Annotated in this window: 56 protein-coding genes and 1 pseudogene (1 of these 57 running past the window's edge); 16 read left to right on the top strand and 41 right to left on the bottom strand. The window is 34.5% G+C overall.

The genetic code is table 11. From position 1 onward, the window contains the following. From ACMHJ2_RS13995 to ACMHJ2_RS13975, 5 genes are all read right to left on the bottom strand, one after another. On the bottom strand, positions 1-395 hold the 5' portion of the coding sequence (locus tag ACMHJ2_RS13995) for a hypothetical protein (protein ID WP_413513484.1). It extends 2,728 nt beyond the left edge of the window; only the first 395 of its 3,123 coding nucleotides appear in the window; the start codon lies at positions 393-395; its stop codon lies beyond the left edge, outside the window. A gap of 326 nt (positions 396-721) precedes the next feature. Then, a complete protein-coding gene (locus ACMHJ2_RS13990; protein ID WP_413513483.1) occupies positions 722-1,474 on the bottom strand; it encodes an MBL fold metallo-hydrolase in 753 nt (250 codons plus the stop codon). A 75-nt stretch (positions 1,475-1,549) separates the two neighbouring features. After that, complete coding sequence (locus tag ACMHJ2_RS13985; protein ID WP_413513482.1) at positions 1,550-2,368, bottom strand: AraC family transcriptional regulator; 819 nt, start codon at positions 2,366-2,368, stop codon at positions 1,550-1,552. A gap of 70 nt (positions 2,369-2,438) precedes the next feature. Beyond that, a complete protein-coding gene (locus ACMHJ2_RS13980) occupies positions 2,439-2,702 on the bottom strand; it encodes a hypothetical protein (RefSeq protein ID WP_413513481.1) in 264 nt (87 codons plus the stop codon). A gap of 315 nt (positions 2,703-3,017) precedes the next feature. Continuing rightward, positions 3,018-3,296 carry a (2Fe-2S) ferredoxin domain-containing protein gene (locus ACMHJ2_RS13975; protein ID WP_413513480.1) on the bottom strand — a complete coding sequence of 93 codons (279 nt, stop codon included), beginning with the start codon at positions 3,294-3,296 and terminating at the stop codon, positions 3,018-3,020. 65 nt (positions 3,297-3,361) lie between these two features. Between ACMHJ2_RS13975 and ACMHJ2_RS13970 the strand changes: the two genes are divergently transcribed. Continuing rightward, positions 3,362-4,456 carry a DUF3810 domain-containing protein gene (locus tag ACMHJ2_RS13970; RefSeq protein ID WP_413513479.1) on the top strand — a complete coding sequence of 365 codons (1,095 nt, stop codon included), beginning with the start codon at positions 3,362-3,364 and terminating at the stop codon, positions 4,454-4,456. A gap of 2 nt (positions 4,457-4,458) precedes the next feature. Here ACMHJ2_RS13970 and ACMHJ2_RS13965 read toward each other — a convergent pair whose 3' ends face one another. From ACMHJ2_RS13965 to guaA, 5 genes are all read right to left on the bottom strand, one after another. Further along, positions 4,459-5,763: an NAD(P)/FAD-dependent oxidoreductase gene (locus tag ACMHJ2_RS13965; protein WP_413513478.1), complete on the bottom strand. Its 1,305-nt coding sequence runs from the start codon at positions 5,761-5,763 to the stop codon at positions 4,459-4,461. 311 nt (positions 5,764-6,074) lie between these two features. Next, positions 6,075-6,296, bottom strand: a complete 222-nt coding sequence (locus ACMHJ2_RS13960; protein ID WP_413513477.1) for a DUF3820 family protein — start codon at positions 6,294-6,296, stop codon at positions 6,075-6,077. Further along, positions 6,296-6,703 (bottom strand): OsmC family protein, encoded by a 408-nt coding sequence (locus ACMHJ2_RS13955; protein ID WP_413513476.1) that lies wholly within the window; start codon positions 6,701-6,703, stop codon positions 6,296-6,298. The genes ACMHJ2_RS13960 and ACMHJ2_RS13955 overlap by 1 nt, the downstream gene beginning before the upstream one ends. Continuing rightward, positions 6,703-8,730, bottom strand: coding sequence for a LysM peptidoglycan-binding domain-containing protein (locus tag ACMHJ2_RS13950; protein WP_413513475.1), 2,028 nt, complete (start codon positions 8,728-8,730; stop codon positions 6,703-6,705). Before ACMHJ2_RS13950 ends, ACMHJ2_RS13955 begins: the two co-directional genes overlap by 1 nt. 74 nt (positions 8,731-8,804) lie before the next feature. Next, on the bottom strand, positions 8,805-10,331 hold the full coding sequence (gene guaA, locus ACMHJ2_RS13945; RefSeq protein WP_413513474.1) for a glutamine-hydrolyzing GMP synthase: 1,527 nt from the start codon (positions 10,329-10,331) through the stop codon (positions 8,805-8,807). Positions 10,332-10,581: 250 nt separating this feature from the next. Between guaA and gltS the strand changes: the two genes are divergently transcribed. Further along, complete coding sequence (gene gltS, locus ACMHJ2_RS13940) at positions 10,582-11,787, top strand: sodium/glutamate symporter (RefSeq protein WP_413513473.1); 1,206 nt, start codon at positions 10,582-10,584, stop codon at positions 11,785-11,787. A 499-nt stretch (positions 11,788-12,286) separates the two neighbouring features. Here gltS and fsa read toward each other — a convergent pair whose 3' ends face one another. Next, positions 12,287-12,943, bottom strand: coding sequence for a fructose-6-phosphate aldolase (fsa, locus tag ACMHJ2_RS13935; RefSeq protein WP_413513472.1), 657 nt, complete (start codon positions 12,941-12,943; stop codon positions 12,287-12,289). A gap of 84 nt (positions 12,944-13,027) precedes the next feature. After that, complete coding sequence (locus ACMHJ2_RS13930) at positions 13,028-13,837, bottom strand: SDR family oxidoreductase (protein ID WP_413513471.1); 810 nt, start codon at positions 13,835-13,837, stop codon at positions 13,028-13,030. A 165-nt stretch (positions 13,838-14,002) separates the two neighbouring features. Between ACMHJ2_RS13930 and ACMHJ2_RS13925 the strand changes: the two genes are divergently transcribed. Both ACMHJ2_RS13925 and ACMHJ2_RS13920 read left to right on the top strand, forming a co-directional pair. Next, the gene (locus ACMHJ2_RS13925; protein ID WP_413513470.1) at positions 14,003-15,025 is read left to right on the top strand and encodes a M28 family metallopeptidase; all 1,023 of its coding nucleotides are present in this window, start codon (positions 14,003-14,005) and stop codon (positions 15,023-15,025) included. Beyond that, complete coding sequence (locus ACMHJ2_RS13920; protein ID WP_413513469.1) at positions 14,997-15,314, top strand: hypothetical protein; 318 nt, start codon at positions 14,997-14,999, stop codon at positions 15,312-15,314. Before ACMHJ2_RS13925 ends, ACMHJ2_RS13920 begins: the two co-directional genes overlap by 29 nt. A gap of 70 nt (positions 15,315-15,384) precedes the next feature. Here ACMHJ2_RS13920 and ACMHJ2_RS13915 read toward each other — a convergent pair whose 3' ends face one another. The 4 genes from ACMHJ2_RS13915 to ACMHJ2_RS13900 form a co-directional block, all read right to left on the bottom strand. Then, on the bottom strand, positions 15,385-16,734 hold the full coding sequence (locus ACMHJ2_RS13915; RefSeq protein WP_413513468.1) for a HEAT repeat domain-containing protein: 1,350 nt from the start codon (positions 16,732-16,734) through the stop codon (positions 15,385-15,387). A 28-nt stretch (positions 16,735-16,762) separates the two neighbouring features. Next, the gene (locus ACMHJ2_RS13910) at positions 16,763-17,314 is read right to left on the bottom strand and encodes a HutD family protein (RefSeq protein ID WP_413513467.1); all 552 of its coding nucleotides are present in this window, start codon (positions 17,312-17,314) and stop codon (positions 16,763-16,765) included. Between the two features lie 166 nt (positions 17,315-17,480). Beyond that, positions 17,481-19,073: an outer membrane beta-barrel family protein gene (locus tag ACMHJ2_RS13905; protein WP_413513466.1), complete on the bottom strand. Its 1,593-nt coding sequence runs from the start codon at positions 19,071-19,073 to the stop codon at positions 17,481-17,483. 185 nt (positions 19,074-19,258) lie between these two features. Continuing rightward, a complete protein-coding gene (locus ACMHJ2_RS13900; protein ID WP_413513465.1) occupies positions 19,259-20,077 on the bottom strand; it encodes a hypothetical protein in 819 nt (272 codons plus the stop codon). A gap of 206 nt (positions 20,078-20,283) precedes the next feature. On the opposite strand from ACMHJ2_RS13900, the gene ACMHJ2_RS13895 reads away from it, so the two are divergent. After that, positions 20,284-21,822, top strand: a complete 1,539-nt coding sequence (locus ACMHJ2_RS13895; protein WP_413513464.1) for a hypothetical protein — start codon at positions 20,284-20,286, stop codon at positions 21,820-21,822. A gap of 234 nt (positions 21,823-22,056) precedes the next feature. Here the strand turns inward: ACMHJ2_RS13895 and ACMHJ2_RS13890 are convergent, their stop codons facing one another. The 5 genes from ACMHJ2_RS13890 to ACMHJ2_RS13870 form a co-directional block, all read right to left on the bottom strand. Further along, the gene (locus tag ACMHJ2_RS13890) at positions 22,057-23,493 is read right to left on the bottom strand and encodes a TolC family protein (RefSeq protein ID WP_413513513.1); all 1,437 of its coding nucleotides are present in this window, start codon (positions 23,491-23,493) and stop codon (positions 22,057-22,059) included. Further along, a complete protein-coding gene (locus tag ACMHJ2_RS13885) occupies positions 23,486-26,650 on the bottom strand; it encodes an efflux RND transporter permease subunit (protein WP_413513463.1) in 3,165 nt (1,054 codons plus the stop codon). Before ACMHJ2_RS13885 ends, ACMHJ2_RS13890 begins: the two co-directional genes overlap by 8 nt. A 29-nt stretch (positions 26,651-26,679) precedes the next feature. Next, positions 26,680-27,765: an efflux RND transporter periplasmic adaptor subunit gene (locus tag ACMHJ2_RS13880; protein ID WP_413513462.1), complete on the bottom strand. Its 1,086-nt coding sequence runs from the start codon at positions 27,763-27,765 to the stop codon at positions 26,680-26,682. A 120-nt stretch (positions 27,766-27,885) separates the two neighbouring features. Then, positions 27,886-28,287 carry a hypothetical protein gene (locus ACMHJ2_RS13875; RefSeq protein WP_413513461.1) on the bottom strand — a complete coding sequence of 134 codons (402 nt, stop codon included), beginning with the start codon at positions 28,285-28,287 and terminating at the stop codon, positions 27,886-27,888. A gap of 136 nt (positions 28,288-28,423) precedes the next feature. Beyond that, the gene (locus tag ACMHJ2_RS13870) at positions 28,424-29,392 is read right to left on the bottom strand and encodes an aminodeoxychorismate synthase component I (RefSeq protein ID WP_413513460.1); all 969 of its coding nucleotides are present in this window, start codon (positions 29,390-29,392) and stop codon (positions 28,424-28,426) included. A gap of 40 nt (positions 29,393-29,432) precedes the next feature. Here ACMHJ2_RS13870 and ACMHJ2_RS13865 point away from each other — a divergent pair, with 40 nt between their 5' ends. Together ACMHJ2_RS13865 and mdtD are read left to right on the top strand one after the other, a co-directional pair. Continuing rightward, entirely contained in the window at positions 29,433-30,011 is a 579-nt protein-coding gene (locus ACMHJ2_RS13865; protein ID WP_413513459.1) for an anthranilate synthase component II, read from the top strand. 174 nt (positions 30,012-30,185) lie between these two features. Beyond that, the gene (gene mdtD, locus ACMHJ2_RS13860; RefSeq protein ID WP_413513458.1) at positions 30,186-31,613 is read left to right on the top strand and encodes a multidrug transporter subunit MdtD; all 1,428 of its coding nucleotides are present in this window, start codon (positions 30,186-30,188) and stop codon (positions 31,611-31,613) included. A 72-nt stretch (positions 31,614-31,685) separates the two neighbouring features. Here mdtD and ACMHJ2_RS13855 read toward each other — a convergent pair whose 3' ends face one another. From ACMHJ2_RS13855 to msrA, 7 genes are all read right to left on the bottom strand, one after another. Next, complete coding sequence (locus tag ACMHJ2_RS13855) at positions 31,686-33,953, bottom strand: cation:proton antiporter (protein ID WP_413513457.1); 2,268 nt, start codon at positions 33,951-33,953, stop codon at positions 31,686-31,688. A 118-nt stretch (positions 33,954-34,071) separates the two neighbouring features. After that, complete coding sequence (locus ACMHJ2_RS13850) at positions 34,072-34,782, bottom strand: LytR/AlgR family response regulator transcription factor (RefSeq protein WP_413513456.1); 711 nt, start codon at positions 34,780-34,782, stop codon at positions 34,072-34,074. Beyond that, positions 34,748-35,488, bottom strand: a complete 741-nt coding sequence (locus tag ACMHJ2_RS13845) for a sensor histidine kinase (RefSeq protein WP_413513455.1) — start codon at positions 35,486-35,488, stop codon at positions 34,748-34,750. Before ACMHJ2_RS13845 ends, ACMHJ2_RS13850 begins: the two co-directional genes overlap by 35 nt. Positions 35,489-35,523: 35 nt before the next feature. Continuing rightward, positions 35,524-36,927 (bottom strand): nucleotide sugar dehydrogenase, encoded by a 1,404-nt coding sequence (locus ACMHJ2_RS13840; protein WP_413513454.1) that lies wholly within the window; start codon positions 36,925-36,927, stop codon positions 35,524-35,526. Between the two features lie 211 nt (positions 36,928-37,138). Beyond that, on the bottom strand, positions 37,139-37,552 hold the full coding sequence (locus ACMHJ2_RS13835; RefSeq protein ID WP_413513453.1) for a hypothetical protein: 414 nt from the start codon (positions 37,550-37,552) through the stop codon (positions 37,139-37,141). A 114-nt stretch (positions 37,553-37,666) separates the two neighbouring features. Beyond that, positions 37,667-37,960 (bottom strand): hypothetical protein, encoded by a 294-nt coding sequence (locus ACMHJ2_RS13830; protein ID WP_413513452.1) that lies wholly within the window; start codon positions 37,958-37,960, stop codon positions 37,667-37,669. 3 nt (positions 37,961-37,963) lie between these two features. Beyond that, entirely contained in the window at positions 37,964-38,497 is a 534-nt protein-coding gene (gene msrA / locus ACMHJ2_RS13825) for a peptide-methionine (S)-S-oxide reductase MsrA (protein WP_413513451.1), read from the bottom strand. A gap of 148 nt (positions 38,498-38,645) precedes the next feature. Here msrA and ACMHJ2_RS13820 point away from each other — a divergent pair, with 148 nt between their 5' ends. Together ACMHJ2_RS13820 and ACMHJ2_RS13815 are read left to right on the top strand one after the other, a co-directional pair. Next, on the top strand, positions 38,646-39,308 hold the full coding sequence (locus ACMHJ2_RS13820) for an ABC transporter ATP-binding protein (protein WP_413513450.1): 663 nt from the start codon (positions 38,646-38,648) through the stop codon (positions 39,306-39,308). 57 nt (positions 39,309-39,365) lie between these two features. After that, on the top strand, positions 39,366-40,124 hold the full coding sequence (locus tag ACMHJ2_RS13815; protein WP_413513449.1) for a TIGR02757 family protein: 759 nt from the start codon (positions 39,366-39,368) through the stop codon (positions 40,122-40,124). A 124-nt stretch (positions 40,125-40,248) separates the two neighbouring features. Here the strand turns inward: ACMHJ2_RS13815 and ACMHJ2_RS13810 are convergent, their stop codons facing one another. The 3 genes from ACMHJ2_RS13810 to ACMHJ2_RS13800 are packed head-to-tail and all read right to left on the bottom strand — an operon-like array spanning position 40,249 to position 42,242. Further along, positions 40,249-40,713: a hypothetical protein gene (locus tag ACMHJ2_RS13810; RefSeq protein ID WP_413513448.1), complete on the bottom strand. Its 465-nt coding sequence runs from the start codon at positions 40,711-40,713 to the stop codon at positions 40,249-40,251. Next, positions 40,691-41,797: a hypothetical protein gene (locus tag ACMHJ2_RS13805; protein WP_413513447.1), complete on the bottom strand. Its 1,107-nt coding sequence runs from the start codon at positions 41,795-41,797 to the stop codon at positions 40,691-40,693. Before ACMHJ2_RS13805 ends, ACMHJ2_RS13810 begins: the two co-directional genes overlap by 23 nt. A gap of 22 nt (positions 41,798-41,819) precedes the next feature. After that, a complete protein-coding gene (locus tag ACMHJ2_RS13800) occupies positions 41,820-42,242 on the bottom strand; it encodes a hypothetical protein (RefSeq protein WP_413513446.1) in 423 nt (140 codons plus the stop codon). Positions 42,243-42,511: 269 nt separating this feature from the next. On the opposite strand from ACMHJ2_RS13800, the pseudogene ACMHJ2_RS13795 reads away from it, so the two are divergent. Then, positions 42,512-42,771, top strand: a pseudogene (locus ACMHJ2_RS13795) (DUF2400 family protein); the annotation flags it as partial. A gap of 251 nt (positions 42,772-43,022) precedes the next feature. Here ACMHJ2_RS13795 and ACMHJ2_RS13790 read toward each other — a convergent pair. Next, positions 43,023-44,813 (bottom strand): gliding motility-associated C-terminal domain-containing protein, encoded by a 1,791-nt coding sequence (locus ACMHJ2_RS13790; protein WP_413513445.1) that lies wholly within the window; start codon positions 44,811-44,813, stop codon positions 43,023-43,025. An 85-nt stretch (positions 44,814-44,898) separates the two neighbouring features. On the opposite strand from ACMHJ2_RS13790, the gene ACMHJ2_RS13785 reads away from it, so the two are divergent. Beyond that, positions 44,899-45,201 carry a DUF2400 family protein gene (locus tag ACMHJ2_RS13785; RefSeq protein WP_413513512.1) on the top strand — a complete coding sequence of 101 codons (303 nt, stop codon included), beginning with the start codon at positions 44,899-44,901 and terminating at the stop codon, positions 45,199-45,201. An 80-nt stretch (positions 45,202-45,281) separates the two neighbouring features. Here ACMHJ2_RS13785 and ACMHJ2_RS13780 read toward each other — a convergent pair whose 3' ends face one another. Next, entirely contained in the window at positions 45,282-45,560 is a 279-nt protein-coding gene (locus tag ACMHJ2_RS13780; protein ID WP_413513511.1) for a gliding motility-associated C-terminal domain-containing protein, read from the bottom strand. A 141-nt stretch (positions 45,561-45,701) separates the two neighbouring features. Here ACMHJ2_RS13780 and ACMHJ2_RS13775 point away from each other — a divergent pair, with 141 nt between their 5' ends. After that, positions 45,702-45,860: a hypothetical protein gene (locus ACMHJ2_RS13775; RefSeq protein ID WP_413513444.1), complete on the top strand. Its 159-nt coding sequence runs from the start codon at positions 45,702-45,704 to the stop codon at positions 45,858-45,860. A gap of 77 nt (positions 45,861-45,937) precedes the next feature. On the opposite strand, the gene ACMHJ2_RS13770 is transcribed toward ACMHJ2_RS13775, so the two are convergent. From ACMHJ2_RS13770 to ACMHJ2_RS13760, 3 genes are read right to left on the bottom strand one after another with little or no spacing between them, the layout of a single operon-like run. Then, a complete protein-coding gene (locus tag ACMHJ2_RS13770) occupies positions 45,938-46,855 on the bottom strand; it encodes a Ppx/GppA phosphatase family protein (RefSeq protein ID WP_413513443.1) in 918 nt (305 codons plus the stop codon). Beyond that, entirely contained in the window at positions 46,856-48,967 is a 2,112-nt protein-coding gene (gene ppk1 / locus ACMHJ2_RS13765) for a polyphosphate kinase 1 (RefSeq protein WP_413513442.1), read from the bottom strand. 3 nt (positions 48,968-48,970) lie between these two features. After that, a complete protein-coding gene (locus ACMHJ2_RS13760; protein ID WP_413513441.1) occupies positions 48,971-49,459 on the bottom strand; it encodes a SixA phosphatase family protein in 489 nt (162 codons plus the stop codon). A 164-nt stretch (positions 49,460-49,623) separates the two neighbouring features. Here ACMHJ2_RS13760 and ACMHJ2_RS13755 point away from each other — a divergent pair, with 164 nt between their 5' ends. After that, positions 49,624-50,181: a DUF4199 domain-containing protein gene (locus ACMHJ2_RS13755; RefSeq protein ID WP_413513440.1), complete on the top strand. Its 558-nt coding sequence runs from the start codon at positions 49,624-49,626 to the stop codon at positions 50,179-50,181. Between the two features lie 16 nt (positions 50,182-50,197). After that, positions 50,198-51,016, top strand: a complete 819-nt coding sequence (gene kdsA, locus ACMHJ2_RS13750) for a 3-deoxy-8-phosphooctulonate synthase (protein WP_413513439.1) — start codon at positions 50,198-50,200, stop codon at positions 51,014-51,016. A 31-nt stretch (positions 51,017-51,047) separates the two neighbouring features. On the opposite strand, the gene ACMHJ2_RS13745 is transcribed toward kdsA, so the two are convergent. The 5 genes from ACMHJ2_RS13745 to ACMHJ2_RS13725 form a co-directional block, all read right to left on the bottom strand. Further along, positions 51,048-51,620, bottom strand: coding sequence for a hypothetical protein (locus tag ACMHJ2_RS13745; RefSeq protein WP_413513438.1), 573 nt, complete (start codon positions 51,618-51,620; stop codon positions 51,048-51,050). Between the two features lie 160 nt (positions 51,621-51,780). Continuing rightward, complete coding sequence (locus ACMHJ2_RS13740) at positions 51,781-52,722, bottom strand: siderophore ABC transporter substrate-binding protein (RefSeq protein WP_413513437.1); 942 nt, start codon at positions 52,720-52,722, stop codon at positions 51,781-51,783. A gap of 18 nt (positions 52,723-52,740) precedes the next feature. Further along, on the bottom strand, positions 52,741-53,499 hold the full coding sequence (locus ACMHJ2_RS13735) for an ABC transporter ATP-binding protein (protein WP_413513436.1): 759 nt from the start codon (positions 53,497-53,499) through the stop codon (positions 52,741-52,743). Further along, complete coding sequence (locus ACMHJ2_RS13730; RefSeq protein WP_413513435.1) at positions 53,496-54,443, bottom strand: iron chelate uptake ABC transporter family permease subunit; 948 nt, start codon at positions 54,441-54,443, stop codon at positions 53,496-53,498. The genes ACMHJ2_RS13735 and ACMHJ2_RS13730 overlap by 4 nt, the downstream gene beginning before the upstream one ends. Next, entirely contained in the window at positions 54,436-55,386 is a 951-nt protein-coding gene (locus ACMHJ2_RS13725; protein WP_413513434.1) for an ABC transporter permease, read from the bottom strand. The genes ACMHJ2_RS13730 and ACMHJ2_RS13725 overlap by 8 nt, the downstream gene beginning before the upstream one ends. A 411-nt stretch (positions 55,387-55,797) precedes the next feature. Between ACMHJ2_RS13725 and ACMHJ2_RS13720 the strand changes: the two genes are divergently transcribed. After that, entirely contained in the window at positions 55,798-56,466 is a 669-nt protein-coding gene (locus ACMHJ2_RS13720) for a spermidine synthase (protein ID WP_413513433.1), read from the top strand. Between the two features lie 103 nt (positions 56,467-56,569). After that, a partial coding sequence (locus ACMHJ2_RS13715) for a GNAT family N-acetyltransferase (protein WP_413513432.1) occupies positions 56,570-57,671 on the top strand: 1,102 nt, incomplete at its 3' end.

The raw sequence follows: 57,671 nt of genomic DNA, 5'->3' as shown, positions 1-57,671 counted from the left end.
AGCTCTTGGTTCAGCATATCTTTATAATAGGTATGCTTCAAATAGCCCATTCTTGAATCATCTGCCTTATCTCTTACTTGACGAGATACAATACCACCAAAATTCAAACTCCATCCTAATCCTACGCTAGAAGCTATTTCTGAAACTTTTATTCCTCTTGAATAGTAATGGAGATTTACGGGAATGTCTAATTCCTTTAAGTTAATAGTGTAAAGCGGAATTTCTAACTTCAACATTCCATTGGATAAATCAGCTGAAGTGTCGCTAAATTTAAATATTGCTGTTGCATCAATATTGGGAGCAATTACTTTTTCATTAAAAGAATTTGAATCTTGTTGGCTATATGCAATTCTAATTCCTACCAGGAAATAGAGGATTAAAAAAAAATTACGCATTAGTTAGGTGTATTTGATTTATCAAAAATAAGTTAATTATAGTTAATTAAACTATAATTAACTTATTTATCAAAAAATCAAAACAATAACACCCAATTATATTAAGTATAATTGTATAAAAATTTACATTATTAAATATTTTTAACAAATAACATTTCTATAGTATTAAAATAGGTATCTTTTATTCAAAAAAGACTTTTTCAGGTGTCCTCCATTTTTTCCATTAAAGTTTCTCTTCTATCCATTTTTTAGAAGTATTGCAAAAAAAAGAGCTCAATTTAAAATTGAACTCTTCGCTATTCATGTTAAAATACTTTTCTTAATCTTTATATTTTCTCAAACTCCTCCACATCGTGATACCCAAAAACGCAAATTTCAGGGTGAGCACTTACAAGCTGTTTAATTCGCTCCAAGTTGCAAAAGCGTTGATCATTATCGGCAGCTCGTGCTGTGGTTAATTCGTGGATAGGGTGCGTTGGATCGGTTAATTCTATGCGGAGATAATACGCATCACCAATGTAAAAGCACACCTGTTCCCCTACTGTAAATGCAATCCCACAATGCCCTAACGTATGGCCAAATAAGGGAATTAGAGCAATTGATAAATCAAGGTGCAAAGGCAAGTATCGCGCTTCAAAACCCAACCAAGAAGTTGTTGTAGGCGCATAGGTTTGTACAGCGGGTTGGTGTTGCAAAACAAAAGACAAATAACGGGGATCTTCTTTGGAGAAATGATACAATTCTTCTGCTCCTACGTGAACCGTTGCCTGCGGAAAATCAAGTAATCCACTGCTGTGATCACAGTCTAAGTGGGTAAGTACAATATCCGAAACTTGGGAAGGATCAAAACCTAATTCTATTATTTGTGCTTTGGCTGATCGAGTTTCAGCAAAGTTAAAACCGACTTGTTGGATGAAAGCTTCATTAAAGTTGAGGGTTGGATTTTCTGAATCATAACTGCTAATTCCTGCATCTAATAAGATTAACCGCTTATCGATTTGAATTAGCACACAGTGTCCAATAGCTCTATCACCTGTAGGTGCTAGTATTTCAACACAGTTGAGATGGTATACGTTCATTTTTGTTTTCTTTTGAATGGATAAGACAAACTAAATCAATCCTTCTTTCAAAAAATAGAACAAAAACGACAACGACTAGTTGGATAAGATACGCAGGCGATTTACGTATATCATTTCTTGTTCGTTATAGCGCAAGGGTTTCTCTAAAAATGCTTTGGGGGTGTAGCCTGAATACAACTTAAAACGGCGTCCAAAATGGGCTTGATCTGCGTAATCTAACACATAGGCGACCTCTACCAATTTCGAAGAATTCATTTTTTGCAACTGATTTACAGCGAATTGAAATTTAACCATTTGTTTGTACGCTTCAAAACTCAATCCGACATACGCTTTAAAATCGCGTTGGAACTTACGGGTAGACACTTGGTTTGCTTGGGCTATAGTTGTACTTGACCTATCTACAAAAGCATCAACCCTTTGGATTATTGGAATAATATAAGAAGAAGAAAAATCTAAAGTTTTGAATGTACTAAAATAGGTATTGAAATACTGAAGGAATTGATGGGCTTGGTTTAGTTGGAGTAATTCATCTAAGACGATTCCGGCAAAGAGTTCGCTCGCATCTAAACAAACATCGGTCAACAGAGATACATCGATACCCAAGAGTTGCTTCAAGGCATAAGGTTGAAATTGAATACCGAAGAACAAAGTTTCCTTTGCACATTGATTCAGGCAAAATCCCTTTGTTTTTTGCCCATACATGAAACAAATTGGCAGTGGTTTCTGTTCTCGAAATAAACCAGATTGTCCTTGTTGGTGTTGGAAAATAAGTCCGGGATAACCATCCGAAAAAATGCGATAGGAAGCGTGTTTGATATTCTGTGCATCCGAATACCAATATCCTTTGACAAGGGAACGCAAAGTGATGGGGGGTTCAAAAAGTTGTATGTTCATTTTGTTAGGGTTGATGATGGATAGTTTACAGTTTACGGTGAACAAACCACATAAACCTCAAAAAAAAAACTTACTTCTCTTGCATATTGATCTTAAGAAAAACTTCCTTTTTTCCATTTGAATCAAATCGATATACAGTAAGTTCATTCGTATTCGCTTCTTTGGCAATAATATCTCCTTTTGTTATTTCTACAGTTGAAGAGAACGTATAACTCGTAAACGCCTTGCCTTGTCCATCATAAAAAGCATACGTTGAATCTGGGCTAACTTCAACTTTATCCACAACAAAATAGATTTCTTCACTCGATACAACACTGCTCTTCTGATCCTTCATAAAATAACTTATTTGAAGAATTGCAACTAAGCAGACAACTGAAAAAATAATAAGACTTTTTTTCAAACGACACGTATTTAATTTTTATAAAACTACAATATAAATTCTTGATTTAGAAAATTAAGGTAAACTGTTTTTTACGCAATACCTAAGATTAACTTTCTAAGAAGTTTTTCGGGGATGATTATAAAATACTTTTAGTAAAAGGAATACCAATTGTAGCAACACCATAAGAAATGGCATATACTAAAAATTATACCTGTTTGGATTCAGAAGCAGAAAATCCAATTAAATTACTTTCGGTAAAGATTAAATTTAAGAAGATAAAACAGCTGAAGTGATGTATTTGTCAAAGATCTTTTTGGCTTTTTTCTTGGTCACCTCTTTTTTATAGGTATCAAATTCTGAAAGATAAACAACTGGGGCTTTTTTACACATGCCTTGGCATTTCATTTTACAAAGCACATACTCTGTTCCAAGACCGCTTTCTTCCAACAGATCTTCAAAACACGCTTTGGCCTCTTCATTGTATCGGCAACATTTTTTTCCCTCGCAAACGAAGATTGTTCGCTCACCTTTCATAACTTTACTCATGTGGATAAAAGTTTGATGCAAATATAGTTTTATATTTATCTATTCTAAATAAAATTTAGTTAAAAATGCGCCCAATACAAACCAAATACTACCTAATCGGATTTTTTATATTCCTGATACTTAAAAATATACTTACTGCTAATCCTATATGGGTAGAGCGTTTTTATACACATGGTTTTTATACTTTTTATTTAAACGGCAGTACAACCGTTACCAATCTCTTTCCTTTTTCAGTTGGCGATGTGTTGTACTTTATTATAGGGCTAGCTATCGTTTGGAAAACATATGCAATCTGGAAGCAGAATAGCGACTTTAAACGGAGAAGTTTTGCTTATTTTAATTTTATCCTTCGCGGCTGTTTACTTTTTTACGTCGCCTTTACTGTTTTCTGGGGATTAAATAATTACCGCGTTCCACTTGCTACGCAACTCGATTTAAAAATGGGGTATTCCAAACAAGAGCTTTTGGATTTGACCCAGGAGATTATTAAGCAAACGAATACCTTACAACTTGCCATCACGCAGGACTCTATTCAGGCTGTTGTACTGCCTTTTGAAAAAAAGCAAATTCAACAAGATGCACAATTAGGCGTGCGTATTCTGGGCGAATCCACGCAATGGTATACGTACAACAAACAACAAGCTAAAGGTTCTTTATATAGCTTGCCTTTGACCTATATGGGGTTTTCGGGCTATGTGAATCCCTTTACGCTGGAAGCTCAAGTCAATACCAAAATCCCCACTTCTACCTTGATTGTCACTGCCTCGCATGAAATAGCCCATCAGGTGGGATATGCGAAAGAAAGTGAAGCGAATTTTATTGGTTTCTTAGCGGCTAAAAAACAAGCGGATATTCACTATCGTTATTCCGCTAATATCTTTGCCTTACGTTACTGTTTAAAGGCACTAGAAGGAGAAGAAACAGAAGCGAACTTTAAAACTTTACTAGAACAGATTCATCCAGGTGTACAAACCAACTTGGTTGAAAATACCTTATTTTGGTTATCGTATAAATCGATTACAGATTCCATTTTTAAAGTTATTTACAGCAATTTCCTAAAGCTAAACAACCAGAAAGAAGGAATTCGCTCTTACAATAAGTTTATCGACATCTTGATTCATTTCAATAAAAAAGAGCCTGTATTTACAGACTCTTTCTAATTTTATTCGTTGTTTTTGGTAAAGCTTTCTTCATTTTTTTTCTTATAGGGTCGCACAATTAAACGCGCTTGACGATCAAACATTAAATAGTTATAGACCCAATTCCAAAAAACAAGGAACTTATTTCTAAACCCTATCAAAGACATCAAATGCACAAACATCCATACAAACCACGCAAAAAAGCCACTAAATTGAAAATTAGGTAAGTCAACAACGGCTTTATTTCTACCAATGGTTGCCATGGATCCTTTGTCCTTATAAGCGAATTTTTTCAAGGGTTTCCCGTCTCTCAATTGGATTAGGTTTGTAGCTAGTAATTGCCCTTGTTGAATTGCTGGTTGAGCCATCATCGGATGACCCATAGGTGTATTTTCGGTAACCATTGCTGCTACATCACCGATAGCAAAAATAGAATCAAAACCTTCTACTTGGTTGTACTCATTTACTTTTAATCGATTTCCACGTTGAACCACTGAAGCGTCAAATCCATCAATCACCGCTCCCATTACACCTGCCGTCCAGATTACAGTTTCTGCTTCAAATTCTTTACCTGATTTAGTTTGAACAATCTTGCCATCAAAATCTGTTACAATTTCATTGACCCAAACATTCACACCCAATTTTTCCAGAAACTCTTGTGCTTTTCTTGAGGCTTTTTCAGACATCGCATCTAACACCTTGGTTCCGCCTTGAATGACGTTAATTTCCATTTGTCTGATATCCAAATCGGGGTAATCTTTGGGTAAGACGTGTTTTTTCATTTCCGCTAATGCACCCGCAAGTTCAACTCCTGTTGGTCCTGCACCTACAATAACGAAATTCATTAACGCTCTTTTCTCTTTTTCATCATTGGTTAATAAGGCTTCTTCGAAATTTTCTAATACCAAACTTCTAATATTTAACGATTGTGGAATCGTTTTCATCGCCATACTATTTTGTTGTATCGCTGTATTGCCAAAAAAGTTGGTTTTAGATCCTGTAGCAATTACTAAGTAATCAAAAAAGATAGTTCCAATATCTGCAATTACCTTTTTATTTTCGGTATCAATACGTTGAACTTGAGCGACGCGAAAATAAATTCCTTCATAGTTTTGAACTACTTTACGAATAGGAAATGCAATAGATCCTGACTCAAGGCCACCTGTTGCGACTTGATAAAGTAAAGGTTGAAACGTATGATAATTATGCTTATCTAATAATACAACTTGAAAATTTTTATTTTTCAATTTCTTAGCTAATGCTAATCCACCGAATCCTCCGCCAATAATTACTACTCTCGGACGATTTGATGTAGGAATATTCATCATAATTACATTATTTTGTCTTACAAATTTACGACTATTTATCAAGTTTTTAGTTTCCTTTAGTTACTTAGAAACTAAAGTAGGTGCATGCGTTTATATACTACGCAACAAACAACTGTTTTTACTGTTATATTGCTAAAAAAATAGATTGAAAATACAAACTAAAGAAAATAAAAGACTTTAAACTGTTTTTTTTATATTAAACATAAAAAAGTCTTAAGTAGAAAGAATTAACAATTCTAGGTGTCAATTTTAGGATTATATTTCTATTTTGTCCCAAAAAGGCATAAAAAAAACTGACCGCAAAGTCAGTTTTAAAAATTGTTCCGAATATTTCGTATTAAGGGCTCTAGTCCATTTAATTTTAATTCATAAACCAAAGCTAATTGTTGTCCCAATTTACCTTTAGGAAAGCCTTTATTGTGATACCAAACGACATAATATTCTGGTAAATCAATCAAATATCTTCCTTCATATTTACCGAAAGGCATCTTTGCTTTGGCTAATTCAATTAGTTCTTTTTGATTGTCTAGCATTATTTTTGCTTCCAATTAAACGTTATTTCTTTTTCAATTTCGGGATGTAGGCTCAATAAAACGGGACAATGTAGGGCCACGCGTTCTAAAATAATTCGCTCTTTTTCATTGGCTGAGCTCAACATAGCGATATGCAAGGTGATTTTTTTAATTCTCCTTGGTTCCGCTTGCATTTCTTTGTATACTTCTATCGTTGAGCCTACCATATCTACACCTAATTCATTGGCTTTAATTCCCATAATAGTCATCGCACAAGATCCTGCAGCATTGGTAACCATATCTGTTGGAGAAAAAGCTTGTCCTTTTCCTTGATTATCAACCGGTGCATCTGTAATAATTTTCTCCCCTGATTGGATGTGAACAGATTCTGTTCTTAAATCTCCTAAATACTTTATTTTTGACAACATTATTCTACTACTTTTACGGTTAAATCATCATTATATTGCAGGATATAAACGCCTTGATTGCGTACAATACCCTCGGAATTTTTACTGTAAACGAATTTGTTTTCTATTTCTGTTGACTTTACGCCTAAAGATCCCATAAACCCTTCTTTTTGGAACATGCGCAAAATCACATCTAAAGTAACATCATAGCCACGAATAGCAAAGCGATTAGGCAAGGTGTTATTCTTTGCTTTATACGCTCTTGCAAAGGCGGTATCTAGGCTTGATTCGCTATCTCTGGTAACGGAAGGAAAGGTATAATTCAAAGCAACTAAGGTTTCAATCTTAATTTCCCCATAGTCAAATACTTCACTTTTATCAAATGAAGCTACTTGAATCTCAAATTTATCTGTTTTTCCTTTTAGTTTATCGGTCAATAACAAGGCTGATTCAATACTATTTGAATCTAAAATAAACACGTTATTCTTACCTGCGACCAAGGTTTTGTCAATGTCTTTCAATTCTTTGGTTTCAATGACTTTGATATTTGAATAATAACGCTGCATAAAGCGCTTGGTCGAAGCTTTCTTTTCATCAACAATAACCGTTATTTTACTGTCTTTCTTTAGTAAATTTTCCAATAGCGCTTGTTTCAAAACATCTCCATAAGGCATGGTTTGAACTAATTGAGAGGATGGATTTGCCTTTTCATTAGACAAAGGAGATACTAAAAAAATAGTTCTATTAGGCAATGCTTTTACAGCATCATCCACATTGCTTTGAAAGAAAGGACCAATTATAACTTCTGTTTTATTTAAATTTTCCTTTTCGAGGATCATTTTAACATCGGAGCTATTTTTAGTTTCATTAGAATCAAAAACTTTTACGGTGATTGGCAATCCCATTTCAACGGCTTTATCCACGGCTAATTTCGCTCCTAAGTAAAAGTCCATAGTCATATTTAGAAAGCCGTCTGTTTTGATACGATTATCTAAATTATCTCCACCTCGAGAGGTATTAAAAGGCAATAGCAAAACTAATTCTTTAGCTGTATAACGATCTACAGATTGAGACAAGTCTGCAAATGATCCTGATGCTTCAGTCTTCCAGGTAGATACGGGAACTGCAACCTCCGTTTTTACACCTTCCATTTTGGGAACCTTTAGTTCCATCCCTATTTGCAAGCCTCTTCTCAACTCGGGATTCAGTTCAATCAGTTCTTCTACAGATACTTTATATTCTTTAGCAATACTAAACAAAGTTTGTTTTGGCTCAATGCTAATCGTCGTATAGGAATCGGTATCTTTTGTTGTTGTTGTTGTTGTTAGTATAGGTTTTACTTCATTCGTTCCCCCGTTTACCGCAGCACTTTTACTAGAAGTAGGTACTTTTATTTTTTGACCACTTTTTAATCCCTCATTTAATTCTGGATTTAGCTCCATGAGTCGTTGAACTGTTGTTTGGTATTCAACAGCCAAACTGTATAAGGTTTGTTTGGGTTCAATCTCAATTTCTTTGTATTCAATCTTCGCTTTATCCACAGGTGTAACTGCTTTAGTAGCTGGCAGTACAACATTGACATTCGCTGTCTGATCCGTGATTGGAGTGGTTGCAGAAGGTGTAATAAAAAGAGAGGTATTTGCTTTTAATCCATTGCGCTCCAACTCTGGATTCCATTGGTATAAATCTTGTACACTTACGTTGTACTTGCGACTAATTCCGAAAACGGTTTCCTTCGATTGAACTAAATGGGTTTTACGTTTTGAATCCGTGATTTGTTCATTTTTTGCCGTAGCGTTGCTCGTTGTGGTTGACTTTACCTGGGCATTCTTAGCCGGAATTTGGATGATATCTCCTTCTTTAATTCCGATTTTCGCATCTGGATTAAGTCTCAAAATCTCACTAACCGAAATTTTGTTTTCACGGGCAATTCTACTGATTGTTTCACCTTTACTCACGCGATATTCCGTATAAGATTGTTCTTGAGCGAAAGCTATTCCACTGGTAAAAATAAATGCTGCTAAAGCAATAACAATTCTCTTTTTCATTTTCGTAATTTTATAAAAGCGAATAAGTCGCTCTACATACAAATATACAGCGACTTATTTATTTTTTCTACTTTTTATTCCCATTCAATTGTTGCAGGTGGTTTAGAACTGATATCATATACCACTCTATTTACCCCTTTCACTCGATTGATAATTTTATTTGAAATTTCCATTAAGAACTCATACGGTAGGTGTACCCAATCTGCAGTCATACCATCTGTTGATGCAACAGCACGTAAGGCAACTACTTTTTCATAGGTTCTTTCATCTCCCATTACCCCAACTGAATTTACAGGTAATAAAATTGCTCCTGCTTGCCAAACTGAATTGTATAATCCATGTTCTCTCAATCCATTGATGAAAATAGCATCTACTTCTTGAAGTAGGCTTACTTTCTCTGGTGTTATATCTCCTAAGATACGAATAGCTAAACCTGGTCCTGGGAAAGGGTGACGTCCTAATAATTCAGGATCAATGCCCAAAGAAGCACCCACTCTACGTACTTCATCTTTAAACAACATACGCAAAGGCTCTACGATTTTTAATTTCATAAAGTCTGGCAATCCTCCCACGTTATGGTGCGATTTAATAGTTGCAGAAGGGCCTTTTACAGAGATCGATTCAATCACATCTGGATAAATAGTCCCTTGACCTAAAAACGTAGCATCTTTAATCAATTTTGACTCATCATCGAATACTTCAATGAATACGCGTCCAATGATTTTGCGTTTCGTTTCTGGATCATCTTGACCTGCTAAAGCATCCATAAAACGTTGAGAAGCATCTACTCCTTTTACGTTTAATCCCATACCTTCATATTGCTTCAAAACGTTTTCAAATTCGTTTTTGCGCAATAATCCGTTATTTACAAAAATACAATATAAGTTTTCACCAATGGCTTTGCTCAACAAAACAGCAGCAACGGTAGAATCAACACCTCCAGAAAGAGCTAAAACAACTTTTTCTTCTCCTACTTTTGCACGCAAATCGGCAATAGTTTCATCTACAAAGGATGCAGGAGTAAAGTCTTGTTTTACGCCAGCAATATCTACTAAAAAGTTTTTTAATAGTTTAGCACCGTCTGTTGAATGGTAAACCTCTGGGTGAAATTGAATCGCATAGGTTTGCTCACCTTCGATTTTATAAGCCGCATTGGTAACATCAACTGTACTCGCCAATAAAACTGCATTTGTCGGTAAAGTTTTGATGGTGTCACTGTGGCTCATCCACACTTGACTGTTTTGTGGAATATCCTTTAAGAATGGATCATCAGCAATAAAAGCAAGATTTGCTCTTCCATATTCACGTGTATCTGATGGAGCAACTTCTCCACCAAAGAAATGAGCTAAATATTGTGCTCCATAACACACCGCTAATAAAGGTAATTTACCTTTAATCTGTGCAAGCTCTGGATGCAAAGCTTCTTCTGAACGAACGGAATAAGGGCTTCCTGATAGAATTACTGCATTATATGCTGATAAATCCTCGGGTAAACTATTGTAAGGATGGATTTCGCAGAATATATTTAATTCGCGAACCCTTCTCGCAATCAACTGAGTGTATTGCGAACCAAAATCTAAAATAAGTACATTGTGTTGCATATGCAAAAATAGATAATTCAAACAGACTACAAAAAAGTTTTACTGCATTTTTTTCATTAGCATATTAACAAAATACCTATTCAATAAAATGAAATAACCGATTATTTTCACATTCCAAGTACAAAAAAACAGGCAATACCACTAAAAAATAATTTAGAGGGCTTAAAGCTATTTGATCTTTAAGTATATTTGTCCAGGGAGTCCTTCTTTTTCTCTCAATTAACTTGTACAAAAAATAAATGTATTGTCTATGGATTTTGGAATATATGAAACACTAATGCTCGCTTGCTTTGTGCTTCTATTGGGACATTTTATTGTGTCAAAAGTGAAGTTTTTTCAAAAATACAATATTCCCGAACCTGTAGTAGGTGGTTTTCTCGTCGCCTTATTCACTTGGGGCGCCCACTTTTTTCTGGGGACAGATTTCACCTTCAATGAAGCGATTCAACAAAGCATGATGCTTGTTTTCTTTTCATCCATTGGATTGAATGCCGATTTTTCTAAATTACTTCAAGGGGGTAAATCCTTGCTTATTTTCTTAGTAATAGCAGCCGTATTTATTGTATGTCAAAATTCTTTGGGTGTACTGCTAGCCAAAGTCCTCAACCTCGATTTGCGCTTTGGTTTAATCGCTGGATCGATTACGCTAACGGGTGGGCATGGTACAGCAGGAGCATGGGCAGATGATTTTGCCGTAAGTGGGAATCCGCTTTTAGGCGCTAAAGAAATAGGAATGGCTTGTGCAACCTTTGGACTTATTTTTGGAGGCTCTATCGGTGGTCCCTTGGCCTATCGTTTACTAAAGAAAAACAACTATAAAGAAGTAGATTCCGAAACGGTACAAGCACAAGAAGAGCAACAGGATATTACAAAATCGAAAAACTTTTCTCCCATCAACTATACCACGATGATGCATACCGTAACGATGATGGCTATCTGCTTGGTTTTAGGACAATGGCTCGCCGATTGGAATGCACAGTTCTCTTTTAAATTACCGACTTTCGTTTGGTGTTTATTTATCGGATTAATCATTCGAAATAGCTTAACCTATGTCTTTAAATATAAGGTACACAGCAGAAATATTGACGTGGTTGGAAACACAGGATTATCCATCTTTTTGGCTTGTGCTTTGATGTCACTCAAATTATGGTTAATCGTTGATTTAGCCTTACCTATCTTACTCATTTTATTAGTCCAAGTAGCTTTAATGCTCTTTTTTGCTGCCTATGTTACCTACCGCTGGATGGGGAAAGATTACGATGCTATTGTACTAAGTGCTGGGCATTGTGGTTTTGGTCTAGGTGCTACGGCAACTGCAGTTGCCAATATTCAAGCCGTTACTAATCGATTTGGCCCTTCTTACAAAGCTTTTTTAATTATTCCTTTAGTAGGTGCCTTTTTTATTGATATTATTAATGCCTTGATTTTAAATATATTTTTGACTTTTATTTCTTAGTGGTGGTTATGTGTTATGAGTAATGGGAAATGAGGGATGTTCAGACAGTTTGCGGTTGGAAGTTTAAGGTGTAAACAAATCTTTCTGCAAAACCAATTATTACTATCTTAAATAAGGACGTTAATGTTTAAAAAACGGATAACTATATTTAGGGACGTTCATATTCAACCCTTCACTCTTCACTTCTAACCCTTCACCCATAACCTTTAAACTTATGATACAAAAAATTTCAGCTTTTATTTTAATCCTACTGGGCATATACATGATTTTCCTAGGTCTTAAATCAAGTATGCAACCGCCTCTAATTACGGGAATTGGTTTTATTCTTATTGGAATATTGAACTTACTTGGCCAAAAAAACAAAGATTTGGATAAGGATTAAAAGGAATTTAGACTATTTATCTCCTTGTTCCATTTTGACTATAAAAAAAACCAACCCTTTTGAGGTTGGTTTTTCTTAGTTTGTATGTTTGTAAATAAGTTTTCTGTATTGAAAAGTTTATTGGTTTCCTTTTGCGTAATCCGCTAAAAACTGAGCCAATCCGTTATCTGTTAAAGGGTGTTTTAATAATCCTAAGATAGCAGATAAAGGGCCTGTCATTACATCAGCACCAATTTTAGCGCAATTAACAATATGCATCGTATGACGAACTGACGCAGCTAAAATCTGTGTTTCATATCCGTAGTTGTCATAAATTTGACGAATTTCTTGAATAAGCACTAATCCATCGGTTGAAATATCATCCAATCTTCCAATAAAAGGAGAAACATAAGTAGCTCCTGCTTTTGCAGCCAATAAAGCTTGTCCAGCAGAGAATACTAAAGTAACATTTGTTTTAATACCCTTTGATGAAAAGTATTTACAAGCCTTTATTCCTTCTTTGGTCATTGGTAATTTCACTACGATTTGCGGATGTAAAGCAGCAAGCTCTTCACCTTCTTTAATCATTCCTTCGTAATCTATCGCAATTACTTCGGCACTTACATCACCTTCAACTATTTCGCATATTGCTTTGTAGTGGTTTAAGATGTTTGTAGCTCCTGTTATGCCTTCTTTAGCCATTAGTGAAGGATTTGTCGTCACTCCATCTAATACTCCCAACGCTTCTGCTTCCTTAATTTGATCTAAGTTCGCTGTGTCAATAAAAAACTTCATAATTTTAAACTTAAAATTCGTGTTATGTTGTGTGTCAAAAATACAATATTAATTTTCGTTTTGGGTTATCCCCCTATTTCTTTTTTAACCTTTAATTTTATAGTGATTCATCAGAAGTTTTTCATATTGCTTGCCTGGGAGAATCTTTTTTAAGAACAAAGAGAATTTTTGCATAGGAGCGCCAACTACGTAGCGTACTTTGGGTTTGGGAGTTTCGATAATTTTGTAAATCGCCTGCGCCATTTCTATGGGATCTCCACCGCTATCTACATGTTCATTCATCATATCCAGGGACATCTTATATACCTCTTCATAAGGGGATTGTTCCACAACAGGTGCATGATAACGCCCAGCTGCAATATTGGTAGCAAAATCACCAGGTGCTACGTTGGTTACCTCAACACCAAAGGATTTCACCTCCATACGCAACGATTCTGTAAGTAGTTCTAAAGCGCCTTTTGATGAAGAGTAATAGCCTCGAAAAGGCAACCCCATATACCCTGCAATAGAAGTAACGTTAATAATCAAACCCTTCTTTTGCGTGCGCATAATCGGCAAAACGGCTTTTATTACAGCTATAGGTCCGAATACATTGGTTTGAAAATTATTGATAATCTCTGCTGTGGGCACTTCTTCAATGGCTCCTGTAATTCCAACCCCCGCATTATTAATCAAAATATCAATTCGCCCTTCTTTTTCCACTACGGTCTGAATGGCTCTCGCAATGCTCTCTTCCTCGCGAACATCTAACTGTACTAAAGGAAATACGGAAGAAGTCACTTGTTCTGGATTTCTACTTGTTCCATATACCTTATATCCTTTTTCGTGCAAAAAATTTCCAATCGACTTGCCAATGCCCGATGATCCCCCTGTAATAAAAACTACTTTACTCATGGTTTTTCTTTGTTTTCAACAAATATAACACAACTAATAAAAAAGACAATTGTAAGCTTGCTTTTAAAAAAATATTCATCCCTCCTGGAACAAGGTGGTCTAACGAAAAATATTTAGTAATTTTGAACCGTTTGATTGCTATCTATTAGCACCAATTCATCCATTATGAAAAAATACATTTCCCTATTTGCCCTTACTTTAGTATCTCTTAGCTTCTTTCAATGCCAAGCGCCACAATCTACGCTTCAAAATAGTACAGTAGAAAATACGGTTGCCTACTTTGAACGCATTTCTTTAGATTCGATTAAAACGAGTTTATTGGTTTTAACCGCAGATAGTTTGGAAGGGCGTCGCACGGGAGAACCTGGACAAAAGAAAGCAGCGCTGTATTTAGCTAATTACTATAAAAAACTAGGGTTAGAAATGCCGCCAAATACTACGAGTTATTTTCAACCTATTCCGGCTGCTTATATGCGAAATGCACAAATGCGATTAAAAGACAGTGAGAATGTTTGGGCCTATATCAAAGGGAGCGAAAAGCCTGAAGAAGTTCTAGTTATTTCGGCTCATTTTGATCATATGGGGATCTTATTAAATAAAACGTATTATGGGGCGGATGATAATGGATCAGGCACCGCTGCGGTAATGGAAATTGCTCGTGTATTTCAAACCTTAGTCAAGGAAGGAATTCGACCGAAACGCTCGGTTCTATTTCTGCATGTAACTGGTGAGGAATTTGGTTTATTTGGCTCTAAATTTTATACCGAAAATCCACCTATTTCCCTAGCTCAAACTATTGCCAACTTAAATATTGACATGATTGGCAGACGCAGTGAGGAACATCTATCTACGGAGGATTATATCTTTTTAGTGGGTTCAGATAAACTGAGTCAGGATTTACACAATCTAGCCGAACAAGCTAATCAAGAGTCCGTAAATCTTGTTTTGGATTATAAATTTAATGCTGATAATGATCCACAAAATATCTATTACCGATCGGATCACTATAATTTTGCTAAAAATAATATCCCTGCAATCTTCTTTTACAATGGCACCCATGAAGATTATCATTTACCTACGGATACGTTTGACAAAATAGACTTTCCAATTTTAACGAAAAGAACGCAATTTATATTTGAAACTGCCTGGAAATTAGCCAATGGAAACGACAGACCCAAACTCAACTAAAACCCAAATAAAATGGGCGAAACGCATCGATATAACTTTGTTTATCTTGTGTTTTATTAATTTGTTTTTATGGTTAATGCGCGCTTCTTATAGCACTAATTTTAAAACTGGTACTTGGACAACTTGGGTCTACAATCAGTTATATGAACCGATGTATTATGGGCTTTATCTCTTGCCAATTGCGTTGGGATTTAGTGTGATTAACCGCAAACTTTCGGTTGATTCTTTTGTTTTTTTGTCTTTCAAATCATTGGTCATCACCTACATTCTTATTTTTATTTTGCGATAAAATACGGTTGACAGTGCACGGTTAACAGCTTACAGTTGCTAATACTGTTTTCTATTCTATGTACCTTTTTTTATTCTTGCAAATCTGCTATTGTCAGGCCTATTTCCTTTAAACGATGATTCAAATTCACCCCAATATAATTCTCCTCATCACTGTCTTTGTACTTGTGATACACTTTTTTATAGGCTTGTATCAATTGCGCATCTTCTATGTTAGACAAAGCTTGTAATGCATAAAGAACGACACTTTCATCGGTATCTTCTAAAGCAGCAATAAAATAAGAGGCATAGGCTTGTTTATGGGCTATTTTACCAAGAGTGTAAATCGCCTGACCGCGAATACTTGCTTGTGTTGACGCTAATCCTGGTAGAATTAAGTAAGCAAAATCATCCGCAATATCGGTAATGACATACGAATAGAAACGGTAGGTTTCCTCTTCCTCAATTTTGTCTTTATATTGTTCCAAAAAGCGCAAGAACCCAACTGCTTCTTTTTTTCCATACCAATGGATGTGTTGCAAAACAAATAACAAATTATGTTCTAGTTGTGCTTCTAAAAAGGGGATGGCTTGTTTAAAATCTATTTTTGCAACAAGGGTAAGTAAAGATAAAGCAACTGGTTCTGTTGCATGCGTTATAGAATCAACAATTTCTTGAATAATAGTCGCACTTATTTTTTGTTTTTTTAGTAATCCTTCTAAGTAAATGAGTTGTTCTTTTTCATTTGTTGAATTCTTATAGGCATCCCATAAAAATTCACTGCTTCCTCCAATTGCATAGCCAAACCATCCTGCATCTTCCGATACTAAATCACCGGAAATAATTTCATCTAACCAACGTTCATACCAGGCTAAGAAATTGGGCTCATGGGCAAATTGGGGTTGATAGTCTTCATTGAGATAGACTATTTTTCCTTCAAATTCTCCGTTGACAATCAAACAAGTTGTGATGCCACATCCTTGTGTACCTATAGGTAACAATCCTCCAAATAAAGTTCCTATACTCGCATAGTAAGCCTCATCTGATAGCGTGTCATCTTGGCTTTCCTTGGTCAACTCCGACCATTGATCCGCAGTCATATCGGGTTGCAACAAACAAGGATACGATATATATTTTTTAACGTCATTTGTATTTAAGTCTTCCAGTCCTTCTCCAAAAGGATAAATACCGTAATAGGGACCTGCTGCACTTCCCATATACGCGTCTTCTAATGGGTTTCCATTACCCACTTGTGTTAAGAAAGCGACATAAGCTTCTGGCAAATTGATTTTATAGTCTTGCTCAAAATTTATCACTACCTCGAATTTAATCGGTTCATCTAGTTGGTAGGCATGGGTATCTGCGCCAAAAACAACCAAATCTTCATCGTATCGTTTAATTGAGGCTGATTTTTCTTTTATTCGCTGTATTTGTTTTTCCAAAATGCTCTTAATCTAAATGTTTTTATTTTTAGGGTATTGACCAAAAAGCAGCAATCACCTTCTCTTTTACCTGAATATCAATTAATAGTTTATTTGTATTCGTTAGTACTAAACAATCTAAGGGATTCAAGTGAAATATTTGATTATCTATCTTCACTTCTCCTACCTCTAAGGCGAATAAACAAACAAAGGGTTGATCGGTTTGAAAGGGTTGATCGGTTACTTGAACCACCTCCTCTGTGATGGAATGATGAAGCATGAGATTAAAATCATTTCCTTTTGAATAGGAGATTATCGTATCCATAGATTGAAAAGAGAATAAATCCTGCATTTTGTATGTTCTATCTACTCCATTAAAATTGAGTTGAAGATCACCATCCAACATAGCTAAATAGCGGCGATAGCCTTCAAATCTAGTAAATTCTGAAGGTAAAGCTTCTATAGTCGCACTGCTAATGCGAAAAGAAAAATCTCGATCAGCATAAGATGCTCCTTGAGGATAAAGGGTATATTCTCTCGTTTCTCCACCAGACCAACGACTTATACGAACCGATTCTTTTTTGATTAATTCAATTTTCATCTGAGGTAGTATTCTTATAATTAAAAGCTAAATCTACTTTTTTTTTGGCTTCTTAACTCCCTAATTCTAGTTGATTCTTGACTAAATTGTAATATTCTCCTTTTTTGCAAACTATTTGATTGTGGTTACCTTGTTTCGCTATCCTGCCTTTTTGAATCTTCATTCTTTAATTCACCCTTCCTTTTTCCTCTTCATTACTTGTACGCTGCTTTTTCAGTTCTACATTTTTATTACCTAAAGAATAAGAAAGAGATAAACGCAGATATTGTGTATCGAAGTATTGTTTAAAAGTTTGAAATATATTTTGCGTGGTGTTGGATAGTTGGATCTGATCCGTACCAAAAATATCATTTGCATTCAAGGCACATTGTAGTTTTTTAGCTAGTAGCAATAGCTTTATCCCTGCAGATACATTTGCGTTCGCACTTGTGCTCGTCCCAATGTATTGGGAAGCAAAATCTTGTTCGTAGCCAATTTCGACCGCAATTGTCTTGGCTTTGTTAAGTGTCAAACTAGTAGTACTAATAAAATAAGCCCCCAATCCAGTATATTCCGGTTTTAAGTAAGTGGTATTCGATTTGGTCTCTGTATAAAAGGTATTGAATTCAAATGCATTCGTCCACCCAGGTAGAAAATCAAGACTAGCATATAGATTTAGATTAATAATCTGTGCCGAAAAGTAATTCAATTGAATAAATTGTTGAAAGTTATGGTCTGCATTGTGAATTGTTAATTGACCGAATCCATTTTTCGTCTGTGTAAAAGACAAACTTGTATTGAATGCGTTTTTGAAGGAATGAGAAAATTCTAAATTTGTATTCAATGCGGGTTGTAAAAAAGGATTTCCCTCTTCATAAGAAGTTGTATTTAAGTACCATCGAACTGGGTTTAAATTCCCATAAGAGGGTCGTTGTATTCGCTTGCTGTATTGCAAGGAAATAGTGTGATTACTATTTACTTGGTAGGCAACATAAAGCGTTGGAAATAGTTTGATGTACTGTTTCATATTGACTTGATTCCTACTAAAAGAATCTCCTTCATTCTGCGTAGCCTCAGCACGTAATCCCGTCTTTACCTGCCATTTTTCTCCCCATGATTTAGCTCCAGAGAAATAAAGAGCTTGTGTATTTTCTCGATAGGTATATTTATCCCTTTGATGATCCCCTGTTTTTTGTATTTGAGTTGTCGTAATATCAATCTGACTATTCGTGTTTGTCCAATTCATTTTGCCTCCAAACTCAAATTTTGCCCAGGCATAAGGAAGATCAAAATCAATTTGAGTTGTCAAATTTTCAATACGTTGCTCATTGTTATTATTCAACAAAGTCAATGTCTCAGGGATATCATCTCCGTGAATTGCATGTGTAATCTGATTATTCTTTTTATCTGAAGCATACACAAAATAATCTACATCTATCGTGTATTTCTTACCAAACGTATCCAATATGGTAAGCAGTGACCCTGTAAATGCATGATGGTAATTTTTGTTTTTTGCATCGCCAACTGCAATTAATCTTTTGACTAAACGTTCCTCTTCCTTACTGCAAATACGAGTATTTCCTTCTTCCATGGTCTTGGGAAACGCATTATTTCCCAAATATTGGAAACTTATTTTTCGCTTCTTGCTCACCTCGTATCCAACATTTACAATACTTGCAAAACCATAATTTCGCACTCGATTATAAATCTTACTATTCCAGTATTCATTTGGGTAATCATATTGGATATCATTAGTGTAAACCGTTTTACTTTGCCTCATAGATGCATCTACCAAAAGACTGAACTTCCCTTCTTGGTACTTGAAGTTATTTTCAAATGATATTGATGGATAGGTTGCTTGGATATAAGAGGATCTAATGGAATTACTAAGCCTCTATCAAACAAAAATAGTACTTGTGTTTGATAGAGACCTGAATAGGGTTTCTTTCCAATGCATCGTCTCCTTTAAAAGAAGCGTTTAATAACATGAAATATTTGAACAACCTCTAGGATTGGATATTCCATGATTCCATAACTTGCATTGCGACTAGACAATTGAAGTATACCTGTTTGCCTGTTGTAATCCGCAATATCTTTGTGCAAAATATGTTCTTTGGTTACTAAAATAAATCCATACTTGGTTTGTTTAAACCCGCCTGACCATAGATCTCTATTAATTTCCCTTGCTAAAACTTCTGCTCCTTCGGGTGTATCTTCAATATTGCCACCATTCATTGTATTACCTGAAACTTCAAAGGCTTGATAATACCCTAATTCAAAGTAATCAATACTGAATTCAGCGCGATTAAAATGTCTGCTAATTTGCGTTTGATCCTTATAATTAGCCCTATAAGAGGTATGCGCTTCGAAAGGAATTTTAAAAACTTCAATATACATTTTACCTCCGGGATAAAAAGTAAATGTATTTCCTCTTTTGTTGTATAAGATTTCGGGTAATTCACTTTTAGTCAAATAAGTAGCGCCATTTTCAAACAATAGATTAACGCCTTTGGAATGCCCTTTCATAGCCTGCTCATGAACTGTTTTCGGTTGAGAGATAAACAAACTTCCCTCCCCTTTAATCAACCATTTTCGATTTAAAACGGGCACGAAAGTAACCAATCGATTAATAAAGCTAGTGCTCACGTTTACCCTCCCATTAACAATTTGAGAAAAAGAAGATTTCTTATACCCTAACTTTTGAGCAAGATCGGTGTGGTTTTTAGCCAAACCTTCAAAAATGATCCATTTAATGGCCTCATTGATGCGCTTAATTTTATCCATATCTAAAGAATTTACGAAAAATACACGAACAGTATATGTAATTTTTTAAAAAAACCTAAAACCAAGTTCGTATATTTGATTTAATACTTGAAATACAAAAATATAGAAAAAACCACAAGTAATACACAGTTTTAATTTCAATAATTCAAACAAATAGCTATTTTACATATATTTATCTAATAACCTAAATCTTAAAATCTCTATTTATGAAAATAAACTCCCCCTTAGTACTGAGTAAAGATTTTTCAAAAGATCTTCTCAAAAAATTAAACCAGTATATCGATACGCAACAAATCTACACGCTTTGGTTTGGATCTGTTTGGCAATCGAATACTGTTCAAGCAGTATGGATCTACGTTAAAGACAAAGTTAACCTATCCTCAGTATTTACTACCGCTTACCATGCCTCTTTGTATAAGGAATATCAAACCCTATTGTTTATACTCGATACAGAAGATATGAACTACCACGATTCTATAGGTAACTCTCTTTTTAAAATCAGCTTAACGAATGATCGTATTATCTATGCAAATGAAGATTGGACAGCATCCCGTCTTTTGTATAAGTCTTTGGGCTCATTTATTACCACTTACAAAGATAAACAGACGTTTTTAACTGCTTATTGCCTCGATTTTGTTCAACATCGATCTAATGGTAGTAGTTTGGCTTTCTTAAAATCTTTTGAACATGATTTAGAAACGCTGGAAATTATGTTATTTGGCGTTAAGAACAGTGCGTACAATTTTACGGAACGTCTGCTCCTTCTTGAAAAAATCATACCGAAAATGAAAACTCTTTTCGTAAAACGCAAGGCTGATGTTTACTATATTTTAGACGATTTAGCGCAGGATACTGATACCGATCAATATGCTACTTGGAATGTTGCTTTTCAGAAAATTCAAAAAAAAATAAACCGCATTGTATTAGAAGTGTTAGATGAAATCGATTTTAAAACCACATTGATTCCTCGACAACGGATCCTTAAAAAGGAAAAACAGGTCTCTTTTCAATTCAAAGAAAAACTGTTGCCTCTAATAGAAACTCATCAACTTGAAGAGCTTTATAAATTCCACGAAACACTTTATTTCCAAGAGAAAAGCCCTATGAAGCATCTCTATGTATTAGCGCTAATCAAAGAAGCTCCATCGAAAGAATTGAAAAAAATTATCCAAACTATAGAAGCCCAAAAAGAGGATGTTCGATTTACCATCATCGCTCACACCCGATTTAATATCCAAGAATATGCCTACCAGTTCTCTGATTTTTTCAAAGCTATTTTAAAACCAAAAAATCGGGTATATTCGAGTGATTATTATCCACAGATTCACTGGCATGAAACATATATGATTGATTTCGACGACTGTTCTTACCATCTAAAACAACCGTTAAAGAAAGTCAATAAAACAATTAACAAAGACTTTTTAAATCTAAAATCGGAGACTTTTATCACCTCGCATCGGTTGTTTCAATGTTTGTCTATTAAATTGCAACTCTATATTTTATATCACCTTCACTACCTGCCCAATACCGATCATTTAAACACTTTACTCAACTTGGCTTTATATGCCGAAAATAAGAGAACGCCGACCTTAAATAGTCTATATGGAGAATTATCTCCTCTACTGTTTACTTATACAACCAAAAAGAAAGAAGAGAAAAAATACAACTTAGTTTTAAATCAAGCTACCGCACAACAGCTGCAACAGTTATTTACTACTATTGAGGTGAAAGAGATTCAATCCTGAGCGAATTCCAGTAGGATTGGTTTAATCCGATGCGCTCAAACCCACGTAATGCTTTCCTTGAATTGATTACGTGGGTTTATCTGAGGGAATAGCTCTACTACTTTTATTTTTTAAACTTTCAAGAATAAGAAAAGGAGCCTAGGCTCCTTTTCTATTACTATCCCTTACGACACAAAATACAAATTCAGTGCCTTTGCAAAGGTTAGCCAATCATCAACTTTTATTCACTTTTTCTTATTGCCATCCTCCACCTAAACTCTTATAAATATCAACTACAGTAGTTAATTGTTTGGTCTTTGCTTCTACCAATTCTATTTTGGCATCCATGGCTTCGCGTTGGGTCATCAACACCTCCAAATAATCTGCTCTTGAAGAGGTAAATAATACATTGGCAATACCAACGGCATCTGATAAAGCTTGGGTTTCTTTCTTTTTATATTCAAAGACTTGTTGCATATTATTAATTTTTGCCATCTGATTGGCTACATCTAAATAAGCGTTGAGTATCTTTTTATCATATTCATACAACGCTTGAATCTGATGTGCATTTGCGGTATTAAATTCTGCTTTTATAGCACTTTTATTAATTAAGGGAGCCGCTAAATCTCCCACTAAATTATACAGAATAGATTCTGGCATTTTTACTAAATAAGTGGGTTTAAAGGCATTTAAACCAATAGCAGCCGAAATCTCTAGGGAGGGATAAAACTCTGCTCTAGCCACTTTTACGTCAAGTTTAGCTGCCTCTAATTCTAATTCAGCTTGCTTAATATCGGGGCGATTGGACAACAATTGAGAAGGAATTCCCGTGGTTACAGCTATAGGAACTAAATCCATAAACCTTTCTTTTTCTCTTTTTATAGGCTGAGGATAACGTCCTAATAACACATTCATTCTATTTTCTGCTTCTGTTATTTCTTGGCGTACACTAAATTCTAAACCCTGCGCTTTTAAAAGTTCTCCTTCAAATTTCTTAACACCTAATTCTGTTCCTCGAGCTGCTGCTTTTTGAATCTTTACGATTTCTAATGCTTTTTTCTGCAAGTCAATGTATTGCAAGGTTAAATCTAACTGATTATCTAAAGCTAATAGTTCATAGTACGTAGTTGCTATTTCTGAAATTAAGGAAGATAAAACATAATTCTTCCCTTCTACGGTTTCCAAATATCGCTTTACAGCAGCTTCTTTCGCATTATGGAGTTTTCCCCACATATCAATTTCCCATGATGCTGAGAGACTTCCTGAAAAATCACCTATATTCTCTGGTACTTTCACTCCTTTTTCTATTTCTGTACCTGCATCTCCTGCACCTTGACTCGTATATCTACCGACTTTCTCTACACCTGCACCTAAACTCGCACCAACTTTGGGTACTAATTTTCCTTTTTTAGCTAATACTTCGCTTTTTGCAACTTCAATTTCTTGAAGCGTAATCATCAATTCTTGGTTATTTTTTAAAGCTTCTTCAATTAAAACAGTCAAATTCTTATCTGTAAAAAACTGTCTCCATGGAATTAAACCTGAATTAAGGGTATCAGTTCCCTGATTATACGCCAAGGGAAGTTTGACTTTACTATCAAAATCAATAGTGGCTTGTGGCGCCTTACAACTCCATAAACCTAATCCGAGGAAGGCCAAAATGGCTCCTTTATATACGGTTGATCTATTCATCTTTTTCAATGTATTCGTAAATGGTTGATTCATCTTCATAGCGCGTTAGCTTTGTTTTTTCTGCTAGTGTTGCAAAAACATAATACAGCCCTGGTACAACTAGCAAACCGAATAGTGTACCAATCAACATTCCTCCTGCTGCTGCTGTACCGATTGTTCTATTTCCGATTGCGCCAGGACCATTTGCTAAAGCCAAAGGAATTAATCCTGCAATAAAAGCAAAGGAAGTCATCAATATAGGACGGAAACGCAAAGTTGCGCCCTCTATGGCTGATTTAAATATACTATGTCCTTCTCGGCGCATAAATATGGCAAACTCTACAATTAGCACGGCATTCTTACCGAGTAATCCGATTAGCATTACCATCGCTACTTGAGCATAAATATTATTTTCTAATCCCAATACACTCAAGCAAAAATAGGCGCCAAATATACCTGCGGGTAAGGATAAAATAACGGGTAAAGGAAGAATAAAACTTTCATATTGAGCGGCTAGAATTAAATAAACAAATCCTAAACAAATAGCAAAAATAGCCGCCGCCTCGTTTCCTCTAGATACCTCATCTTTTGAAATACCTGCCCAATCTATTCCATAGCCATGCGGTAATGTTTCTTTGGCCACCGCTTGAATTGCCTTGATTGCAGCACCGCTACTATATCCATGAGCAGGTGAACCACTGATCTCAGCCGCATTGTACATATTAAAGCGGGTATACTCAGATAAACCATATACTTTCTGTAAGGTTAAAAAAGCAGAATAAGGAACCATTTCTCCTTTGTCATTTTTCACAAACATCTTTAGTACATCTTCAGGCAATGCTCTATACTCAGGTGCCGCTTGAACCATTACTTTATAAGGTCTATCAAATTTGATAAAACTAGTTTCATAATCACTTCCTATTAATGTAGATAAATTATCCATAGCCATCGAAATAGACACTCCTTTTTGTTCTGCTTTATCATTGTCTATTTTTAATACATATTGTGGAAAACTAGCACTATAAAAGGTAAAAACAGCACTTATCTCTGGTCGTTTACTTAATTCATTCACAAATTCTTTACTCACCTTCTCCATTTGTTTGTAATCACCACTTCCTGCTTTGTCCAATAGCCTCAACTCAAATCCTCCAGCTGCTCCATAACCGGGTACAGCTGGTGGCTGAAAGAACTCAATCCTAGCTCCCGTTAATGTTTTTGATTTTTCTTCTAGTTCTTCTATAATCTCTTGGGCTGATTTATCGCGTTCTTCCCAACTTTTTAAATTGATCAAACACGATCCTGTATTTGCACTTGTTCCTTCGGTTAGAATCTCGTAGCCCGCCAATGACGACACAGATTTTACCCCATCGATTCCTTCTGCTAATTGCTGCAATTGTGAAGCTACTTGATTGGTGCGTTCTAAGGTGGCTCCTGGAGAAGTTTGAATAATCGCATAAAACATGCCTTGGTCTTCATTTGGAATAAATCCGGTTGGTAAGGTTGTATTCAGCAAATAAATCGCTATACAAAAAACGCCTAACATTCCGAATGTCACAACTCTTCTACTCACTGTTTTATTTAATACCGCTTTGTATTTATAGGCTCCCCTTGTAAACAATCGGTTGAACGCATCTAAAAAGCGATTCAACGCTGTTTTTTTTCTTTCTTTGCCGTGATTATTCTTTAGAATCATCGCACATAAGGCAGGAGTCAAGGTCAAGGCTACCACGCCTGACAATACAATTGCCGTTGCCATTGTTATGGAAAACTGACGGTAAAAAATACCTACAGGACCACTCATAAAGGCAATTGGAATAAATACGGCTGCCATGACACAAGTAATTGCTATAATAGCTCCACTGATTTCTTTCATTGCTGCTTGTGTCGCTTTATAGGGCGAAAGATGGTCTACTTCCATTTTAGCGTGCACCGCTTCAATGACGACAATGGCATCATCGACGACTACCCCAATGGCCATTACGAGTGCAAAAAGTGAAATTAGATTTAGGGTAATGCCAAATACGCTCATCAAAGCAAAGGTTCCAATTAAGGATACAGGTACCGCCAAAGTAGGAATTAACGTAGATCTCCAATCACCTAAAAACATAAATACAACAATACCTACTAATACAAAAGCTTCAACTAAGGTATGAACTACTTTTTCTATAGAAGCATCTAAAAAGGAAGATACATCATAACTAATTTCATAGTGCATCCCCTTAGGAAAGTCTTCTTTTAGTTCGGTCATTAGCTTCTTAACATTTTTAATCACATCACTGGCGTTACTTCCAAAAGATTGCTTGATGACAATAGCGGCTGATGGTTTTCCATTCAAATTAGAATAGATGTCATACATGGTGCTTCCAAATTCCACATCTGCTACATCTTTTAATCTAAGAATTTCTCCTTCTGGTGTAGATCGCAAGATAATATCCCCGTATTCTTTCTCTGTATTAAAGCGTCCTGAATATTTTAATACATATTCAAAAGCCTCTGCTCTCTTACCGGAACTTTCTCCGATACGTCCTGGAGATGCTTCTATGCTTTGTTCTTGTAGTGCCTCCATAACGTCTTGGGAAGAAATATGAAAGGCCGTCATGCGATCAGGTTTTAACCAAATGCGCATTGCATATTCTCTATTTCCAAGAATATCAGCTACGCCTACACCGCTAACTCTTTTTAATTCGGATAAAATATTAATATCCGCATAGTTGTACAAAAACTTCTGATCTGCCTTGGGATCATCACTATATACGTTTAAATACATCAACATATTGGATTCTTCACGTGTGATTTTAACTCCTTCTCGGACAACCAAAGGAGGGAGTTTATTAATGGCGGAAGAAACTCTATTTTGTACGTTGACAGCAGCTAAATTGGGGTCTGTTCCCAAATCAAAAATAACCTGAATAGAGGCTTCCCCATCATTACCAGCATTAGACTCCATATATTTCATTCCGGGTACACCATTCAACGCTCTTTCTAAGGGAATAATCACTGATTTAATCAGCAATTCACCATTTGCTCCAGGGTATTCGGCTGTAATATTTACTTTAGGTGGAGAAATGGAAGGAAATTGGGTTATGGGCAATTTCAAAAGGGATAATACCCCAAGAAATACGATAATCAACGAAATAACAATCGACAGAACGGGTCTGCGAATAAAGGTTTTAAACATATCAATTCAATGAATTACTTAATACTAGACTAGTCTGCACTTAAATGCAAGGATTTCAATACCTTTTTAGGCTCTTGGTAGTTTGTCTGGATATGATCTCCTTCTTTTACCTTTTGAATTCCTTCTAGAAGAATGTAGTCTTTTGTAGAGATATCCTCTTGATTTATAACGTATAAATCCGGTAATTCAGCATTAATAGTAATCGGTTTAGCCTGTACCTCACCTTTTTTATTTACTACAAAAACATATTTTTTATCTTGTCTTTCGTAGGTTACTTTTTGTGGTATAATCCATGCTTTTTCTAATGCAATTGACAGGCGTACCTTGCCCGTTTCACCATTTCTCAATAGTTTATCGGGATTGGGAAATTTAGCGCGAAAAGCAATATTACCTGTTTCATTATTAAACTCTCCCTCTATAATTTCAATTTTACCTTTATAGGGTAATACTTTACTGTTTGCCATCACGAGTTCTACTACATCACTTCCCTTACTTTTAGGATTTGTCTGATAGTTTAAATATTCCACTTCTGACACATTAAAATAGGCATACATTGCTGTATTATCAGAGAGTGTTGTTAGGAGCTCCCCTTCATCCAACAGACTTCCTAAACGCTTAGACAGATGTCCAACATAACCTGAAAAGGGTGCTCTAATCTCGGTATAATTCAAGTGAATTTGTGCTAACTGCATTTCTGCTTTCGCTTTTTGCAAATGTGCTAAAGCAACTGCCTTCTCACTGCTAGAAACCACATTATTAGTGGTTAAGGTTTCTACATTTTGTACTTCAATTTGAGCCTCTGCTACTTCTGCTTTTGATTTTGCTAACTCCGCTTTATGCAGTTGAGGTTGAATGCGAAACAACAATTGCCCTTGAGAGACATATTGCCCTTCATCAACAAGAATAGCCTCTAAATAACCTTTTTCTTGGGTTCGAACCTCAATGTTTTTTACGGATTTAATTTGGGAAACATAGTCTTTGACTACAACAGTATCCATAACTATAGGGTTGGTAACTGGATAATCCATACCTTTTTCTTTTTCCTGTTTATGAGAATTACAGCTAAATAACCCCAAAACAGTACTTAGAGAAACAATAAATGCTACTCTTTTCATACAATACATTTTGCTAATTAAATTGATTTAAAAGTCGAAGCTTATCCTTAAGCCTCGCTATTTATCGCCTAACTAAGATTGTAGGCAATTAATAAAATAATCCTTTGAAACTTAGGTGAATCAAATTCTTAATATTCGATATACAATGTATTTATGATCAAATAATTGTATCAACGCTTCATACGTAGTACGGCGTCTTTTAATCGCAAAAAGGATGAAATGCAATGAAATTGCATAGAAAAACACTTTTATTAAGGTAGAAACTAAAACAAGTGAATCTGGTTTTTCTTGAAAACTAGAGTCTCCATTATCCGTTTCTATACTTGAAAAGGCATAATCTTTATTGTATTCTTGGTTGTGTTTAATTTGGAGTATTCCTAACTCTTTCATTGTATGAACAACCTCGATACCTGCAACTTGAACTTCTGGTTTTTCATAGTTTGCAGGAATACCCAATACTTTAGCACCTCCTAAAATTAGCAGGAAAAAAACAAAAAAAAGATGGGGTAGAATACGTTTCATAATTCCTACCAAATATACTACGAGATTTGAATCTACCGTTTTAGGTTAACTTTTTTTAACATGAACTAAAAAAATGGGTGATGGGTGAAGAGAAATGGGTGAAGAGAACAGTAAACCGTCCACTGTAAACTATCAATTAAATCGGAATATAGATTTTTTGTAAAATTTCCTCATATTCTTTTTCTACTTCACTTGCAAAAGTTATTCCGCCTCCACTTTTATAGAAAAATTGATCTCCCTGCTGTTCCAAAAAGCGAATCATCACTGCACTATCCAAGGAATCACCATCAAACAAGCCACAAATACCGGTATAATAGTTTCGGGCATATCCTTCGACAGCTTCAATAATTTGAATTGTTTTTGCTTTGGGTGAACCTGTTATAGATCCGGCAGGCAAAAGTTTGGCCAACCTATCACCTAGTGTATCCTGCCATCCTTCTGGTAAATCACCACTAATTTGCGAGCTCATTTGCAACAATTCTCCTTTAGAGGTTTGTAGTTTATCCAAATAACGAAAGCGATCGACTCTTACATTTTTGGATACAATATTCAAATCATTGCGTATTAAATCAACAATCGTATAATGTTCTGCGGTTTCTTTTTCGTCTTGTAAAATCAATTCTTCAGCTTTAGGAATAGCGGCATTAATTGTTCCTTTCATGGGAAAGGAATAAATTCTATTGGCTTTTATTTGAACAAAAATTTCAGGTGAAAAGCATACAAATTCAGACTTTACCCAAAGTTTATATTTTGCTTTACTCGCACAGAAAACATCTCTTAAGGTTCCTTGTAAATCAACAGGCGTTGATACGGTAAGGTTCATCAAATACGTATTGCCTTTTTGTATTTGCTCTACAACCTGATCAAATTTTTGTTGATAGGCTTCTAAAGGAATGGGATGGGCACTTAATTGAGGGATTTGAAATTCTACTTGTTCTTTATGGTTGGTTTTTGTATTAAAATGATATAGAATTTCATCGGCATCAATAGCATCTAAGGGAATCACTTGCCCTATTTCTCCTTGGTAGTCTACAAAAAATAAAAAAGGTTTTCTTGCCTTTCCCAATTCATTCATACTTGAGATAATTGTATCTTTGATGCCCATAGTCTAATTGTAAATTGAAGGTCAAAAATACAAATTGTTTATGAGCAAGAAGAAGGAAATTATTATTATCGATAATCGAGATTCATTTACTTACAATTTGTATCAAATTTTTGATGAACATCCCCTTTGTACTATACAAGTAATCCAAAGTGATGAGGTTCAAGTAGAGGATTTAGCGCGTTATGATCAACTTGTATTAGCACCAGGTCCAGATGTTCCTCAAGCCTACCCCATCTTGTTTGATATCATAGCGCATTATGAACACACCAAACCTATTTTAGGGGTTTGCCTTGGGCATCAAGCTTTGGGTGTATATTATGGAGCAGAGCTCTACAATGTACAGCAGGTATTTCACGGGCAAGCTCGTGCTTTAGAAATAACAACTCCTGATTTGCTTTTTCAAAATATTGAAAATCACACAAAGGTCGGTTTATATCATTCCTGGGCACTAGCACAACACAATTTTCCGGACGAATTAACGATGACCGCTTTAAGTAGTGATCAAATTCTCATGGCATTCAGGCATAAAACCAAAAACGTTAGAGGTATTCAGTTTCATCCCGAATCATATATAACAAAAGACGGGCGACAAATGATTGCCAATTGGATTGAACAATAGCCAAATAAAAAAGTAATCTTTCTCTTTTTACCCTCACAACCCTTCCGTTTTTAGAGGAATTCACTCGTGCAAAGTATTCCTTTTAAATTCAAATCATAAATCTTCTAAAAAATATTGTCAAGCTAGATGGAATTTGGTAAATTCAATCTCTAGTATGCCAAACTTATTTTTTACATGAAAGCCGGAATAATTCAGGATCCAAAAGTTCAGAAATACCTCCCCTATTTAGGTGCATTAGCTATTTTTATGCAGGCTTTAGACGGGACAATTTTAAATACGGGTCTTCCATCTATCGCCAAAAGTTTAGGAGAATCTCCTTTAGAAATGCAAAGTATTATTGTATCTTATACCCTAACTGTTGCTTTACTTATTCCTCTGAGTGGCTGGTTAGCGGATCGCTTTGGTACAAAACGCATTTTTATTCTTGCTGTTGCTCTTTTTACATTGGGTTCTTTATTTTGTGCTTTATCTAATACTTTAAATGAATTAATCTATGCTCGTATATTTCAAGCCATTGGCGGTTCGATGATGGTTCCTGTTGCCCGATTAACCTTATTATACGCTTATCCGAAAGATCAATTATTAAAAATCATCAATTTCATTACTATTCCTGCTTTGATTGGCCCCATGTTAGGTCCTACTGCGGGTGGTTTTTTAGTTGAAAAATTATCTTGGCATTGGATTTTCTTAATTAATCTACCTGTAGGAATTATAGTGATTATTATGGCGCGTTCCATTATTCCTAATTTCACGAATAAAGTAGAGCGTTTTGATTTAGTAGGTTGGGTTTTATTTAGTGGAGGACTAACCATGTTAACCCTAGTTATTGAGCGATGGAATTCCCCACAGTTAGGTGTATTCCAATTAGTTGGTTTATTTCTATTAGCGATTTTACTTATTGTAGCTTATATCCTATATGCTAAAAAAAATACACGCCCTTTAATTAAGCTCGACTTATTTAAAATTAAAACTTTAAATATTGGTTTAATCGGCAATTTAGTAACGCGATTTGGAATTGGCGGTATGCCTTTAATGATTCCTCTTTTGTTGCAATTGGGCTTCGGTTATTCCGCTTTTTATGCGGGGTTAATGATGATTCCACAAGCGCTATCTAACCTAATTTCGAGAAATTTTGTCATCCCTATTGTCAAGCGATTTGGCTATAAAAAGACCTTGGTTTTCAATACGATTGCCACGGGAATCCTCATTAGTCTTTTTTTCTTTGTTACCCAAGAAACTCCTTTTTTTATCATTATTTTACTCATGGTGTGTAATGGGGCTTTTAATGCGGTACAATTCACTTCGATGAATACCATTTCCTTAGCTGATTTAGATACGACTACTTCTAGTGATGGCAATAGTTTACTTTCTGTTACGCAGCAATTGGCAATTAGTTTAGGCATTTCTATTTCTGCCATGTTTTTACAGGTATTTAGAAATAGTTCCATTGATACAATAGATCAACCAACTGCGGTATTTAATTATACTTTTTTAGTTATGGGGGTTTTAACTATCCTATCTAGTGCTGTTTTTATGAAACTCAATAAATACGATGGGGCTAATTTAGCAGGTCAACAGCCAGAAAATAAACCAGAAAAATAACCTGTATCAAAAAAACCTCAAGTTTAAAAACTTGAGGTTGTGCAAATTAATATAAAAAACATAACTAAATAGTTATAATGACTGCATTAATAGCATTGATGGAGCATGATTTAACCAAATACTTCTTGTTTCAATCAATTTTTTCCAGCTGTCTAAAGTAATAAGCATTAAATCAAATTCTTCTATAAATTCTTTTGATACTACTTTATTACTAACGATGCGAATATGATTCGGTTTATATTGTTCAATGAGTCTGATTTGTTCTTTAAACTCTGTATGATTTTCTAATTCTCCGGTTGCATCTAGGATAGAAACTTGAACATCATTATTGCGAATCATCTTTTGTGCGTAGGACAACAATTTCAAATCTCCTTTACTAAATATAGGTAAGAAAACGTGTTCTAATTTTTGAAAATCCTTGTTAATCAAAATTCCCAAAGGCACCTTCGTGCGATTCATAATTTGTTGTGTACGGTCGTTAAACCACGAATTTTCAAATAACTTTTCTCTTCCTGTTACTTTATTTAGCAAGACATCCGGATTAATAATTCGCGTGGTAAAACCCAGTATATTTCCTAAAACAGAACCTCGATAAATTGAATATCCCATTTCAATTAAAAACAAATCACAGGTTTCTTGATGCACCATACTAATTACATCACTTTCAATATCATTGGAAACTTTATAATACGTTTGTACTTCTTGATCCATCTCAGTAGACTGTTCTTGGACCGCTTCAAAAATCTCTTCTTCGTATTCTTGAGTATTGAATGAATTTAATTCCTGACTATCAATCATATGCATGGCAGTAATTCGAGTATCCATACTTTCTTTACCTGTAAAAGCACTGGCTAATTTCATCAAAGGAGCTAAACTCAATTTATTTTCAAAAAACAAGAAAACTTGGTATTTTCCTATGACAACTCCTTTGTGTAGTGGTTCATCACCTAAGGGACCAAATATTTTTTTAATTAAATCCAATAAAGGACCGGTCATAAATGTCGTTGCCAAAGCCATAATAACCATCATGGCAAATACTTCGCCTGTCATTACTCCCAAATCAAAACCGATGTTTAATACAATAAGTTCCATCAAACCACGTGTATTCATCAACGCGCCAATGGTCAAACTGTCCCGCCAACTAATACCAACGAATTTGGCCGTAATCGCACTTCCCAAAAATTTACCAACTGTGGCTACTAAGATAATTAGTCCAGTTATCTTCCATAAGTAAGGTTCATTTAATAAACCGATTTCGGTACGCAATCCTGTATATACAAAAAATAAAGGCAAGAATAAGACAACAGCAACATCTTCCACTTTTTCAATGAAAATATTTCTAAACTTCATATTATCAGGCATCATCGCTCCTGTCATAAAAGCACCGAATAAAGCGTGAATACCAATTACTTCCGTACAATAAGAAGAAATAATCAAAGTTAATAAGAAGATAGCTACGGTTCCTTTAGACAATAATTTGCTATTTCCCTGATATTTTGCAATTCGACCTAAAAATGGACGAACCAATGTGAACATTACAATGACATAAATAATTGCTAAGGCAATAATGTAAAGAGAACTAACAAAACTCCCAGCCTGAACAATAGCAATAACTGCGGCTAACAAACACCAGGCAGTAATATCATCCGCCGCTGCACAAGTAATAACAATTGTTCCCAATCGCGTTTTTTGCAAGCCTCGTTCCTGAACAATTCTCGCTAATACGGGAAAAGCAGTAATACTCATCGCAATACCCAGAAATAAGCCAAAGGACAGAAAATCCACCCCTTCTGGAGCAAAGGATTCAAAAATATAATACGCCAAAGCCATTCCCAAAGCAAAGGGAATTACGATACTAGCATGGCTAATTAAAATAGCATCGTGTGCTTTATTTTTCAATATTTTGAGATCTAATTCCATTCCAATGACAAACATGAAAAGAATTAGACCGATTTGACTTAAAAAACTTAGATTACCCAGCGATTGGGCTGGAAACATAATAGCGGAAAACTCCGGAAAATAAGTACCTACTAAGGAGGGACCTAGTGCGATTCCCGCGATAATCTCACCTATTACGGAAGGTTGTCCAATTTTTTTACAGATCCAACCGAATACTCTCGCGACTAAAACAATGGTTACAATTTGTGCTAATAATAAAGCTAAGGGGCTTTCTAGATGGTGAACTAAGGCATTAAGAAAATCTTGCCAGGCACTATTTCCAGACACTACTGCTTTTGTGTTTACTTCTAACTTGGATCCTTGACTAACCACCCAATAAATTAAAGCCGTACATCCTCCAATAATAGACACATAAAGCAGTGCATTTCTATATTTTGACATAATCAAATAAGGTTTTTTAATTTCAATGGCAAAAGTCTGAAATATATACTTATCAAATCACATCCTTGGGTTCAAAACAAGCTTTCTTGTAATGAACCTTTAATATCTTGTAATGAAACTATATCTTATCTAGGAAATCTGTTTTAAAGGTCACTCCTAAGGTGAGTTCAAGAGGTTTTCCTTGTTCAGTAAACAGTTGCGTTGTGATTAAATCATGACCAAAAAAGCGCACAATTTTTAAGGCAATAATTTCTCTCTTATTAATACGACAAAACTTAGTAGCGGGTAATACTTCAACGAGCTTGTCCAATGAAATATTCTTTGCCATTAAATGTTGATCATTTTCTAGTACAATTTCTTTATCTCTACCATCCTGTTCACTCGTTTTAATATAAAGAATATCATCAAACTGCAAAATTGCCTTTCCTTTATTTGAATTTACGGTTAAGGAAGTCGTTAGTTCTATGGGTTTTAATTGGCGCATTGCCTTTTGGATAGCCCGTTGTAGTCTTTCTTTTTTAATCGGTTTAGCAATGTAATCAATTGCATCTACTTCAAAAGCTTCCAATGCATATTCTTTGTATGCAGTAACAAAAACAACGCCCTTATTGGTCAATAACTGAGCTACACTCAACCCATCCATTCCAGGCATATTAATATCCAAAATTGCCAACTCAAAATCTAAGGTAGGTGCTTCTTCTAAAAAAACAGTGGGATCGTCAAATACTTTAACGATTTCGATTTCGGGAATTTGCTCACATAGCATTTTTAAATACTTCAATCCCAGCAACTCATCATCTAAGAGTATACATTTTAGCTTTGAACTCATACAAATTAATTTTTAAATGCATGGAATGCACTTGCTCATCTTCTGATTTTTCTAACTTATAATAGCCTCCATAGATCAAATGTAAGCGCTCGCGTAAGGCAGACAAGCCATAGCCTCCTTTTTCTTTTCGCAAGGAACCTTTAGATGATTTTTTATTGGAAACCACCAAATCAAACTGTCCATTTTTTAGTTTAAAAAGTATCGTTATAAAAGCATCATTCCCAGTTAAATCGGCGTGTTTAAACGCATTTTCTATTAATTCAACACAAATCAATGGTGCAACTAAGTCTTCCGAATACAGTACTTCAGTTTCCCCTATATTAGAACGAACATCTAGGCGAAAAAGAGGATTTAGCTTTATTTTATTGATATCAATTAATCGCATTGCAAATTCATGCTCTTCTTTCAAGGTCACTAATTTGCGTTGGCTATCGTATAAAATATAATCCAATACACCTGCCATTTTATCTAAGGCATAGTACGTTTGATAGGCATGAGACTGAATTGAATTTAATATATTTTTAAATAAATGAGGATCTAACCTTGATTCTAGATTTTCTAATTGCAGGTACTTAATTTTACTATCAAATAAGTCTTTTTCCTTTTCAAAAACAACTCTTTGTTTATTGTAATGGAATAGAAAATACAATAATATACCAACGATTACTACTAATAAAAAGATGATAAATAGATATAAATACTCCATGTTTTTATCTTTTAATCCTAACGTTTACTGTAAAATTACTCTCCTTTTCCAATTGTATATACTTCAAAACCGATAGCTGTCAATAGTTGATGATCTAATAAACCCCTGCCATCAAATATAAAAGCAGGTTTTTGCATTTGATTGTATATTTTTTGCCAGTCATAGGTTTTAAACACATCCCATTCAGTTAAAATTGCGATAGCATGTGCCTCTTGCATGGCTTGATATGGATCGGTATGTGAGGTTAATTGATTTTCTATTTCGCTTAAACTGTGTTTATTGGTATATTCCAAGTCACTAATCATCTGTTGCTTGGAAACTTTGGGGTCAAAAACATGAATCTGTGCTTGTTCATCAAGTAACTCACTGGCCACATAGATAGCTGCCGATTCTCTGGTATCATTCGTATCTTTCTTAAAAGCCCATCCTAAAAAGCAAATCTTTTTGTTGTTAACGGTATTAAACAATGTGGTTACAATGCGGTCTGCAAATCTTTGTTTCTGGTGGTTGTTCATGTGAATCACTTGTTCCCAATAATCAGCAACTGCCTCTAAACCATAGGATTTTGCAATGTAAACAAGGTTTAAAATATCCTTTTGAAAACACGAGCCTCCAAATCCAACCGAAGCTTTCAGAAATTTGTTGCCAATTCTCGAATCGGTTCCGATTGCCTTAGCTACTTCATTTACATCTGCTCCAGAAACTTCACATAATTCTGATATTGCATTAATGGATGACACCCGTTGTGCTAAAAAAGCATTCGCTGTTAATTTTGACAATTCAGACGACCAAACATTTGTTTTCAGAATTTTGGAAGTCTCAATCCACGATTCATAAAGCGAAGCCAATGCATTCATGGCTTCTATACCCTCTGCAGTTTGCTCACCCCCAATCAATACGCGATCTGGATGTAGTAAATCTGAAATAGCAGTTCCTTCTGCTAAAAACTCAGGATTGGATAAGATTTGAAACTTCACTCCTTCCTTGCCTGTTTGATCTAATATTCGTTTAATTGCTTGTGCAGTACGCACTGGTAAAGTTGATTTTTCCACTACAATTTTAGAAGAACTCGCTACCCTTGCAATTTGACGTGCGCATAATTCAATATATTTTAAATCAGCAGCCATTCCTTTGCCCTTTCCATACGTCTTGGTGGGTGTATTCACTGATATAAAAATGATATCGGCTTCTTCAATGGCTTGATCAATCGCTGTATCAAAAAATAGATTTCGCCCCCTAGCATTAGCTACAATAGCATCTAATCCAGGTTCATAAATAGGCAATTGCGTTAAGTCTACAGAATTCCATGCCGCAATTCTCTCTTCATTAATATCTACTACTTTAACTTGTATATGAGGATTCTTATCAGCAATAACTGCCATGGTTGGCCCACCTACATATCCAGCACCAATGCAGCAAATTTTTTCTATTTTCTTCATGTTTTTTCTTTCAAATAAGCAGCGTTACCGATTATTACAATCTTTATTCTGCTCCAACATCTAACAAATGTACAGTTTTATTAGGAAAATATACTTTTCTTCACTTAGTAATATTTTAATGAAATAAAACGTTTAAAAACAAAAAAAGAGAAGCTTATGGTGAAACTTCTCTTTTTTGTACTTATATACAGTGCTTAAAATAACCTTTTTATTAAAACTCTATTTTAGCAATTTTAAAATCATCCCCTCTTTTAATTAAATGGAATTTTTCAACTGCTGCACTTTTTTCATATTGTACATCATAATCAAATTGAAATTCCTTAATCTTTTCTTTTTTATTTTCATTCGTCAAATCGCCCTCTTTAAAAACAGCTTTTATAATGTGTCCCATTTCCGTATCTCTTTGCTTCAATTTATTAAAAAACTCAGCTTCAGATGTATTTTTAAAAAAATCTACATCGAGATATTGTTTCAAATCCTCGTACTTTTCTTCTCCTAAATTATAATAATACCAACCTATTAAAGTTTTTCCTGCATTTTCATCCCCCAACGCTCTACTGTTTTTTGTTTCCTTACAACTAACAAAAAGCAAAACGCTACAAATAATCACAAATAAGTTCTTCATAAAAACATGTTTTATAGTTAATCAATCCTTTCGTCTATACCCAAACTGTAAATTTGGATACACTTTAAAGTTAAGAAAAATTTATGATTTTAACACAATAAAAAATATTATTTATTAGAAACTTTTCTTCTGAAAATAATAAGTATACACCCACGTTAAAGTAAACGTTGGGATAATATCTAATCCTGGAGATATTTCTTCAATGAAATTGACCAATGCGCCAACTTTACCAATTTTACCTGGGTACATTTTCGCTAAAATAAAGGCGGAAACAGGGGCCCAAATTAAATCTGAAATCTCTCCTAAACCAGGTACCAAATAACTAATCATCCCGATTAGATCCAGAAATATTCCAGTTATCAGTTGCCTTCTTTTTATCCGATTGGTTTGATCCTCGTGCTGTTGCATGTTTTATTCTTTCAATTTGGAAGCGTAATTCTTCTTAAATTTCTCTACTTTAGGTTTTACAACCATTTGACAATACGGATTTTCCGCGCCTTTTCGATCAAAATAGTTCTTGTGGTAATCTTCTGCTACATAAAAAATGGATGCTGGAGTTATTTGAGTGACAATCGGTTGATCAAAAACTTTTTCATCACGCAAAATTCCAATATATTCTTCTGCAGCTTGTTTTTGAGCTTCATCCACATAAAAAATTTCACTCCTATATTGGGTTCCAATATCTTCTCCTTGTCTATTTAATGTAGTTGGATTATGGGTTGCAAAAAAGATCTCCAACAATTCATTATAACTAACTTCATGTTCATTATACTCAATTTCTATGGCTTCTGCATGTCCTGTTTCTCCTGTACAGACTTGTTCATAGGTTGGATTAACTTGGCTTCCCCCAATATAACCAGGTACCGCCTCTACAACTCCTTTTAAACTCTTAAATACGGCTTCTGTACACCAAAAACATCCGCCAGCTAGTATTGCTTTTTTCATTTACTCTTTCCTATTTATTACTACCTAATTAGAATGGTCTAAGTTATTAATAATCATTGGAAGTCTAAAACAATTGAAATATTTTTCCCTTTTTAATTTTTAATTGAGCTAAAACATTGTTATTTTGTAATCGATCAAAGCCATACTTATGATACGAGCAACAAATATTAGAAAATCCTATGACCAATTAGAAGTGCTAAAAGGGGTCGATCTGCACATTAAAGAAAGAGAAATCATTTCAATTGTCGGAGCATCGGGTGCCGGAAAGACAACACTTCTTCAAATTTTAGGAACCTTAGACAAGCCTTCACTTGAAGCTAATAGTTCGCTCTTTATCAATAACACCAACGTTTTACAGTTAAACGATAAGGAAATCTCTAAATTTAGAAATCTAAATTTGGGGTTTATTTTTCAATTCCATCAATTACTTCCTGAATTTAATGCGTTAGAAAATGTATGTATTCCTGCTTTTATTGCGGGAAAAGATAAAAAAGAAACCGAACAAGAAGCCAAAAAATTATTGGATTATCTAGGTGTTTCGCACCGGTATCACCATTTTCCTTCTGAATTATCCGGAGGAGAGCAACAACGTGTTGCCGTAGCGAGAGCTTTAATCAATAAACCTAAGGTCATTTTTGCGGATGAACCTTCGGGAAACTTAGATACCAAAACGGCAGAAAATCTGCACAACCTCTTCTTTCAATTGCGTGAGGAATTTGGACAAACTTTTGTTATTGTGACTCATAATGAAGAATTAGCAGATATGGCCGATCGCAAACTCATTATGACGGATGGTTTGATTGCGAATTAGTCAAAAATACCAAGTACAGACCCAATTGTTATTGGAGTAAGTACCAAAATTATACCCATGAATCAAACAGAACTCAAAGAATTTTTAGACGAGAAAGTATTGCTATACAATAACCCTTCTTTTATTGTGGATGATCCTGTACAAATTCCCCATCTATATACCCAAAAAGAAGATATTGAAATTGCAGGTTTTTTAAGTGCTACCATTGCTTGGGGAAATCGAAAAATGATTATCAAAAATGCACATAAAATGATGGAGGCATTGGGTAATTCACCTTATGATTTTGTCATGAATCACAACGAAGACCAGCTCGAAGCATTGGAAGGTTTCGTACATCGTACATTTAACAGCTCCGATTTTGTAACTTTTGTCCAAGCTTTACAGCATATCTATCAAAATCACGGGGGTTTAGAAGCGGTATTTAGCGATGCTTCCCTTCCTTTACAAGCGCGTATTTCTAAATTCAAAACTTTGTTTTTTGAAATTCAACATCAATCCCGTACACAGAAACACGTGTCGGATCCTTTAAAAGGTTCTGCTGCGAAACGCATTAATATGTACCTGAGGTGGATGGTTCGCCAAGACAATGCAGGCGTTGATTTCGGTATTTGGAAAGGAGTATCTCCTAGTGAGTTATCTTGCCCATTAGATGTACATTCAGGCAATATGGCACGTAAATTAGGGATTCTAAAACGGACACAGAATGATGCTAAAGCACTTTTGGAATTAGATACGGCTTTGCGTGAATTGGATCCTGTTGATCCTGTGAAGTATGATTTTGCTTTGTTTGGCTTGGGGGCGATTGAAAAGTTTTAAAAACAAGTGATGGGGAATGAGCGATGAATTATGGGAGAATTTTCTGATTTAATATCATGTTTTCTTTTAATCAAGCAAAACTTACAACATCACAAAGCACAAAAAAAGTAAAGGAGATTCTACTTTATACTCCTATTTTACTTTCTTTTTCATCTTGCAATAAGATTTTCTGTATGTTTTCTGGCGTTACATTGATAATGCTGTCAATTACCCCTTTGGTCAAGTAAATTATTCCTAAATGAGGCACTAAAGAATCATTGCTACTTTTCTTAGGTTTAAATTGAATAATTGTGCATTGTTTTTCTGCAAAGAAATTGCGATTAATAAAGGTACCTGTATTATTTAATAAAACAAGCTCTTCTACGGTTGGTTTCTTTTTTACTAAATAATCATGAAAATGACGAAGACAATTTCCACAAGACACCTTATTTTCATCTATGATGTAAATTCTCTTTACATTAGGAGATATTGACACTTGATACTTATTTTCTAAGTAGGTTAAGGGGGAGGGTTGATCGCTTTTTTTAGTACATGCAGACAAACAAATGACTAACATTACTAATGCGCTAATTTTCTGTATACATTTCATAAATTATTTGTCCAAATATTTCACTTCTTTTTTCTACCAATACGGTGTCTTTTACTAGAAACACAGAGTTAATATCATATTGTTCTCCATCAAAGACCTTTGAACTCTTTTTTTGAAAATTTTTATCGAAATGAATAATCTCAAAGGAAGATGTTGGCATATTATCCCCATCATAGCTATCATTATCAATACTAACTACTGCAAAAATTGCCTGCGAATTTTTATCAAATAACACATAATTAATATAACTTATTTTTTGTTGCTTATTATTTGTTTCTTCACCAGGAATCCTTTCTTTATCTGATAACAACTGTATTTTTTTTACAATATTTAAATTGTAATCTAATTCATACATATCTCTACCATAAGGGCTATAAAAATAAAAACTATCTTTCAGTTCTATCACTTTAGCTTTAGTAATCTGAGTGCCACGTTCATCAAATATATTTTTTCCAAACTCAATAGAAGTGTGATTTGTAAACAAATTCTGTACACTTAGTAAAACAGCAGCCTCTTTTTGTATTTTGCTCAACTCTTTTTGTTGAACAGCATCTGGTAGATGACTATTAGCTAATTTAAACGCATCACTGGGACTAAATAAAATCGTAGTAGCACATCTATTAATTGAAAAATCTGTATAACAATTATTTCTAAAAGGGACTAAATAATATTCATGGCCTTCTTTTTTTTGTGCAATACTCGACTTTAAAGATTTCGATTTTAAAATAGTTCCACTTCGGTTAATAAGGTAAAACTCATTCTTATCCTCATTTCCAATCGTATATAAAATAGAATCTTTTGTAATAAATTTAATATTATTAGGATTCTTTTTTAAATTTAGATTTATCGTTATAGAATCGACTTTTTTTCCTTTTAAATCAAAAAAAAATACTTGAGGTTGTTCGAGACTATTGTTAATAAAATAAAGTTGATAATTTTGGGTAGATGAATCATAATATACTCCTCTTCCCACAATTGGATGAGCATTGAACCCAACATCCATGGTAATTAATTCCTTCTTTTTACTACATCCCAAAAGAGCTACTATAACAACTACCAAAGTTATAATAGCTCTAAGAGACATATTAATCTTTTTTAGATTCATCTTATTTTACGATTTGAAATCCAATAGTTTTTACTGGTGATTGACCATTTGCAACATGGAAAAACAATTTACTTAAATCTAGGTTCTTAGATACAGAAACTGTATTTCCTTCTTTTACTAGTTCAAAACGAATGTCTTCTAAGGTTTTTGAATATCCTGTTACGGGCCCCAGTGGCACATAAACATCTTCTGGGGCACAACCTCCGTTATGGTTAGTACAATCCCCTAATGAGCTATTCCATAATCTCATAGAGCTTGTTGACTGTTCTAAAAAAGATTTAACCTTTTCAATTCCCTTTTCATCTAGATTCAATTGACTTAAATCTAAATCATTAGATAACGTTTGATTGTTAACAATGGTTGACTTGTTATCTTCTACAACTAAAGACTCATCTCTTTCACAAGATGTAGTCGATATTCCCAATGTAATAATTGAAAATAATAAAAAGCTAATTTTCTTTATTTTATCTTTATTTTAAATTAATTAAGTTAAATATAACATTTAATTTTTAATAAAAAATTAAAATACTTGAATTTTAAATGTTTTTTTACTTAATTATCTTATTTTTTACATTTTTATAGATTAACCATACTAATATAAAACATAGATTAGAAAGTGATTTCATTGCATATTCATACACTAGAAACGCGAATTTAGCATACAAAAATACCATCCTTTTTATCCTGTTCTATATGTACCTGAGGTGGATGGTTCGCCAAGACAATGCAGGCGTTGATTTCGGTATTTGGAAAGGAGTATCTCCTAGTGAGTTATCTTGTCATTAGATGTACATTCAGGCAATATGGCACGTAAATTAGGCATACTAAAACGCACACAGAATGATGCTAAAGCACTTTTGGAATTAGATACGGCTTTGCGTGAATTGGATCCCGTTGATCCTGTGAAATACGATTTTGCGTTGTTTGGATTGGGCGCAATTGAGAAATTTTAGATGGAAGTGGTGCGTTATGAGAAATGGGTTATGGGGAATTCTACCGTAACCGAATCAGTTATCTCATTTCGAAACAGAAGAAATCGCATCCGTTATTCAACACAGTATTTCATACTGCATTGCCGGATATAAAGGATGCGACTCTTTGTCCCCTCAGGGACAAACTGGGTGTGTGATAAGCTGAATGAAGACGGATGGACGCACCACGTACTTAAACCATAGCAAACCGCACAAAAAACAGACCTCTTCTACTAATACACCAACTGTACCCAACCTGAAAGCATCTCTCCTTGATTTGTTACAATCTGATAAAAATACGTTCCACTAGGCAGTAACGTATTACTCGAATTCGTTTGTCCAAACCACTCGTTTCTATAGTTTTTCTTATCGTATACTTTCATCCCATAGCGATTGAAAATTTGAAGAGAAACTCCTCCAAAATGACTGAGATCAAACGTATCGTTGAAACCATCGCCTTGAGGTGAAATACCTTTTGGAATTAAACACAAATTTTTGTTTTCAATTTCTATTGTGTTCGTGGAGATACAGCCGAAGATGTTAGTCATACTTACCGTTATTCTATTTTGAGTCTCACGCAGTAGATTAGCATACCTAGATAAATTAACTAATGGAGATAATTCCTCAATTGTTATATCGTTTATCTGCCATTGAAATTGGTTAGTCAAATCTGGATTCACCACTTCAACATAAAGCCCATTTTTGGTACAATAAGAATTCAATAAAGGAGTACCTATTCGCTTAACTTCTACTGTTGCTTTTATAGGTACAGTACAATCATGCCCTACTGGGGTAAAGGTGTATGTCGTTGTTTGCTGGTTGTCAATAGCAGGTGTCCAAATACCAGAAATTCCATTATTAGATAACTCTGGTAAAACCAACGGACTTCCTGCACAGATAAAAGAAGGAAGGGTAAACTCAGGCGTTAGTACATCAACTACTTCTATCATAACCCTCGTTTTTAATCCACAAGAACCAACTTCAGGGGTGAACGTATACGTGGTAGTTTTTTGATTGTTTACTTCAGGAGACCAAGTACCTTTTATTCCATTTTCTGAAACACCTGGTAAGGTAAAAGTTGTTCCCTTACATACGGTTGTTTCTAAATCAAAAATAGGCTCAATATAAGGTTCAATAATTTCAACTGTTAACGTTACTTTCTGTAACTCTGGATTATCGGGCGTAAAAGTATAAGTAGTTGTTTGTTGATTGTTAATTGCTGGTGACCATGTACCTATATGACCGTTCTGAGATTCTTCTGGTAGTGTAAAAATAGCTCCTTTACAAAAGGGACCTATTGGTTGAAAAGATGGTGTTAAGTCTATAATTGAAACATCATCTATATAATAATAAGCGAACATAGCCATTTCAAAAGGAGCAGTTAATTCAGCTGTAGTGTTAAGCCCATTAAAAAAATTTCCAATGATAAAATATTTTAAATCTGCGATTTGTGGGGTGAATTCCAATTGAACTAAATGCCAATTTTGACTATCATTAACCACCGTCGTATAATTCGCATCAGGATTACCTTCAGGAATAATATCTACTGTTTCGACATATTTATTTTGAAAAAATTGGATGCCAAAATTATTAGCTTTAAAATGACTCCATACCGCTAACATTACATAAAATTTTATTCTATAAGTATGTCCCGGTAGTAAGGGAGTAATCAATTGACCTTCAATAAATTCAGAATTCGGAAATGTATTTGGATCTCTTCCCCCAATTACTTCTTGATTAATATACGTTACGAAACCTAACATGGTACTACCAGTTCTTGGCCTTTGAACTCCTTGATAAGAACAACGCTCAGGAAAATTTATATTGTAAATATCAGAAGTTCCAAATGGTGAATTCCAATACTGAATGGCATTTGAAAATGCTTCATATGATTGATAAAGATTGCATTGTAACTGATCTACATTTACATCTTCAAAACTGGGATTAATCACCAAATTTTGCTGCCCATATAAGGCATTGATATAAAAACAAAAGAAAACAGCGATGCAAACAAAATATCTCATAGATTCCTGATTTAATAGATAAGCTATAAATATATGTTAATTTTAACAGAAAGTAAAATCTACTTCAAAGTATTCTTTATTTCATATACCCACTTTTATCCCTACCATTTTAATTATCCAATTCTATATGTACTTGAGATGGATGGTGCGTAATGACAATACAGGCGTTGATTTCGGAATCTGGAAAGGAGTATCTCCTAGTGAGTTATCTTGCCCACTAGATGTACATTCAGGTAATATGGCACGGAAACTAGGAATACTAAAACGCACACAAAACGATGCTAAAGCTCTATTGGAATTGGATACAGCTTTGCGTGAACTGGATCCTGTTGATCCCGTAAAATACGATTTTGCGCTGTTTGGACTGGGAGCGATTGAGAAATTTTAGATGGAAGTGATGCGTTATGAGAAATGGGTGAAGGGTTATGAGAAATGGGTTATGGGGGAAATTTTCTAAATAAAAACAATCTACCAAAAAAACAAACCTAGCAAAGAGCAAACCTCACCTCCTAATACATCAACTGAACCCCAACCCGAAAGCGTCTCTCCTCTATTCGTTACGATATGATAAAAATACGTTCCATTAGGTAGTAAAGTATTACTCGAATTCGTTTGTCCATGCCATTCATTCTTGTAGTTTTTCTTATCGTATACTTTCATCCCATAGCGATTGAAAATTTGAAGAGAAACTCCTCCAAAATGACTAATATCAAACGTATCGTTTAAACCATCGCCTTGAGGTGAAATTCCTTTGGGAATTAAACAGAGGTTTGTATTGTCAATTTCTATTGTGTTAATGGTGATACAAACCCGAGGTATTAGTTATACTTATCGTCACGCTATTTTGAGTATCACGCAGTAGATTAGTATACCTAGATAAATTAACTAATGGAGAAAATTCGTCAATTGTTATTTCGTTTATCTGCCATTGGAATTGGTTCGTCAGATCTGGATTCACCACTTCAACCTAAAGCTCATTTTGAAAACAATATGAATTCAATTGTTTTATTTTATAGGTCTAAAAAAAAGGATGCAAAAACAAGCTAAATATCAACTTTTTTTGGCATCCAATAATTTTGTTTAATAAATAAACCATTCGTTTAGGGATAACTAAAAACTTCTATTTAATAGGCAATAGTTTGATAATCTAAGGGGATTTGCCCAAAGTAAATCGCCTTAACAATACCATCCGAAACGCCTATTTTAGGTACATAAATTTGTTTTGCACCACTAGCTTTCATTGCAAAGCTATAAATTCTCAAAGCTGGAATGATTACATCTGCCCGATCTGGATTTAATCCCAAAATAGCAATACGCTCATCATAGGTCATCTCAGATAACTTCGTTAATTGTTGATTTAAATATAGGTAGGACATCGGCTTATCCTGACTCTTTCCAGACATTTTAAAAGCCTTATTGATATTTCCTCCTGAACCAATAACAATCAAATCATGGAGTGTTTTTGTTTCTTCTCTCACCCAATTTTGAATATCATTCCATACACTTTTAGGGACCATATCGTTTAACAGTCGGACCGTTCCATTGCGAAAAGATTTAGATGCAATGGGTTTTCCTTCTTTAAAAACGGTGAACTCTGCGCTACCTCCTCCTACATCAACAAACATAACATTTTTGGTTTGATTGATGTAATTTTTTAAATCCGTAGAAGCAATAATCATCGCTTCTTTTTCACCATCAATAATATTTATTTTTATTCTTGACATTTCAAAAACAGCTTCTGCTACTTCTTGTCCATTATCCGCTTCACGCATAGCGCTTGTTGCACAAGCCATAAAACGCTCTACTTTATTTACTCGCATCAAAAGATAAAAAGCTTGCATAGCTTCAATCATCCGCTGCTTGGATTCTGTGCTAATCTCACCTTGAGTAAATACATCTTGTCCTAAACGAATAGGAACGCGAATAAGGGAACTTTTATTAAAAACGGGATCCTGTCCTTTCGTTTCTACAATATTCATAATTAACAAACGCATCGCATTGGAGCCAATATCAATAGCTGCATATTTTTTAATCTTTAACATCTATTCAGATTTTAGTTTGTTCAAATAATAACGATACATTTCTCTTTGTGATCGATAGTCCTCTTCTCCTTCTCTTTTTCTATATTTATTAGATAAATCACCAGATTGAATGCGCGTTTTTACATTGCCTTTCCAGCCTATTTCAAAGGTTTCTATCAATTCTTTTTTGATTCTATCATCGTAAATTGGACAGGTTACTTCTACGCGTTCATCCAAATTACGGGTCATAAAATCCGCAGATGAAATATATACTTCGGGGTTGTCATTATTTCCAAAAATATAAATGCGCGAGTGTTCTAAAAATCGATCTACCACACTAATCGCTTCAATATTTTCACTCATTCCTGGTATACCAGGCACTAAACAACAGATCCCGCGAATGATCAATTGTACTTTTACACCTACCTGACTTGCGTCGTACAAGCGATCTACCATTCTCAAATCGGATAAACTATTCATTTTTAATCGGATGGAAGCAGGTAACCCACTTTTGGCATTTCGAATTTCTCGATCAATCAATTTATAGAATCCTGATCGGGTATAATGGGGCGAAACCAACAGGTTTTTATACTTGTGTACTCGGTAGTTAACTTGTAGAAATTCAAACACTTTAGACACATCTTTCATAATTTGATTGTGTGCCGTTAGCAAGGTAACATCGGTATAAATCTTTGCTGTACTCTCATTGAAATTTCCTGTTGAAACAAAGCCGTAGCGTTTTATTTTTTTGTTTTCCAAGCGTTCAACCACACAAATCTTACTGTGTACCTTTAGCCCTTTCACTCCAAAAATAAGTTGTACGCCTTCGGATTGCATGAGTTCTGAATAATAGATATTACTCGCTTCATCGAAACGCGCTTGCAATTCGATTTGTGCGATTACCTTTTTTCCATTCTTCACTGCATTTATCAAAGAACTGATAATCTGTGAGTTTTTAGCCAAACGATACAGCGTAATCTTAATTGACAATACCTGAGGATCCAAGGCTGCTTCTCTTAAAAAACGAACGAGATAAGAAAAAGACTGATAAGGGGTATAGATTAAGTAATCTTTCTTTTGTAATTGTTGAATAATACTATCTTCCATATCCAAATCAAGAACGGCTGCTGGTATTTGCTTGGGATACGTTAAATCCGAACGTCCCAAGGTTGGAAAGCCCATGTAATCACGTCGGTTGTGATAACGTCCTCCAGGGATAATGCTGTCATTCATCTCTATTTCAACATTTTTGAGCAAATAGTCCAACAAATCTTGATCCATTTCTTGATCATAGACAAAACGAACAATTTCTCCTTGTTTTCGATCTCTTACTCCACTGGATATTTTTTCAACAAATGACTTATGCAAATCGGTGTCTTCGCCTATTTCAGCATCGCGCGTAATTTTAATCATAAACGCTTTTTCCGCTTTATAATCGAAAATTTTAAAGATTGAAGCTAAGTTATACCGGATAATATCATCAATCATAATGATGTATTTCTTATCATCATCCGAAGGAAGTTCTACAAAACGCTTAACAATATTGGGAATTTCAATAATTGCATACTTAGTTCCTTTTTCGCGTTTATTGGCTTTACTCCTCTTGCTGCGCAACTCTTCATCTACTTCTAATTTCACCGCTAGATAACCATGGGTATCTCTCAGTAAAGGGAAAGGCGCTAAATCACTGAGAATTACCGTTACTAAGTCATGAGAAAGTGTATGTAAAAAATAATCTTTGACGAATATTATTTGTTTGTCATTGATTGTTTTCTCGTTAAGTATAAAAATGTTCTCTGCTTCTAGTTGTTTTTCTATTTCCGCAAGAATACGCAAACTTTCATTTTGTAAGACGATGACGCGATTGGTAATTTGCATCAATAAATCTTTGACCACTACTCCACTTCCTAATTTTCGATTGCTTTCGCCCGTTAAAACCATTCGGCGAATTGTTGCATAACGCACGCGAAAAAATTCATCCAAATTATTGGAGAAAATTCCAATAAAACGCAGACGTTCAAGTAAAGGTACTGATACATCCCCGGCTTCTTGTAGAACTCTTTCGTTGAAAGCTAACCAGCTTTTCTCGCGATCAACATAATAATATTTAGGTGTTGCAGTAGTTGTATTCATTTTTTATTTTAAATCTCTTGGAAAAACCTTACTTATTACAGTTCCGTTTTTAATCCCTTTCCAATCTTCCTGCGGAAAGTCCATAACGACTACTCCCGAAGTTGGAACATTATCAATCGAAACCATACCAAATTTATTAACAAAATCTGTGATTGCATCATTATGTCCAAAAATAATCAAGGCCTTATGCATATTTTCACATTTCTTTATGCTTCGTGCCAATTTCTTGACATCAAAAGTATAAATATCTTCTTTTTCAATGACATAAGCAGGGTTTATTTCTAAGTTCTGACAAAAAATTGTAGCCGTTTGTTTCGCTCGTTTAGCTGTACTTGTCCAAACGATAAATCGATCTGGTAAAAGTGGGGCAATTGCTTGCGATACCAAAAGTGCATCTTGTACACCTCTTGTTTTTGATATAGGTCTATTTTTATCTTCGGTAATCGTCTCCCAACACGATTTGGCATGTCTAATTAAAATAAGCGTTTTCATAACTAATTATTTTTTTTTACTATAATAATTTATAAAATAGTGGTTATTTTATTTCTTTCCCTTCTTGTTCTTCTTAAATCTAAGAAAAAAAATTAGAAAAAAATATATTTTACCCTATAAAATAAAAACTTTACTTTTGAGCTATTATATTTTAAGCTAATACAATGAAAAAATTCTCTATTGAATTCAAATGGGCAGCTCTAGCGACATTAGCAGCTTTAATTTGGATGTTTATAGGAAAATCACTGGGGTTTCATGCTGAAAAAGTACGTTTTGAAGTATTACATGAAATGCTATTTAGTTTTCTTCTCTTTATTTTTTATTGGTTGGGTATCCGACAAAAGAAAAAAGAGTATTACAACAATGTGATACAATGGCAACAAGCTTTTATGACTGGTTTGGTGATGTGTATCATGATTGCCCTATTCTTTCCTATTGTACAATTCATTACCTTTAATCAAGTAAGTCCTCATTTTATGAAGACCTTAGAGCTTGCTTTGATCAATGATGCAAAGATGACCATTGAAGAGGCACAAAAGAATGCTTCTTTTGACTTATTTTTAAGAAATGGCGTGATGAATAATTTGTCATTTGGTGTTATCTTTACTACTATCATTTCGTACTTTTTAAAAACCAAGAATTACGATCAAATAAAAGCCGCTGCACAAAAGCCCGAAATGGTCAAAGTGAAAAATAGAAAAGGCAAAACGAAACGAAAATAATGCTAAAAACGAAACTATGAATATTAAAAATATACCTCAAATAAAAAACACGGAAGCCGATAATTTCTTTTTATTAGCTGGTCCATGTGCTATTGAAGGAGAAGATATGGCGATGCGTATTGCCGAGCATATCATCAAGGTTACAGATAAGTTAAAAATTCCGTATGTATTTAAAGGTTCATTTAAAAAAGCCAATCGCTCAAGAATAGATAGTTTTACTGGAATTGGCGATGAAAAAGCATTAAAAATTTTAGCTAAAGTAAGCAGAGAATTTGGTGTGCCAACGGTAACCGATATTCACGAATCTTCAGATGCTGCTTTAGCAGCGGAATATGTTGATATTTTACAAATTCCTGCCTTTTTAGTACGCCAAACGGATTTAGTTGTAGCTGCTGCTAATACAGGAAAAGTAATCAACCTGAAAAAAGGGCAATTCATGAGTCCTGAGAGTATGAAACACGCTGTACAAAAAGTATTGGACTGCCACAATGAAAATGTAATGGTAACCGATAGAGGAACGATGTTTGGCTACCAAGATATGATTGTGGATTATAGAGGTATCCCTGCCATGAAACAATTTGCGTCTACGGTATTGGATATTACCCATTCTTTACAGCAACCTAATCAAGCGAGTGGCGTTACAGGTGGACGTCCTGATTTGATTGAAACGGTTGCTAAAGCTGGAATTGCAGTAGGTGTTGATGGAATTTTCTTAGAGACACACTTTGATCCTGCAGCGGCAAAAAGCGATGGAGCCAATATGTTGCATTTAGATCACTTTGAAAACTTAATGACTAAATTAGTTGCAATTAGACAAACTGTTCGTCAGTTTTAAGTTATAAAAAAAGGATGCTGAGCATCCTTTTTTATTTTATTTTAATTTCTTTAATAAGAGCAGTCATTGGAATTGCTTTAATTTCTTGGTCTTGTAACAAGAAAATATAATCCGTTGTTTTTCCAATTAGAATGCCTTCACTTTTAGAATTATCACCGAAAGTAATTGCGATAGGATTTTGTGTAACAACCGATTTATTAAAATGCTTCGCATAAATATCTGCTCCTAAAAAAAGATACAACACAAAGACAAAAATCCCCATAACATATTTTTGTCTTTGATACCATTGCGTTAGGTCCATTTTGAACAAAAATTTAGAATAAGAGTCTGGATATTTTTTATGCCAAAAAAGATCCAGTTTATAAATCAGCGCTGTAAGTAAGATTGTACCCAAAGTAAATAACGCAATATTAAAATCACCGAAAGGAGCTATTAAGAAATCAAAAAGTCCGGCATAATCAAAAATATTGATGTGAAATAAAATATACTTTTTGTAATTAAACAACATACCAATTGCTACTGCAAATAAATAACCTACCGTAAGTAAGGTTTGTATATCCTTAAATAGCTTTTTGAATATTGATTTTGAGAACTGTTCATCCATATACTGTTAGATCAAATTAAAGGATCTCTTAGCTTAAAATTGTCTTGCTAATTTAAACAAAAAGTCGCGGGGTTAAACCGTATATTTCATTTAAAAATAAAAACGAGTTAGCATTACTTGATACTAACTCGTTTTTAATTGAACGAAATATCGCTTTTACTTATTGAGTAATTGCATTTTCAATTTCTTCGATCATCATTTTGATTGATTTCAATCCGCCACCAGATAAATACCAAGTTTCAGGATTTAAGAAAATAATTTTATTGTCCTTGTACGCTTTGGTTTGTTGAATCAAAACATTTGCAAATTCTTCTTTTCCTAACGTGGCTCTTTTAATTGCTGCACCACGATCAATTACAAAAATATAATCTGGGTTTAATTCCTTAATTAATTCATTAGAAATAACTTGGCCATGTGTAGCAACTTCAATATTTTCATCCACAGGCTTTAAACCAAATACATCGTGAATAATACCAAAACGCGAGCCTTTACCATACGAACTTAAACGGCCTTCATTTGCCAAAACGATTAGAGCTTTTTTATCCGAATTTTCGGTCGTACTTTTTATTTTAGCAATTCGATTATCGATATCTTTTAGTTCTTGTTCAACCTGTTCTTCCTTGCCAAATAACTGACCAATAATACGTTGATTTTTCTTAAATGAATTCATATAGTCTTTCGTATCCACATCCAAATTAATGGTAGGTGCGATTTTTGAGAACTCGTCATACATTACAGCTGTACGTGCTGAAATAATAATTAATTCTGTATCTGTGGCATTAATCTTTTCAGCATTCGGATCTTTAATTCCTCCAACATTTTCGTATTCACTAGCCTTATATTGCTCTAAATAAGTAGGTAAATTTGCTCCTGGAACTCCTTTTACAGGAATACCTAATTCTTCAAATGTATCAAGAATACCGTAGCTTAATACAACCGTATTCTTTGGGTTTAGATGAACTTCTGTAGTTCCTGATAAATGATCAACAGCAATTACTTCTGTCGTTTCGGTTGTAGCATTTTTTTCTTCCTTTTTTGTTTCCTTGCAAGAAACAAACAAAAAAACCGAGGCTGCTAAACAGCTAACTATCAATTTACTCATAACGATGTTTTTATATAATTATTTAAAATAGACACATACCTTATGATCCCCGTTATTGATAATTTGCATATCAATATCGAAGACCTCTTTCATTTTTTCTTCCGTTATCACTTCATCCGTAGGGCCAAAATACAGGATTTGATGATTTTTAACAGCTGCGATATAATCTGCATAAGCCGCTGCATAATTAATGTCATGCACCACAATAACAATGGTTTTATGGTATTTATCGGCTAATTCGCGTAGGATTTTCATAATTTCGACGGAGTGCTTCATGTCTAAATTATTCAGCGGTTCATCCAATAAGATATATTCTGTATCTTGAGCTAGTACCATAGCGAGAAAAGCTCTTTGTCGCTGCCCTCCGCTTAATTCGTCAATAAACTGATCTTCAATCTCTTTCAATCCCATGAAAGCAATGCTTTCTTCAATTTTTTGATGGTCTTCTTTTTTCAATCTTCCTTTCGAATGTGGAAACCGACCAAAAGAAACGAGCTCTTTTACTGTTAAGCGAATATTGGGACTATTACTTTGTTTTAGAATAGCGAGGCGTTTTGCAAAGTCTTCATTCGAATAGCTTAAGACTTCTTTATTCAATAAATTAATTTCTCCTTTATCTCTCGCAACCAAACGGCTTATAATAGATAATAAGGTACTTTTACCCGTACCATTTCCTCCAATAAAACACGAAATCTTTCCTTTGGGAAAACTTACACAAACCTGATTTAAAATCAGTTTCTCTCCATATGATTTCGATACTTGGTTTACTTGAATCATACTTTATTGCTTTTTAACAGTAAATAAATAAAATACACTCCTCCTACAAAGTTTATAATAATACTTACCGTTGTTGTCATATTAAATACGTGTTCCACCAGATACTGCGCTCCAATAACTGTAACGGAAGTCAGCAAGCAACAGGTAAACACAACTAATGCGTGGTTATTTTTCTTTACAAGTTCATAGGTTAAATTGGCTACCAAAAGACCTAAAAAGGTAATGGGTCCAACTAAAGCCGTAGAAACGGCTACCATAATGGATATAAAAATCAAATTAGTGCGTACTACTTTATGGTAGTTGACACCTAGACTAATGGCGTGTTCTCTTCCTAAACTAATAACATCCAGTTGCTTAAAATATCGAACACCATATAGCATAGTGAATATTAGAATTACAGCAGAAATTCCTAAAATCTTTAAGTTAATGCGTTCAAACGAGGCAAACATAGCATTTTGGATCATTGTAAATTCATTGGGATCAATCAACAACATGATAAATGAGGCCCCACTTTTAAATAGAGTTCCAATCAGAAGCCCAACTAATAGTAAGGTATACAGTCCCTTACTTTCTCTCTTAAATATTGCAAAATACATAATCATGGCAAATCCCATCATCAAAACAACAGACAAAACAAAGTTCCATTCCGAACTTAAAATCTGAAACGTTTTATCTCCATACCACAAGACAATCAGTGATTGCAACAACAAATAGAAAGCATCAAATCCCATAATGGAGGGCGTTAAGATTCTATTGGCTGTAATCGTTTGAAAAATCACAGAAGAATATCCTATAGCAAAAGAAACCAACAACATGGCTAAAACTTTAAATCCACGTCGGGGCAATACATACTCTAGTTTTGTTCCCGTAAACGTGAACATATAAACAGCAATACTGAGGAGCAGTGCAACAACTAATACAACTATCAATTTACGTTTAGGCATGTTTTGTCTTTTTAAGGATTAAATACAAAAACACAACACCTCCAACTATACTCACGGTTAGGCCAATAGGCACTTCATAAGGGGCAATTAAGGTACGGCTGATTAAATCGCAAATCAATAAGAATATAGCACCTACTAGCGCGGTATAACTTATCGTTTTACGAAGATTATCACCAAAAATCATACTTACCACATTGGGAACAATTAAACCTAAAAAGGGAATAACGCCTGCTGTTAGTACGACTACTGTGGATGTAATAGAAACAAAGACTAAGCCTAAATACATGATTTTCTTTGGATTCAGTCCCAAGCTTGTAGCGGCATCCTCACCTAGACCCACAATAGTAAATTTGTTTGCATAGCTATAACATAGAATAACAACTAAAACACCGAGGTATAAAATTTCATAGTTCCCTTTTAAGATAGAAGAAAAATCTCCCATCATCCATCCATCCATATTTTGAACAAGATTGTAGCGAAAAGCGAAGAAAGTGGCTATAGCACTTACTATATTTCCAAAGACAATTCCGATTAAAGGAATAAAAATTACATTTTGTACTTTCATTTTACTCGCTAAACGCAGAAAAACAATACTTGCCAGTAAAGCAATAGCAAAAGACATAGCCGTTTTTACGGCGATTCCCCCATTGGGAAAGAGAATCATGCTAAATAAAATACCCATTTTACAAGCATCGAGTGTTCCCATAGTCGTGGGAGAAACAAATTTGTTTAAGGAAATCTGTTGTACAATCAGCCCCGAGATACTCATTCCTACTCCTGCAATTAATACAGCAAGGGTACGAGGTATACGACTGACAAAAATAACAAGTAACTCATCGCTCGTTAAATTGTACAAATCAAATATAGAAATCTCTTTAACCCCTACAAAAACGGATAAAAAAGCAAGCACAATCACTATAAGAACTAATAACATTCTTATCATAAACCTCTTATTTTTATTTAGAATAAAATTAAATAACAAATATAGGAAACTACACTCAAGAGAAAAAACTATTTTATTTTTGGCAGTAGAATTCTATAAAATTCCATTTTCATATAAGCAACAGCAGGAGTTTAAACTAAGAAAGCTCTAATTTTTATTATTAATCTTATAGAATTACGCGAACTTTCGCTTTCAATTACAACGAATATCCTAATTCGTACAAAAGAACATTTCTACTTAATCTCTAGATAAAAGACAAGAAGCTTATCGAAATTTAGATCAAAAAGGAGAACACTTTGGCAGTTCGAAACAATTTCTGATTCGTATTGTACTGGTATTAACAAAGCTACTCTGTGGTTTGGCACTTCTTTTTTTCCTGTTATCTTTGTGTAAATTGACTTAGAAAAAGATATGCTAAAAAAATGGTTAAGCTACCTCTCACCTATTTCTGTAAAAAAAGTTACTTCTTCGGTTAGCACAAAATTGGAGATTACGTGGCAAAAAGGGCAATTGGTATTAGACACTAAAAACACCAACTATTCGTATGGCCAATTGGCGCATGTTTTTAAACGCGGGCTAAAATTCATTGGTTATCACAAAATTAAAGCCATGGATGAGGTACTCAATTTAGGCTTAGGTGCTGGCAGTACGGTGCATTTACTTCGGAATGAAGTCAATTTCACTGGTTTTATTACCAGTATCGAAATAGATGAGGCGATTTTATTTGTTGCTAAAAAATACTTCAATGTAGACCAATACAAGGAAAACCACCAAATTCTGCACATGGATGCTTTTGAATATGTGTTAACCTGTAAAAAAAAGTATGATTTAATTATTATTGATATTTTTCAAGACACCTATATGCCTTCCTTTTTGTTTGAGGCTTATTTTGTACAACACCTTCAAACTATTCTGGAAACCAATGGTTTTATAATTTTTAATACGATTCTGCTTACTCCAGAAGATGAGCAACGCAATGAAAGATTCAAACAACTCTTTGATGCTACTCTATTTTCTGTTCGACATCTACCGACCTCTTTAGAACACAACCAAATTATCACTATTAAACGACTGATTTAATGCAAATTAACAAATCTCACCTTATTCTTATTGCTATTTTGTACTAGATTACGCTATAAAATTTAGTATTTTTATACCGATTTTAGATTCAAATTCAAAAAAAATGATTGAAGTAAAACAAGCTATTACTCCAAGGGAAATCAAAAAATTTGTCCAATTTCCTTTTACACTATATAAAGACAATCCGTATTGGGTACCCGCTATCATCAAAGAAGAAGTAAAAAGTTTTGATCCCTCCAATGCTATTTTCAAAACAGTTGATGTTCGGTTTTTTCTTGCGTATAAAAACAACAAAATAGTAGGCCGAATTGCCTGTTGTATTAATTGGGTGGAAGTAAATGATTTGCATAAGCCTAAAGTTCGATTTGGTTGGTTTGACTTTATTGACGATATCAATGTAAGTAAAGCCTTACTTGCAGAAGTAGAAAATTTTGGCAAGCAGAACAACATGCTATACATGGAAGGTCCGATGGGATTTTCTAATATGGATAAAGCAGGGATGCTCACCAAGGGATTTGATGTTTTGGCTACCATGATTGGTTTATACAATTACGAATACTATCCGCAACACCTTTCGAAATTGGGCTTTGTTCCTGAAGCAGAATGGATCGAATACAAAATAGATATCTCCGTTTTTGAAGAAGAAAAAATGGCAAAAATGGCAGATATCGTACAAAAGAGATTTAACGTTAAACCGCTGAAATTTAAGACTACCAAAGAGCTTATGCCTTATGTGGATGAAATGTTTGCTCTACTCAATAAAACGTATGCCGATTTGCAGAGTTTTGTTCCTATTGAACCCTTTCAGGTTGAGCATTATAAAAAGAAGTACTTGCCTTTTATTCATCCTGATTTTATTTCGTGTGTGATGGATGAAAACAACCAAATGATTGCCTTTGCTATTACGATGCCTTCGTTTTCAAAAGCATTTCAAAAAGCAAGAGGAAGGTTATTCCCCTTTGGATTTATTCATTTGCTTCAAGCAACTAAAAACAATGATCGCGCAGAATATTATTTGATTGGCATCGATCCTGCTTTTAGAAATAAAGGAGTGACTGCTATCATCTTTGAAGAAATATACGCCTGCTTCCAAAAACACAAAATCAAACACATCGAGACCAATCCTCTCTTAATAGAAAATATCAAAATTCAACAATTGTGGAAGCATTTTAATCCAGAAATCCACAAAGAACGCAAAACATATA

Source organism: Myroides odoratus (assembly GCF_965118575.1).
GTDB lineage: Bacteria > Bacteroidota > Bacteroidia > Flavobacteriales > Flavobacteriaceae > Flavobacterium > Flavobacterium odoratum_B.
This window is presented reverse-complemented; position numbering and strand designations above follow the sequence as displayed.

What these genes read in the sequence shown, in the direction of transcription:
- ACMHJ2_RS13895 (WP_413513464.1), top strand. Translation starts at nt 20,284, where the DNA reads ATGAAAATAAACTCCCCCTTAGTACTGAGTAAAGATTTTTCAAAAGAT.
- ACMHJ2_RS13730 (WP_413513435.1), bottom strand. Translation starts at nt 54,443, where the DNA reads ATGCCTAAACGTAAATTGATAGTTGTATTAGTTGTTGCACTGCTCCTC.
- ACMHJ2_RS13970 (WP_413513479.1), top strand. Translation starts at nt 3,362, where the DNA reads ATGCGCCCAATACAAACCAAATACTACCTAATCGGATTTTTTATATTC.
- ACMHJ2_RS13905 (WP_413513466.1), bottom strand. Translation starts at nt 19,073, where the DNA reads ATGAGGCAAAGTAAAACGGTTTACACTAATGATATCCAATATGATTAC.
- gltS (WP_413513473.1), top strand. Translation starts at nt 10,582, where the DNA reads ATGGATTTTGGAATATATGAAACACTAATGCTCGCTTGCTTTGTGCTT.
- ACMHJ2_RS13770 (WP_413513443.1), bottom strand. Translation starts at nt 46,855, where the DNA reads ATGTTAAAGATTAAAAAATATGCAGCTATTGATATTGGCTCCAATGCG.
- ACMHJ2_RS13840 (WP_413513454.1), bottom strand. Translation starts at nt 36,927, where the DNA reads ATGAAGAAAATAGAAAAAATTTGCTGCATTGGTGCTGGATATGTAGGT.
- ACMHJ2_RS13735 (WP_413513436.1), bottom strand. Translation starts at nt 53,499, where the DNA reads ATGATTCAAGTAAACCAAGTATCGAAATCATATGGAGAGAAACTGATT.
- msrA (WP_413513451.1), bottom strand. Translation starts at nt 38,497, where the DNA reads ATGAAAAAAGCAATACTAGCTGGCGGATGTTTTTGGTGTACAGAAGCC.
- ACMHJ2_RS13880 (WP_413513462.1), bottom strand. Translation starts at nt 27,765, where the DNA reads ATGAAAAGAGTAGCATTTATTGTTTCTCTAAGTACTGTTTTGGGGTTA.
- ACMHJ2_RS13815 (WP_413513449.1), top strand. Translation starts at nt 39,366, where the DNA reads ATGAATCAAACAGAACTCAAAGAATTTTTAGACGAGAAAGTATTGCTA.
- ACMHJ2_RS13830 (WP_413513452.1), bottom strand. Translation starts at nt 37,960, where the DNA reads ATGCAACAGCACGAGGATCAAACCAATCGGATAAAAAGAAGGCAACTG.
- ACMHJ2_RS13870 (WP_413513460.1), bottom strand. Translation starts at nt 29,392, where the DNA reads ATGGGCATCAAAGATACAATTATCTCAAGTATGAATGAATTGGGAAAG.
- ACMHJ2_RS13755 (WP_413513440.1), top strand. Translation starts at nt 49,624, where the DNA reads ATGAAAAAATTCTCTATTGAATTCAAATGGGCAGCTCTAGCGACATTA.
- ACMHJ2_RS13975 (WP_413513480.1), bottom strand. Translation starts at nt 3,296, where the DNA reads ATGAGTAAAGTTATGAAAGGTGAGCGAACAATCTTCGTTTGCGAGGGA.
- ACMHJ2_RS13740 (WP_413513437.1), bottom strand. Translation starts at nt 52,722, where the DNA reads ATGAGTAAATTGATAGTTAGCTGTTTAGCAGCCTCGGTTTTTTTGTTT.
- ACMHJ2_RS13920 (WP_413513469.1), top strand. Translation starts at nt 14,997, where the DNA reads ATGGAAACGACAGACCCAAACTCAACTAAAACCCAAATAAAATGGGCG.
- ACMHJ2_RS13790 (WP_413513445.1), bottom strand. Translation starts at nt 44,813, where the DNA reads ATGAGATATTTTGTTTGCATCGCTGTTTTCTTTTGTTTTTATATCAAT.
- ACMHJ2_RS13835 (WP_413513453.1), bottom strand. Translation starts at nt 37,552, where the DNA reads ATGAAGAACTTATTTGTGATTATTTGTAGCGTTTTGCTTTTTGTTAGT.
- ACMHJ2_RS13875 (WP_413513461.1), bottom strand. Translation starts at nt 28,287, where the DNA reads ATGAAACGTATTCTACCCCATCTTTTTTTTGTTTTTTTCCTGCTAATT.
- ACMHJ2_RS13985 (WP_413513482.1), bottom strand. Translation starts at nt 2,368, where the DNA reads ATGAACATACAACTTTTTGAACCCCCCATCACTTTGCGTTCCCTTGTC.
- ACMHJ2_RS13720 (WP_413513433.1), top strand. Translation starts at nt 55,798, where the DNA reads ATGCTAAAAAAATGGTTAAGCTACCTCTCACCTATTTCTGTAAAAAAA.
- mdtD (WP_413513458.1), top strand. Translation starts at nt 30,186, where the DNA reads ATGAAAGCCGGAATAATTCAGGATCCAAAAGTTCAGAAATACCTCCCC.
- ACMHJ2_RS13965 (WP_413513478.1), bottom strand. Translation starts at nt 5,763, where the DNA reads ATGATGAATATTCCTACATCAAATCGTCCGAGAGTAGTAATTATTGGC.
- ACMHJ2_RS13850 (WP_413513456.1), bottom strand. Translation starts at nt 34,782, where the DNA reads ATGAGTTCAAAGCTAAAATGTATACTCTTAGATGATGAGTTGCTGGGA.
- ACMHJ2_RS13960 (WP_413513477.1), bottom strand. Translation starts at nt 6,296, where the DNA reads ATGCTAGACAATCAAAAAGAACTAATTGAATTAGCCAAAGCAAAGATG.
- ppk1 (WP_413513442.1), bottom strand. Translation starts at nt 48,967, where the DNA reads ATGAATACAACTACTGCAACACCTAAATATTATTATGTTGATCGCGAG.
- ACMHJ2_RS13810 (WP_413513448.1), bottom strand. Translation starts at nt 40,713, where the DNA reads ATGAAATGTATACAGAAAATTAGCGCATTAGTAATGTTAGTCATTTGT.
- guaA (WP_413513474.1), bottom strand. Translation starts at nt 10,331, where the DNA reads ATGCAACACAATGTACTTATTTTAGATTTTGGTTCGCAATACACTCAG.
- ACMHJ2_RS13955 (WP_413513476.1), bottom strand. Translation starts at nt 6,703, where the DNA reads ATGTTGTCAAAAATAAAGTATTTAGGAGATTTAAGAACAGAATCTGTT.
- ACMHJ2_RS13725 (WP_413513434.1), bottom strand. Translation starts at nt 55,386, where the DNA reads ATGATAAGAATGTTATTAGTTCTTATAGTGATTGTGCTTGCTTTTTTA.
- ACMHJ2_RS13775 (WP_413513444.1), top strand. Translation starts at nt 45,702, where the DNA reads ATGGAGAAAATTCGTCAATTGTTATTTCGTTTATCTGCCATTGGAATT.
- ACMHJ2_RS13845 (WP_413513455.1), bottom strand. Translation starts at nt 35,488, where the DNA reads ATGGAGTATTTATATCTATTTATCATCTTTTTATTAGTAGTAATCGTT.
- ACMHJ2_RS13760 (WP_413513441.1), bottom strand. Translation starts at nt 49,459, where the DNA reads ATGAAAACGCTTATTTTAATTAGACATGCCAAATCGTGTTGGGAGACG.
- kdsA (WP_413513439.1), top strand. Translation starts at nt 50,198, where the DNA reads ATGAATATTAAAAATATACCTCAAATAAAAAACACGGAAGCCGATAAT.
- ACMHJ2_RS13865 (WP_413513459.1), top strand. Translation starts at nt 29,433, where the DNA reads ATGAGCAAGAAGAAGGAAATTATTATTATCGATAATCGAGATTCATTT.
- ACMHJ2_RS13890 (WP_413513513.1), bottom strand. Translation starts at nt 23,493, where the DNA reads ATGAATAGATCAACCGTATATAAAGGAGCCATTTTGGCCTTCCTCGGA.
- ACMHJ2_RS13930 (WP_413513471.1), bottom strand. Translation starts at nt 13,837, where the DNA reads ATGAGTAAAGTAGTTTTTATTACAGGGGGATCATCGGGCATTGGCAAG.
- ACMHJ2_RS13820 (WP_413513450.1), top strand. Translation starts at nt 38,646, where the DNA reads ATGATACGAGCAACAAATATTAGAAAATCCTATGACCAATTAGAAGTG.
- ACMHJ2_RS13900 (WP_413513465.1), bottom strand. Translation starts at nt 20,077, where the DNA reads ATGGATAAAATTAAGCGCATCAATGAGGCCATTAAATGGATCATTTTT.
- ACMHJ2_RS13925 (WP_413513470.1), top strand. Translation starts at nt 14,003, where the DNA reads ATGAAAAAATACATTTCCCTATTTGCCCTTACTTTAGTATCTCTTAGC.
- ACMHJ2_RS13950 (WP_413513475.1), bottom strand. Translation starts at nt 8,730, where the DNA reads ATGAAAAAGAGAATTGTTATTGCTTTAGCAGCATTTATTTTTACCAGT.
- ACMHJ2_RS13990 (WP_413513483.1), bottom strand. Translation starts at nt 1,474, where the DNA reads ATGAACGTATACCATCTCAACTGTGTTGAAATACTAGCACCTACAGGT.
- ACMHJ2_RS13855 (WP_413513457.1), bottom strand. Translation starts at nt 33,953, where the DNA reads ATGTCAAAATATAGAAATGCACTGCTTTATGTGTCTATTATTGGAGGA.
- ACMHJ2_RS13745 (WP_413513438.1), bottom strand. Translation starts at nt 51,620, where the DNA reads ATGGATGAACAGTTCTCAAAATCAATATTCAAAAAGCTATTTAAGGAT.
- ACMHJ2_RS13805 (WP_413513447.1), bottom strand. Translation starts at nt 41,797, where the DNA reads ATGTCTCTTAGAGCTATTATAACTTTGGTAGTTGTTATAGTAGCTCTT.
- ACMHJ2_RS13885 (WP_413513463.1), bottom strand. Translation starts at nt 26,650, where the DNA reads ATGTTTAAAACCTTTATTCGCAGACCCGTTCTGTCGATTGTTATTTCG.
- fsa (WP_413513472.1), bottom strand. Translation starts at nt 12,943, where the DNA reads ATGAAGTTTTTTATTGACACAGCGAACTTAGATCAAATTAAGGAAGCA.
- ACMHJ2_RS13980 (WP_413513481.1), bottom strand. Translation starts at nt 2,702, where the DNA reads ATGAAGGATCAGAAGAGCAGTGTTGTATCGAGTGAAGAAATCTATTTT.
- ACMHJ2_RS13910 (WP_413513467.1), bottom strand. Translation starts at nt 17,314, where the DNA reads ATGAAAATTGAATTAATCAAAAAAGAATCGGTTCGTATAAGTCGTTGG.